The organism is Comamonas aquatica NBRC 14918 (assembly GCF_000739875.1).
In the GTDB taxonomy this organism is placed as follows: Bacteria; Pseudomonadota; Gammaproteobacteria; order Burkholderiales; family Burkholderiaceae_C; genus Comamonas; species Comamonas aquatica.
Genome location: NZ_BBJR01000028.1, coordinates 1 through 57,160, shown reverse-complemented (window position 1 = coordinate 57,160; position 57,160 = coordinate 1). Strand labels below are relative to the sequence as shown.

General features: G+C 67.7%; 44 protein-coding genes, 1 tRNA gene and 2 pseudogenes. 26 read left to right on the top strand and 21 right to left on the bottom strand.

Annotated features, from left to right (window positions below):
- Positions 1–341 precede the first annotated feature (341 nt).
- The 3 genes from serB to CA2_RS04870 form a co-directional block, all read right to left on the bottom strand.
- Positions 342–1,055, bottom strand: coding sequence for a phosphoserine phosphatase SerB (gene serB, locus CA2_RS04880; RefSeq protein WP_042413251.1), 714 nt, complete (start codon positions 1,053–1,055; stop codon positions 342–344).
- A 177-nt stretch (positions 1,056–1,232) separates the two neighbouring features.
- The gene (locus tag CA2_RS04875; protein WP_042413222.1) at positions 1,233–2,204 is read right to left on the bottom strand and encodes a Bug family tripartite tricarboxylate transporter substrate binding protein; all 972 of its coding nucleotides are present in this window, start codon (positions 2,202–2,204) and stop codon (positions 1,233–1,235) included.
- Positions 2,205–2,367: 163 nt separating this feature from the next.
- Complete coding sequence (locus tag CA2_RS04870; RefSeq protein WP_042413221.1) at positions 2,368–3,027, bottom strand: hypothetical protein; 660 nt, start codon at positions 3,025–3,027, stop codon at positions 2,368–2,370.
- Between the two features lie 213 nt (positions 3,028–3,240).
- Between CA2_RS04870 and CA2_RS04865 the strand changes: the two genes are divergently transcribed.
- The 4 genes from CA2_RS04865 (at position 3,241) to CA2_RS04850 (ending at position 7,663) form a co-directional block, all read left to right on the top strand.
- A complete protein-coding gene (locus CA2_RS04865; protein WP_042413219.1) occupies positions 3,241–4,266 on the top strand; it encodes an ABC transporter ATP-binding protein in 1,026 nt (341 codons plus the stop codon).
- A gap of 78 nt (positions 4,267–4,344) precedes the next feature.
- Positions 4,345–5,637, top strand: a complete 1,293-nt coding sequence (locus tag CA2_RS04860) for an ABC transporter substrate-binding protein (protein ID WP_042413217.1) — start codon at positions 4,345–4,347, stop codon at positions 5,635–5,637.
- Positions 5,638–5,930: 293 nt separating this feature from the next.
- The gene (locus CA2_RS04855; RefSeq protein ID WP_042413215.1) at positions 5,931–6,833 is read left to right on the top strand and encodes a carbohydrate ABC transporter permease; all 903 of its coding nucleotides are present in this window, start codon (positions 5,931–5,933) and stop codon (positions 6,831–6,833) included.
- Positions 6,830–7,663, top strand: coding sequence for a carbohydrate ABC transporter permease (locus CA2_RS04850; RefSeq protein WP_042413213.1), 834 nt, complete (start codon positions 6,830–6,832; stop codon positions 7,661–7,663). Before CA2_RS04855 ends, CA2_RS04850 begins: the two co-directional genes overlap by 4 nt.
- 176 nt (positions 7,664–7,839) lie before the next feature.
- On the opposite strand, the gene mfd is transcribed toward CA2_RS04850, so the two are convergent.
- On the bottom strand, positions 7,840–11,313 hold the full coding sequence (gene mfd / locus CA2_RS04845) for a transcription-repair coupling factor (RefSeq protein WP_042413212.1): 3,474 nt from the start codon (positions 11,311–11,313) through the stop codon (positions 7,840–7,842).
- Between the two features lie 102 nt (positions 11,314–11,415).
- Between mfd and ispD the strand changes: the two genes are divergently transcribed.
- Both ispD and ispF read left to right on the top strand, forming a co-directional pair.
- On the top strand, positions 11,416–12,234 hold the full coding sequence (ispD, locus tag CA2_RS04840) for a 2-C-methyl-D-erythritol 4-phosphate cytidylyltransferase (protein ID WP_042413249.1): 819 nt from the start codon (positions 11,416–11,418) through the stop codon (positions 12,232–12,234).
- A gap of 50 nt (positions 12,235–12,284) precedes the next feature.
- Positions 12,285–12,779 carry a 2-C-methyl-D-erythritol 2,4-cyclodiphosphate synthase gene (ispF, locus tag CA2_RS04835; protein WP_042413210.1) on the top strand — a complete coding sequence of 165 codons (495 nt, stop codon included), beginning with the start codon at positions 12,285–12,287 and terminating at the stop codon, positions 12,777–12,779.
- 167 nt (positions 12,780–12,946) lie between these two features.
- On the opposite strand, the gene CA2_RS04830 is transcribed toward ispF, so the two are convergent.
- Positions 12,947–14,401 (bottom strand): sensor histidine kinase family protein, encoded by a 1,455-nt coding sequence (locus CA2_RS04830; RefSeq protein ID WP_042413209.1) that lies wholly within the window; start codon positions 14,399–14,401, stop codon positions 12,947–12,949.
- Positions 14,402–14,464: 63 nt separating this feature from the next.
- A complete protein-coding gene (gene ompR / locus CA2_RS04825) occupies positions 14,465–15,199 on the bottom strand; it encodes an osmolarity response regulator transcription factor OmpR (protein WP_042413206.1) in 735 nt (244 codons plus the stop codon).
- Between the two features lie 206 nt (positions 15,200–15,405).
- Between ompR and CA2_RS04820 the strand changes: the two genes are divergently transcribed.
- The gene (locus CA2_RS04820; RefSeq protein WP_245620884.1) at positions 15,406–16,146 is read left to right on the top strand and encodes an SIMPL domain-containing protein; all 741 of its coding nucleotides are present in this window, start codon (positions 15,406–15,408) and stop codon (positions 16,144–16,146) included.
- 92 nt (positions 16,147–16,238) lie between these two features.
- Here CA2_RS04820 and CA2_RS04815 read toward each other — a convergent pair whose 3' ends face one another.
- Complete coding sequence (locus tag CA2_RS04815) at positions 16,239–17,021, bottom strand: 3-hydroxybutyrate dehydrogenase (RefSeq protein WP_042413204.1); 783 nt, start codon at positions 17,019–17,021, stop codon at positions 16,239–16,241.
- Positions 17,022–17,097: 76 nt separating this feature from the next.
- Here CA2_RS04815 and CA2_RS04810 point away from each other — a divergent pair, with 76 nt between their 5' ends.
- The 3 genes from CA2_RS04810 (at position 17,098) to CA2_RS04800 (ending at position 20,478) form a co-directional block, all read left to right on the top strand.
- Positions 17,098–18,015, top strand: coding sequence for an alpha/beta fold hydrolase (locus CA2_RS04810; RefSeq protein ID WP_174435598.1), 918 nt, complete (start codon positions 17,098–17,100; stop codon positions 18,013–18,015).
- Between the two features lie 66 nt (positions 18,016–18,081).
- Entirely contained in the window at positions 18,082–20,337 is a 2,256-nt protein-coding gene (locus tag CA2_RS04805) for a RelA/SpoT family protein (protein ID WP_042413202.1), read from the top strand.
- A gap of 64 nt (positions 20,338–20,401) precedes the next feature.
- A tRNA-Val gene (locus CA2_RS04800) sits at positions 20,402–20,478 on the top strand.
- A 127-nt stretch (positions 20,479–20,605) separates the two neighbouring features.
- On the opposite strand, the gene CA2_RS04795 is transcribed toward CA2_RS04800, so the two are convergent.
- The 4 genes from CA2_RS04795 to CA2_RS04780 form a co-directional block, all read right to left on the bottom strand.
- Positions 20,606–21,901, bottom strand: coding sequence for a TRAP transporter large permease (locus tag CA2_RS04795; protein WP_042413201.1), 1,296 nt, complete (start codon positions 21,899–21,901; stop codon positions 20,606–20,608).
- Positions 21,894–22,400 carry a TRAP transporter small permease gene (locus tag CA2_RS04790; protein ID WP_042413199.1) on the bottom strand — a complete coding sequence of 169 codons (507 nt, stop codon included), beginning with the start codon at positions 22,398–22,400 and terminating at the stop codon, positions 21,894–21,896. The genes CA2_RS04795 and CA2_RS04790 overlap by 8 nt, the downstream gene beginning before the upstream one ends.
- 115 nt (positions 22,401–22,515) lie before the next feature.
- On the bottom strand, positions 22,516–23,499 hold the full coding sequence (locus CA2_RS04785) for a TRAP transporter substrate-binding protein (RefSeq protein ID WP_042413243.1): 984 nt from the start codon (positions 23,497–23,499) through the stop codon (positions 22,516–22,518).
- Between the two features lie 235 nt (positions 23,500–23,734).
- On the bottom strand, positions 23,735–24,415 hold the full coding sequence (locus CA2_RS04780) for a GntR family transcriptional regulator (RefSeq protein ID WP_042413197.1): 681 nt from the start codon (positions 24,413–24,415) through the stop codon (positions 23,735–23,737).
- A gap of 68 nt (positions 24,416–24,483) precedes the next feature.
- Here CA2_RS04780 and CA2_RS04775 point away from each other — a divergent pair, with 68 nt between their 5' ends.
- The 3 genes from CA2_RS04775 to CA2_RS04765 all read left to right on the top strand — a co-directional run bounded on the left by CA2_RS04775 (position 24,484) and on the right by CA2_RS04765 (position 28,887).
- Entirely contained in the window at positions 24,484–25,242 is a 759-nt protein-coding gene (locus tag CA2_RS04775; RefSeq protein ID WP_042413194.1) for a LamB/YcsF family protein, read from the top strand.
- 9 nt (positions 25,243–25,251) lie between these two features.
- Complete coding sequence (locus tag CA2_RS04770; protein WP_042413193.1) at positions 25,252–26,898, top strand: 5-oxoprolinase subunit B/C family protein; 1,647 nt, start codon at positions 25,252–25,254, stop codon at positions 26,896–26,898.
- Positions 26,899–27,147: 249 nt separating this feature from the next.
- Positions 27,148–28,887: an acetyl/propionyl/methylcrotonyl-CoA carboxylase subunit alpha gene (locus tag CA2_RS04765; protein WP_042413241.1), complete on the top strand. Its 1,740-nt coding sequence runs from the start codon at positions 27,148–27,150 to the stop codon at positions 28,885–28,887.
- A gap of 31 nt (positions 28,888–28,918) precedes the next feature.
- Here CA2_RS04765 and CA2_RS04760 read toward each other — a convergent pair whose 3' ends face one another.
- Positions 28,919–30,391, bottom strand: coding sequence for a phosphoethanolamine transferase (locus CA2_RS04760; protein WP_081888868.1), 1,473 nt, complete (start codon positions 30,389–30,391; stop codon positions 28,919–28,921).
- A 6-nt stretch (positions 30,392–30,397) separates the two neighbouring features.
- Entirely contained in the window at positions 30,398–30,667 is a 270-nt protein-coding gene (locus CA2_RS17920; protein ID WP_156105961.1) for a hypothetical protein, read from the bottom strand.
- Between the two features lie 121 nt (positions 30,668–30,788).
- Between CA2_RS17920 and CA2_RS04755 the strand changes: the two genes are divergently transcribed.
- The 5 genes from CA2_RS04755 (at position 30,789) to CA2_RS04735 (ending at position 36,353) form a co-directional block, all read left to right on the top strand.
- Complete coding sequence (locus CA2_RS04755) at positions 30,789–31,460, top strand: winged helix-turn-helix domain-containing protein (protein WP_042413191.1); 672 nt, start codon at positions 30,789–30,791, stop codon at positions 31,458–31,460.
- Positions 31,457–32,860, top strand: a complete 1,404-nt coding sequence (locus CA2_RS04750; RefSeq protein ID WP_042413188.1) for a sensor histidine kinase — start codon at positions 31,457–31,459, stop codon at positions 32,858–32,860. Before CA2_RS04755 ends, CA2_RS04750 begins: the two co-directional genes overlap by 4 nt.
- Positions 32,861–33,332: 472 nt before the next feature.
- Positions 33,333–33,845 carry a polyhydroxyalkanoate synthesis repressor PhaR gene (gene phaR / locus CA2_RS04745; RefSeq protein ID WP_042413187.1) on the top strand — a complete coding sequence of 171 codons (513 nt, stop codon included), beginning with the start codon at positions 33,333–33,335 and terminating at the stop codon, positions 33,843–33,845.
- A 287-nt stretch (positions 33,846–34,132) separates the two neighbouring features.
- Positions 34,133–35,515: a 30S ribosomal protein S12 methylthiotransferase RimO gene (gene rimO / locus CA2_RS04740; protein WP_042413185.1), complete on the top strand. Its 1,383-nt coding sequence runs from the start codon at positions 34,133–34,135 to the stop codon at positions 35,513–35,515.
- 64 nt (positions 35,516–35,579) lie between these two features.
- Positions 35,580–36,353, top strand: coding sequence for a 3'-5' exonuclease (locus CA2_RS04735; RefSeq protein ID WP_081888869.1), 774 nt, complete (start codon positions 35,580–35,582; stop codon positions 36,351–36,353).
- A 62-nt stretch (positions 36,354–36,415) separates the two neighbouring features.
- Here the strand turns inward: CA2_RS04735 and CA2_RS04730 are convergent, their stop codons facing one another.
- Positions 36,416–38,419 carry a peptidase U32 family protein gene (locus CA2_RS04730; protein WP_042413183.1) on the bottom strand — a complete coding sequence of 668 codons (2,004 nt, stop codon included), beginning with the start codon at positions 38,417–38,419 and terminating at the stop codon, positions 36,416–36,418.
- 170 nt (positions 38,420–38,589) lie between these two features.
- Between CA2_RS04730 and gltS the strand changes: the two are divergent.
- The 4 genes and pseudogenes from gltS to CA2_RS17915 all read left to right on the top strand — a co-directional run bounded on the left by gltS (position 38,590) and on the right by CA2_RS17915 (position 43,065).
- Positions 38,590–39,809: pseudogene (gene gltS / locus CA2_RS04725) on the top strand (sodium/glutamate symporter).
- Positions 39,810–39,842: 33 nt separating this feature from the next.
- Complete coding sequence (tadA, locus tag CA2_RS04720; RefSeq protein ID WP_042413181.1) at positions 39,843–41,243, top strand: tRNA adenosine(34) deaminase TadA; 1,401 nt, start codon at positions 39,843–39,845, stop codon at positions 41,241–41,243.
- 58 nt (positions 41,244–41,301) lie between these two features.
- Positions 41,302–42,420, top strand: coding sequence for an LD-carboxypeptidase (locus tag CA2_RS04715; protein ID WP_081888867.1), 1,119 nt, complete (start codon positions 41,302–41,304; stop codon positions 42,418–42,420).
- Positions 42,421–42,618: 198 nt separating this feature from the next.
- Entirely contained in the window at positions 42,619–43,065 is a 447-nt protein-coding gene (locus CA2_RS17915) for a hypothetical protein (RefSeq protein ID WP_042413179.1), read from the top strand.
- A 68-nt stretch (positions 43,066–43,133) separates the two neighbouring features.
- Here the strand turns inward: CA2_RS17915 and CA2_RS04705 are convergent, their stop codons facing one another.
- The gene (locus tag CA2_RS04705) at positions 43,134–44,804 is read right to left on the bottom strand and encodes a methyl-accepting chemotaxis protein (protein WP_156105960.1); all 1,671 of its coding nucleotides are present in this window, start codon (positions 44,802–44,804) and stop codon (positions 43,134–43,136) included.
- 196 nt (positions 44,805–45,000) lie between these two features.
- Positions 45,001–46,485 carry an aminotransferase-like domain-containing protein gene (locus CA2_RS04700; RefSeq protein ID WP_042413177.1) on the bottom strand — a complete coding sequence of 495 codons (1,485 nt, stop codon included), beginning with the start codon at positions 46,483–46,485 and terminating at the stop codon, positions 45,001–45,003.
- A gap of 99 nt (positions 46,486–46,584) precedes the next feature.
- Between CA2_RS04700 and CA2_RS04695 the strand changes: the two genes are divergently transcribed.
- On the top strand, positions 46,585–47,208 hold the full coding sequence (locus CA2_RS04695) for a LysE family translocator (protein WP_042413175.1): 624 nt from the start codon (positions 46,585–46,587) through the stop codon (positions 47,206–47,208).
- A gap of 30 nt (positions 47,209–47,238) precedes the next feature.
- Here the strand turns inward: CA2_RS04695 and CA2_RS04690 are convergent, their stop codons facing one another.
- The 4 genes from CA2_RS04690 to CA2_RS04675 all read right to left on the bottom strand — a co-directional run bounded on the left by CA2_RS04690 (position 47,239) and on the right by CA2_RS04675 (position 54,341).
- Complete coding sequence (locus CA2_RS04690) at positions 47,239–48,783, bottom strand: methyl-accepting chemotaxis protein (protein WP_042413174.1); 1,545 nt, start codon at positions 48,781–48,783, stop codon at positions 47,239–47,241.
- A gap of 217 nt (positions 48,784–49,000) precedes the next feature.
- Complete coding sequence (locus CA2_RS04685; RefSeq protein ID WP_042413172.1) at positions 49,001–52,678, bottom strand: hybrid sensor histidine kinase/response regulator; 3,678 nt, start codon at positions 52,676–52,678, stop codon at positions 49,001–49,003.
- Between the two features lie 75 nt (positions 52,679–52,753).
- A complete protein-coding gene (locus CA2_RS04680; RefSeq protein ID WP_042413170.1) occupies positions 52,754–53,134 on the bottom strand; it encodes a hypothetical protein in 381 nt (126 codons plus the stop codon).
- A gap of 283 nt (positions 53,135–53,417) precedes the next feature.
- Positions 53,418–54,341 (bottom strand): alpha/beta fold hydrolase, encoded by a 924-nt coding sequence (locus CA2_RS04675; RefSeq protein ID WP_042413168.1) that lies wholly within the window; start codon positions 54,339–54,341, stop codon positions 53,418–53,420.
- Between the two features lie 86 nt (positions 54,342–54,427).
- Between CA2_RS04675 and CA2_RS04670 the strand changes: the two genes are divergently transcribed.
- From CA2_RS04670 to plsY, 3 genes are all read left to right on the top strand, one after another.
- A complete protein-coding gene (locus tag CA2_RS04670) occupies positions 54,428–55,486 on the top strand; it encodes an aldo/keto reductase (RefSeq protein WP_042413166.1) in 1,059 nt (352 codons plus the stop codon).
- 97 nt (positions 55,487–55,583) lie between these two features.
- On the top strand, positions 55,584–56,081 hold the full coding sequence (ybaK, locus tag CA2_RS04665) for a Cys-tRNA(Pro) deacylase (protein WP_042413163.1): 498 nt from the start codon (positions 55,584–55,586) through the stop codon (positions 56,079–56,081).
- An 80-nt stretch (positions 56,082–56,161) separates the two neighbouring features.
- A complete protein-coding gene (gene plsY / locus CA2_RS04660) occupies positions 56,162–56,842 on the top strand; it encodes a glycerol-3-phosphate 1-O-acyltransferase PlsY (RefSeq protein ID WP_042413161.1) in 681 nt (226 codons plus the stop codon).
- Positions 56,843–56,951: 109 nt separating this feature from the next.
- Here the strand turns inward: plsY and CA2_RS18230 are convergent.
- A pseudogene (locus CA2_RS18230) lies at positions 56,952–57,160 on the bottom strand (phosphodiesterase); the annotation flags it as partial.

The window sequence follows — 57,160 nt, the reverse complement described above, 5'->3', positions numbered from 1 at the left end:
GGTCCGGGAGGGGCTGGCCTTTGCGGGCCGCACACGTTGAAATGTTGGCGTTATGGGTGTGAGAGCGGCGATTTTACGCGCAGCCCGCGATGCTGCAAGAAAAAATAGCGGCAAGCGCTTGAAAACAAAGGGTTTCTGATGGTTTTTTACCGGAAACCCATGCTAGGCGAGCGCAAGCCGCTTCTTTTTTGCAATGTGCCCGGGTGCGGTGGCCGCGGGGCCGTGCTGCAGGCTTGGCCGGGGCTGGAGCTAGGGTTGGGGGGGCGCGCAGGCCCCCGGTGGCACACACCCGGCGCGGCCCTGGTGTTCGGGCGGCGGCGTGCCGGGCGTGGCGGTCCGCCTTACCGCAGCACTTCCAGCAGGCGGTCCAGGCCGCCTTCGTTGATGCAGACCTTGGCCTCGGCGCGCACGCGGGGCTTGGCGTGGTAGGCCACGGACAGGCCGGCGGCCTGCATCATGGGGATGTCGTTGCTGCCATCGCCCACGGCGATGCACTGCGCGGGCGTAATGCCCAGCAGGCAGGCCACTTCCAGCAGGGTGCGGCGCTTTTCGGCGCCGTCGCAGATGTCGCCCCAGGGCTGTTCGACCAGGCCGCCGGTTAGCACGCCGTCGCGGGTCTCCAGCACGTTGGCGCGCACGAAGTCGATGCCCAGCAGGCCACGCACATGTTCGGCAAAGTAGGTGAAGCCGCCGGAGACCAGCAGCACCTTCAGGCCGGCGGCCTGGGCGGCGCGCACCAGGGTGTCGGCACCGGGGGTCAGGCGCAGGCGCTCGGTCAGCACGCGGGCCATGTCGGCCTCGGTCACGCCCACCAGCTTGCCCACGCGCTGGCGCAGGCTGTCCTTGAAATCGGTGATCTCGCCGCGCATGGTGGCCTCGGTGATGGCCGCAACTTCGGCCTTCTTGCCCGTGGCGTCGGCGATTTCGTCCACGCATTCGATGGTGATCAGCGTCGAGTCCATGTCGAACGCGATCAGCTTGTAGTCGCTGAGCTTTTGTGGGGCGGTGATGTGCTGGATGGTCAGGCCGGGGGCGAATTCGGTAGCGGCGGGCATGGGCGCGGGCAGAGGTTGCAGGATCAGGCCCAGCACGGCAGGTGCTGGGGGCTGGTGCGGATTATCGCGGCTGTGCGGCGCGGCAGGGGCGAACGGGGCTTGTCCGTGGCCCGTGCGACCGGGCAGGTCACCTGCCCGGTGGCGGTGTCCGCCCCTGCAGGGCGCTGGGAGTTGCGCTTATTGCGGCTGCAGGCCGGCGGCCTTGACCAGTTCGGCGTGCAGCTTCAGGTCGCCGGCGATCGTGGCCTGCAGTTCCTCGGGGCTGGACGGTGCGGGTTCCATGCCGCTGGCCAGCAGCTTGTCCCGGGCGGGGCCCTGCAGCACGCTGCGCACGGCCTGGTTCAGCTGGGCCACCACGGAGGGCGGGGTCTTGGCCGGGGCCAGCAGGCCCACCCAGGCGGACAGTTGCAGGTCGGCAAAGCCGCTTTCGGCCATGGTCGCCACCTGGGGCAGCAAGGGCGAGCGCTGCGCGCTCATCACGCCCAGGGCCTGCAGCTTGCCGGACTGGATGTGGGGCAGGGCCTCGGGCAGCACGGCGAACAGCATGTCGACATTGCCGGCCAGCGTGTCATTGATGGCGTTGGCGCCGCCCTTGTAGGGCACGTGCAGCATCTCGGACTGCGTGCGGGTGCTGAACATCAGCGCCCCCAGGTGCTGCGGGCTGCCGTCGCCGGACGATGCATAGGTCAGCCGGCCCGGCGCAGCCCGCGCCTGGGTGACGACGGCGGCGACGCTGGGAAAGCGGGCCTTGTCCTTGACCACCAGCACCATGGGCTGGTTGACCAGCCGGGCGATGGGCTGGAAGTCGGCCTGCGGGTCATAGGCCAACTGCTTGAAGATGCTCTTGTTGGTGGTCAGGAACGAGGCGGGCGAGACCGTCAGCGTGTAGCCATCGGGCGTGGCGCGTGCCACCTGGGGCATGCCGATCTGGCCGGACCCACCGGCCTTGTTCTCCACCACAAACGATTGCCCCAGTTTGGTGCCCAGCTCCTGGCTGATCACGCGGGCCAGCATGTCGGCGCTGCCCCCGGCGGGCAGGGCCACCATCACCTTGACGGGTTTGCTGGGGTAGGTGTCTGCCGCGGTGGCGCTGGTGCCGACGCACAGGGCGGCCAGGGTGCAGGCCAGAAGGTGGGGGCGCAAAAGCATGGTGCATGTCCTGGGTGGGCTGCGCCAGCCGAAGGGCTGAGGTGTCGCAGTCCCCCGGACCACGCAAATTCAGTGCCCGGTCGCGGTGCGGTGGCCACGCGCCCCGTCTGCAAGGGCGTGTTTTTCAAAAATTAGAGCTGTCAGCGCAAGCGCAGTCAGCATTTCAAGGCTTTTTGCCGTGTAAATACAAATCGTCCGACCAGGTGGCCAGCCATTCGGGCTTGTAGGCCACGAACACGGCGCACAGCATGCCGGTGACCACGGCATCGCCCCAGGCCATCAGCCAGTGTGCAATCTGCGACAGGTCCTCCTGCACGCCCGGCAACTGGTGGCCCAGGGCCGCGGACAGCAGGCCGGCGGCAAAAAGGCTCAGCACCGTGCCGACAAAGCCGCGGCCGAAGATGTAGACAAACACCTTGGTGCCCAGCCAGCGGCGCAGCAGCACCCCCCACAGCATGGCCAGCGTGGCCGGGACGATGCCGTGCCACACCGTCAGGCGCAGGGCCTCGATGGCCTCCAGGCTGGGCGAGAGCAGGTAGGCGATGGCCCCCACCAGGCACAGCGCGGGCACGGCCAGCGGCCAGCCCAGGGTCATCATCACCAGGCAGGCGCCCGACCACTGCAGCTGCAGCGGCATGTGGTGCAGCGTGGGCAGGGCCCACAGCCACGGCAGCACCACCAGGGTGGCCAGCAGCGGCGTCCACAGCGGGGCGCTGTCGCCATGGTCCTGCGTGACCAGGGCCTTGCGGTTGCGCAGCAACTGCCAGGGGCGCAGGGCCAGGGCCGCGACCAGTGCGGTGAGAAGGAGGGCGATGTCCAGCATCCGGCGATTGTGCGGTGGCGCTGGCGCCGCGGGCCCACCGCCGGGGCAGCCGAGGCTTGTGCTAGATCAAGCCCCGGCATCGCAGGGGGGGGTGATGGGGGGCCTGCGTGCCAGCCACGCGGTCCCGTCCTGGTCCCGGCCTTGCGGCAGGGCGCCGGTGCCCTAGGGAAAGTCCGTCATGACGTTGTCACGCCGCCTGCCTACATTGGCGCGATGTCCACCATTCAACTGGAAGGTGTTGCCAAGTCGTGGGGCAGCACCACGGCTTTGCAAGCCATTGATCTGTCGATTCCCTCGGGCGCGTTCTGTGTGTTGCTGGGCCCTTCGGGCTGCGGCAAATCGACCACCTTGCGCATCATTGCCGGTCTGGAGCAGGCCAGCGCTGGGCGCGTGCGCATCGGCGGCCAGGATGTGACCGACCTGCCCCCGGCCGAGCGCGGCATCGCCATGGTGTTCCAGAACTACGCGCTGTTTCCCCACCTGTCGGTGGCCGAGAACATCGGCTTTGGCCTGTCGGTGCGCAAGGTGCCCAAGGCCGAGGCTGCCCGGCGCCTGCACGATGCGGCCGGCTTGCTGGGCCTGTCGCACCTGCTGGACCGCAAGCCGGGCCAGCTCTCGGGCGGCCAGCAGCAGCGCGTGGCCCTGGGCCGTGCCCTGGTGGCACAGGCCCATGTCTGCCTGATGGATGAACCCCTGTCCAACCTCGATGCCCAGCTGCGCCAGGAAATGCGTGCCGAGCTGCGTGAGCTGCAGCAGCGCCTGGGCCTGACGGTGGTGTATGTGACGCACGACCAGGCCGAGGCCATGAGCATGGCCGACCAGGTGGTGTTGCTGCACCAGGGCCGCGTGGAGCAGTGCGCCACGCCGCGCGCCCTGTACGCCCAGCCGGCCACCACCTTTGCAGCGCGCTTCATCGGCACGCCCGCGATGAACCTGGTGCAGCTGCAGGACGGCGCGATCGCCGGCAGCAGCGTGCGCTTGCCCGCGCCCACCGGTGCCGCCTGGCTGGGGCTGCGCCCCGAGGCTGTGGCGCTGTCGGGCGAAGCGCGCGTGCCCGCCCAGGTGGTAGGGCTGGAATACCTGGGCGCCGATGTGGTGCTGCGCTGCCAGGTGGGCAGCGAGCAGATCACGGTGCGGGCCCCGGGCCAGCAGGCGGTGCAGGCCGGGCAGGCTCTGCCGCTGGCCTGGCCGCCGCAGGCCATGCATTTTTTCGACGCCGCCGGCCAGCGTCTGGCCTGACGGCCCTGCAGTTTTTTTGTCCACGTCCTCGTCGGGCAGTTCCCAGTCCGCGATCGGCGGCCTACCAGGAGTGCATGCATGCAACGCAAGACCTTTTTGAAAACCATCGTCGCCACCAGCGCCGCCATGTGGGGGCTGTCGACGGCCCTGGCCCAGGCCAATCCGCTGGAGGTGCCGTTCTACTACCCCGTGGCCGTGGGCGGTCCCATCACCAAGGTCATCGACGGTTACGCGGCCGACTTCAACAAGGCCCACCCACAGTACAAGGTCACGCCCATCTACGCGGGCACCTACCAGGAAACCATCGTCAAGGCGCTGACGGCCAACAAGTCGGGCAAGGCGCCGGCCACCTCGGTGCTGCTGTCCACCGACATGTTCACGCTGATCGATGAAGACGCCATTGCCCCCATCGATGACTTTGTGAAGACCGATGCCGACAAGGCCTGGCTCAAGGGCTTCTACCCCGCGTTCATGGCCAACAGCCAGACCGGCGGCAAGACCTGGGGCATTCCGTTCCAGCGCTCCACCGTGGTCATGTACTACAACAAGGAAGCCTTCAAGGAAGCCGGTCTGGACCCGAACAACGCCCCGCAGAACTGGAAGGAGCTGCGCGACGCCGCGCAGAAGCTGACCAAGAAGGACGCCAACGGCAATGTCACCCAGTACGGCATCCAGATCCCCTCGACCGGTTTTGCCTACTGGATGCTGCAGACGCTGACCACGCCGAATGGCGTGCTGCTGGCCAACGAGGCTGGCACCAAGGTCATGTTTGACCACCCCAAGGTGATCGAGGCGCTGGACTTCTGGGTCAATCTGACCAAGGACGGCGTGCACCCCAAAGGCGTGGTGGAGTGGGGCACGACGCCCAAGGACTTCATGGAAAAGAAGGCCGCCATCATCGTCACCACCACCGGCAACCTGACCAACCTGAAGGCCAATGCCAAGTTCGACTTCGGCGTGGCGCAGATTGCCGGGAATGTGCGCAAGGGCTCGCCCACCGGGGGCGGCAACTTCTACATCTTCAAGAAGGCGCCCAAGGCGCAGCAGCAGGCGGCGTTCGAGTTCGCCAAGTGGGTGACACAGCCCGAGCGTGCGGCCCTGTGGAGCATGGACAGCGGCTACGTCGCCGTGTCGCCCGCCGCCTACGACACGCCCGCGCTCAAGCAGTACGGCCAGGACTTCCCGCCCGCCCTGGTGGCGCGCGACCAGCTGCCGGTGTCGGTGGCGGAGTTCTCCACGCACGAGAACCAGCGCGTGACCAAGCTGCTGAACGACGCGGTCCAGGCGGCGTTGAATGGCACCAAGACCTCGGCCCAGGCGCTGAAGGACGCGCAGCGCGAGGCCGATCGCATCCTGCGCAGCTACCAGTAAGCCCCGGAACGCTGCGGCGCGCAGGCACACCGCCTGCGCGCCGCAGCACCGGCGTGGCGGTCCCGGTGACCCTCACGCCGGTATCTGGACCTTATCTGGTTCATATCACCTTCCAGGCCATATCCCATGCGCGCAGCCAGCTATGTTTTTTTGTCCGCGAGGGACGCCCGTGATGTGTCCATGCTGCGCTGCCGTGGCTGGCGGGCCCAGGTTGCTGCGGTCGCCGTTCCTGCCGCATACCGCGCGGTGGGACCCGGGCAATGCAGCCGGTTTTGAGAGAGAAATTCCGTTCGATGGCCATGTCTTTTGCTTCATTGCCCCGCCGGGTCGGCAGCCCGGGCATCCACGCCTGGCTGCTGCTGTTGCCGGCGATGGTGCTGCTGGTGACCTTCACCCACTGGCCCGCCGTGGCCACCCTGATCGACAGTTTCTTCTCCACCCCGCGCGGCACCCGCCCCGCGGTCTGGGTGGGCGCCGAGAACTACGCCGTCATGGTGGACGACCCCGTGTTCTGGCAGGCCGTGCGCAACAACCTGTGGTTTGCGGCGGCCACCATCCCCACCTCCATCGGCCTGGCCCTGCTGATGGCGCTGTGGGTCAACGAGCGCATGGCCGGGCGCACCTGGCTGCGCATGGCCTATTTCACGCCCACGGTGCTGCCCATGATTGCCGTGGCCAACATCTGGCTGTTCTTCTACACGCCGCAGTACGGCCTGCTGGAGCAGGTGACGGGTGCGCTGGGGCTGCCCTCGCACAACTGGCTGGGCAGCCCGTCGACGGCGCTCGGGGCCGTGACCCTGGTGGCGGTGTGGAAGGAGGCCGGCTTCTTCATGATCTTCTACCTGGCCGCGCTGCAGACGCTGAACCCCAGCCTGAAGGAGGCGGCCGCCATCGAAGGCGCCTCGCGCTGGTACTTCTTTCGCCGCGTGCAGTGGCCGCTGCTGATGCCGACCACGCTGTTCGTGCTGGTGAATGCGGTGATCAATGCCTTTCGCCTGGTGGACCACATCTTCATCCTGACGCGCGGCGGGCCGGACAACGCCACCAGCCTGCTGCTGTACCACCTGTACGAGGTGGGCTTCAAGTTCTGGGACACGGCCTATGCCGCAGCCATCACCGTGGTGCTGGTGATGGTGCTGGCCGGCGTGGCGCTGTTCCAGTTTTTCGTGCTCGACAAGAAGGTGCACTACCAATGAGCCGCCCTCCCGCCCCGGCGGTGATCTACCGCCACACCTGGTTCGACACCCTGGCCGCCTGGCTGCTGGCGCTGTGCTGGATCCTGCCGCTGGCCTATGCCGTGTGGACGGCCTTCCACCCCAGCGCCTACGCCACCCGGCTCGATCTGGCGGCACCGTGGACGCTGCAAAACTTCCGCAACGCCTGGGAGGCCGCGCCGTTTGCGCGCTATTTTTTGAACACCACGCTGCTGGTGCTGATGATTCTGGCGGCGCAGCTGGTGCTGTCCACCCTGGCGGCGTTCGCCTTCGCGCGCTATGAGTTCCGGGGCAAGCACATTGCCTTCGCGCTGGTGCTGGTGCAGCTGATGATCATGCCGGACATCCTGCTGGTCGAGAACTACCAGACCATGGCCCGCCTGGGCCTGGTGGACACGCTGCTGGCCATTGGCCTGCCGTACTTTGCCTCGGCCTTTGCCATCTTCCTGTTGCGCCAGACCTTCCTGGGCATTCCCAAGGAGCTGGACGAGGCCGCGCGCGTGGAGGGCGCCAGCACCCTGCAGATCCTGTGGCGCGTCTATGTGCCGCTGGCCAAGCCGGTGTACACCGCGTTCGCCCTAGTGTCGGTGAGCTTCCACTGGAACAACTTCCTGTGGCCGCTGATCATCACCAACAGCGTGGAGTCGCGCCCGCTGACCGTCGGGCTGCAGGTGTTCTCCAGCGTGGAGCAGGGCGTGGACTGGTCCACCATCACCGCCGCCACCCTGATGACCTCGGCCCCGCTGCTGGTGGCCTTCATCCTGTTCCAGCGCCAGTTCGTGCAAAGCTTTATGCGCGCGGGCATCAAGTAGGGGGGCGGTGGGCGGCATGAGCCATGCCCCCTCGGCCCTTCACCATCGCGATCCCCTGGTTCCTTGATCCCCCAACGGACTGCTTCCGATCTGAGTGCGAGTGAGGCACGCCCAGCGATAAAAAAGGCCAGATACCCATCCGGTCTCTGGCCTGGTGGGGGGAGGGTACCTGGGACTCAGGCCGTGGTCGGCGTGCCCAGGCTGCGCAGCACATCGCGCACCATCTGGGCGCGGGCCTTGGGGTCGGGCAGGTCACGCTCGATGCGCAGCTTGTCGTTGCCGGCCAGCTTGATGTGCTTGTTCTTCTGGATCAGGTGGATGATCTGCAGCGGCTCCACCGGCGGGTTGGGCTTGAAGGTGATGTGGATCACCCCGGGGGCCGCATCCACCTTGATCACGCCATAGGGCTCGGACAACACGCGCAGACGGTGGGTGTCGATCAGCGTCTGCGCCTGCGGTGGCAGCTTGCCGAAGCGGTCGACGATCTCTTCCAGCAGGTTGTCGATCTGGTCCGTGCTCTTGGCCGTCGCCAGCTTCTTGTAGAACGACAGGCGCAGGTGCACGTCGCCGCAGTAGTCGTTGGGCAGCAGGGCCGGGGCGTGCAGGTTGATCTCGGTCGTGGCGGCCATGGGCGACAGCAGGTCGGGCTCCTTGCCGGCCTTGAGGCTGCGCACGGCCTCGGCCAGCATCTCGTTGTAGAGCTGGAAGCCGATCTCCATCATGTTGCCGCTCTGGTTCTCGCCCAGCACCTCGCCGGCGCCGCGGATTTCCAGGTCGTGCATCGCCAGGTAGAAGCCACTGCCCAGCTCCTCCATCTGCTGGATGGCGTCCAGGCGCTGCTGGGCCTGCTTGGTCAGGCCTTCGATGTCCGGCACCATCAGGTAGGCATAGGCTTGGTGGTGGCTGCGGCCCACGCGGCCGCGCAGCTGGTGCAGCTGGGCCAGGCCGAACTTGTCGGCACGGCTGATGACGATGGTGTTGGCGCTGGGCACGTCGATGCCGGTCTCGATGATGGTGGAGCACAGCAGGATGTTGAAGCGCTGCGCCACAAAGTCGCGCATCACTTTTTCCAGCTCGCGCTCGGGCATCTGGCCGTGGGCCACGGCGATGCGCGCCTCGGGCAGGATTTCCTCCAGCGCCTGGCGGCGGTTCTCGATGGTCTCCACCTCGTTGTGCAGGAAGTAGCACTGGCCACCGCGCTTGAGCTCGCGCAGCACCGCCTCGCGGATCACGCCCTGGCTTTCGCTGCGCACAAAGGTTTTGATGGCCAGACGCCGTTGCGGCGCGGTGGCGATCACCGATAAATCCCGCAGCCCCTCCAGCGCCATGCCCATGGTGCGCGGGATGGGGGTGGCGGTCAGCGTCAACACGTCCACCTCGGCGCGCATGGCCTTCATGGCCTCCTTGTGGCGCACGCCAAAGCGGTGTTCCTCGTCGATGATGAGCAGGCCCAGGTCCTTGAACTTGACCGAGCTGGACAGCAGCTTGTGCGTGCCCACCACGATGTCCACCGAACCCTCGCCCAGGCCTTGCAGCGCCGCGTTGACCTCCTTGGTGGTGCGAAAGCGCGAGACCTCGGCTACGCGCACCGGCCATTTGGAGAAACGGTCCACCAGCGTCTGGTAGTGCTGCTCGGCCAGCAGCGTGGTGGGCGCCAGGAAGGCCACCTGCTTGCCGCCCATGGCGGCCACGAAGGCCGCGCGCAGGGCGACCTCGGTCTTGCCAAAGCCCACGTCGCCGCAGACCAGGCGGTCCATGGGCTGGGGGCTGACCATGTCGTGGATCACGGCGTGGATGGCGGCCTTCTGGTCGGCGGTTTCCTCAAAGCCGAAGTCCTGGGCGAACTGCTCGTAGTCCTGCGCGCTCAGGCGGAAGGCATGGCCCTGGCGCGCGGCGCGCCGGGCATAGATGTTCAGCAGCTCGGCGGCCGCATCGCGCACCTGCTCGGCCGCCTTGCGCTTGGCCTTTTCCCACTGGCCGCTGCCCAGGCTGTGCAGCGGTGCCGATTCGGGCGTGACGCCGGTGTAGCGGCTGATGTGGTGCAGCTGGCTGACGGGCACGTACAGCACGGCGTCCTTGGCATATTCCAGGTGCAGGAACTCCTGCAGCGCCGGTGTGCCATCGGCGTTCTTCTGGCCCACGTCCATGTTGACCAGGCCGTGGTAGCGGCCGATGCCGTGCTGGCTGTGCACCACCGGGTCGCCGACCTTCAGCTCGGACAGGTCCTTGATCAGCGCGTCCACGTCGCTGACCTGCTCCTGTTTCTTGCGGCGGCGCGTGGTGCCGGTGGTGGCGAACAGCTCGGTCTCAGTGACAAAGTCGATGCCGGCCTCGATCCAGGCAAAGCCGCGCATCAGGTTGGAGGTGGCAATCCCCAGGCGTTCGTGGGCCGTGCTCTGGAATTCGTACAGCGAGTCAAAGGCTGGTGGGTTCAGCTGCGAGGAGCGCAGGAAGTCCAGCAGGCTTTCGCGCCGGCCGTCGCTTTCGGCCAGCACCAGCACGCGGCGCTGGGCGCTGCGCAGGTGGGCCTGCAGGCGCTGCAGCGGGTCTTCGGCGCCGCGCACCACGGACAGGTCGGGCAGCTTCTGGAAGAAGGCGCTGTCCGCCACATCGTCCACGCCGGGGCGCAGGGCCAGTTGTGGGTAGGACTTGGCGCTTTGGTAGAACTGCTCGGCGTTCAGGAACAGGGTGTCCGGGGGCAGGGCGGGGCGCTCGGGGTCGCCCTGCACCAGGCGGAAGCGCTCCTTGGTGTCCTGCCAGAAGCGCTGGAAGGCGGGCTCCAGCTCACCGTGCAGCACCAGGGTGGCGTCGTCGCCCAGGTAGTCGAACACCGTGGCCGTGGCGTCGAAGAACAGCGGCAGGTAGTACTCGATGCCGGCCGTGGCCACGCCGGCGCCCATGTCCTTGTAGATGCGGCTGCGCGTGGGGTCGCCCTCCAGCAGCTCGCGCCAGCGGTTGCGGAACTTGGCGCGCGCGTCCTCGTCCATGGGGAACTCGCGCCCGGGCAGCAGGCGCACGGCGGGCACGGTGTCCAGGCTGCGTTGGCTGTCCGGGTCGAAGGTGCGGATGGAGTCGATCTCGTCGTCGAACAGGTCCACCCGGTAGGGCACGTCCGAGCCCATGGGGAACAGGTCGATCAGGCCGCCGCGCACGGCGTATTCGCCATGGCTGACCACCTGCGAGACATGCTGGTAGCCCGCCAGCGTCAGCTGGGCCTTGAGCTTGGCCTCGTCCAGCTTCTGGCCCTGCTGGAACTCGAAGGTGTAGCCGGCCAGGAAGGACGGCGGCGCCAGGCGGTACAGCGCCGTGGTGGCGGGCACCAGCACCACGTCTGCGCCGTGGGCGTGGTCGCGCTGGCGGATGCGCCACAGCGTGGCCAGGCGTTCGCTGATCAGGTCCTGGTGCGGCGAGAAGGTGTCGTAGGGCAGGGTCTCCCAGTCCGGGAACAGCGCCGTGCGCAACTGGGGCGCGAAGAACGCCATTTCATCGATCAGGCGCTGGGCATCGCTGGCGTCGGCGGTGACGATGGCGGTGATGCGGCCCAGGCCTTTCTCACGCTGTGCCAGCCTGGCCAGCAGCAAGGCATCGGCGCTGCCCACGGGTGTGGGCAGGGAAAAACGGTGACCGGGCGTGAGTTTGGGCAGATCCATGGAACCAGACAATTCGGAGACGGCAGGCGCAGGGCCTGCACAAAGCGCGGAAATGCGGCGTGCTGCCGCGAAGGTGTAGCGGGCAATTCTAGAATGCAGTGCATGACAGACTTGCTTGCTGCAGCGAATGCGCCCGGGTCACCGCAGGGTCGTTTCTGGGGACTGATTCCGTGCGCCGGTGTGGGCGCGCGCGCCATCCCGCCGGGCGCCCCGACGCCCGACCTGCCCAAACAGTACCACCCGGTGGCCGGCCAGCCCCTGGTGCTGCACACGCTGGCGGCCTTTGCCGGCGTGCAGCGCCTGGCCGGCACGCTGGTGGCCGTGGCACCGAACGACCATTTCCTGGACAGCTACCGCAGCGCGGCCTGGTGGCACCTGCCCTGCGGCGGCGCGACCCGGGCCGAGACCGTCATCGGCGGCCTCAAGGCCCTGCTGGCGCGCGGTGCGGCGCAGCACGACTGGGTGCTGGTGCACGATGCGGCGCGCTGCCTGGTGACCACGGCGCAGATCGACCACCTGATCGACGAATGCGAGCGCGACAGCGTGGGCGGCCTGCTGGCGCACAAGCTGCCCGACACGCTGAAGACCGCCGTCACCGGCGCCAACGGCGTGCGCGTGGCTGCCACGGTGGACCGCAGCGACAAGTGGCTGGCGCAGACGCCGCAGATGTTCCGCCTGGGCGTGCTGCTGGATGCGCTGGTGCGCATGGGCGCGGTCGCCACCGACGAGGCCAGCGCCATGGAGGCCCTGGGCCACCGGCCCAAGCTGGTGCCCGGTGGGGCGCAGAACTTCAAGGTGACCTACCCCGACGACTTTGCCCTGGCCGAGGCCGTGCTGACGCAGCGCGGTGGCAGTGCCACGCTGGAGCGCTTCAAGGGCAAGCGCGACGCGGTGCACCCCACGGGCAACCCTTTTTTTTGAATTCCTAACCAAATTGGCCGCTAGCCCGCAAGGGATGAGCGTGAATAGCTATGAATTTTCGTATTGGTGAAGGCTGGGACACGCACGCCCTGGTGGCCGGGCGCAAGCTGATCCTCGGCGGCGTGGAGATCCCGCACGACAAGGGCCTGCTGGGCCATTCGGATGCCGACGTGCTGCTGCACGCCATCACCGACGCGGTGCTGGGGGCGGCGGGCCTGGGCGACATCGGTCGCCATTTCCCAGACACGGCCGAAGCCTTCAAGGGCGCCGACTCCTGGGTGCTGCTGCAGGAGGCCACGCGCCGCGTGCGGGCCCAGGGCTGGGAGATCGGCAACATCGACAGCACGGTGATCGCACAAAAGCCCAAGCTGGCGCCGCACATCCCGCTGATGCAGGAACGCATTGCCGGGGCGCTGGGCGTGGCCGTGGAGCAGGTCAACGTCAAGGCCAAGACCGCCGAGAAAATGGGCCCGGTGGGCGAGCTGCTGGCGATGGAGGCGAATGCCGTGGCACTGCTCTACAAGGCGGGCACACAGGCTGCATAAAGCATAGCTGCTAGCGCTTGCTGGATCAGCGCTGCAGCCGGTTTTGATGCTCAATTGCGCGGCAATAAGACTGCGCATGCAAAAAGCCTTGCAGGCGGACCTGCAAGGCTTTTTTTGTGGGCGACACGGTTGCCGCAGAGCGCACGGCCGGCTGTGCGGCCAGCCCCTCAGATGGCGTCGGGCGGCAGCTGGCGCTTGACCTGGGGGCGCTGCAGGCGGTGCTGCGGGTCCTGCCCGTCGGGCACATCGGTCACGCGCTGCAGCTGGATGTGCGAGGCCAGCCCGCCCTCGTTGGCGTTGGTGATGGAGAACACGCCCCCCATGCGCTGCACCGTCTTGTCGACGATGGACAGGCCCAGGCCGGCGCCGGCGGCCGCGGTGCGGGCCGAGTCGCCGCGGAAGAAGGGCTGGGTCAGCTGCGCCAGCTGGTCCGGCGGCACGCCCGGGCCGTGGTCGCGCAGGCGCATCAGCACCCAGTTCTCGCGGGTCTTGATGGTGATGTCGACAAAGGCCGTGTCGGTGTCCACGGTCTTGCCATAGCGGCGGGCGTTTTCCAGCAGGTTGGAGATGACGCGCGCCAGCTCCACCTCGTCGGCCATCACGTAGATGTCGTCCGGGATGGACATGGTGATCTGCAGCTCGCGGTGGTTCTGCACCGCGTACACGCAGGAGGCCACCACGGCATGCAGGTTCACCACGGTCAGCGTGACGTGGTCGGGCCGCGCGTAGTCCAGGAATTTGTCGATGGTGGCGTCCAGCTGCACGATGTCGGCCACCATGTGTTCGCGGGCAATGTCGTCCTGCACGCTCATCTCGGTTTCCAGGCGCAGGCGCGCCAGCGGGGTGCGCAGGTCGTGCGAGATGCCGGCCAGCATCACGGCGCGCTCCTGTTCCAGCTTGGCCAGTTTCTGCACCATGCGGTTGAAGCCGATGTTGACCTCGCGGATCTCGCTGGTCACGGCCTCCTCGTCGAGCTGGCTGGCGGCAAAGTCGCCATCGCGCACGCGGTTGGCGGCGTAGCTCAGCTGCTTGAGGGGGCGGTTGATCAGGCGCGCGATCACGGCCGCGCCGGCCAGCGACAGCAGGCCTGCCGTGCCCAGCCAGATCAGCCAGGTGCGGCCACCGGCCGTGGTGTAGCGCGACTTGTCCAGCAGGATCCAGTTCGGGTCCTCGTCGATGGTGAAGCTGACCCACAGGCCTTCCTCACCGTTGACGCTGCGCGCCAGGATGGTGTCGGGCCCCAGGCGCGTGGTCAGCAGCTCGTTGAGGCGCTGGTTCAGCTGCGTGGGCGGCACCTCTTCAAAGCGGTCGCTGGGCTCGCGTGGCTGGATGCGCACGCCTTCCTGGTCGGCCATGGTCTTGATCAGCGACACCCGGGCGATAGCGTCCGAGTGCTGCAGCGCCGCACGGCTGAGGTTGACCAGCGAGGCGATCTGCTGGGCCGTGTGCAGCGTGCGCGGCTCGAATTCGAGCGCCCGCAGCGTCTGCAGCCAGGCCAGGATACTGCCCAGCAGCAGCAGGGCCAGCAGGAAGAAGGTGCGCCAGAAGAGGTTCAGACCCACCCGGGAGCGGGCATTCTGGGCGGAGGACGAGCTGGCATCCGGGGCGTTGCCAGCAAGCATGGAAGGGCGTGACATGGGAAAAGGGCGCGGTGGCGCCACAGCCTCCCGCAGGGAGGCCGGGGTTTAGTTGATGCCGTCGGGTACGAACACGTAGCCCACGCCCCAGACGGTCTGGATGTAGCGCGGGGCGGCGGCGTCTTCTTCGATCAGCTTGCGCAGGCGCGAGACCTGCACGTCCAGGCTGCGGTCGAAGGGTTCGAACTCGCGCCCGCGCGCCAGCAGTGCCAGCTTTTCGCGCGACAGCGGCTGGCGCGGGTGGCGCACCAGGGCCTTGAGCATGGCGAATTCACCGGTGGTCAGCGGCAGCTCTTCGCCGCTCTTTTGCAGCACGCGCGTGCCCAGGTCGAAGGTGAAGGGGCCGAAGTTCACGACCTCGTTGTCGCCCGAGGGGGCGCCAGGGGCTTCCACGGGCGGGCGGCGGCGCAGCACGGCATGGATGCGGGCCAGCAGTTCGCGCGGATTGAAGGGCTTGCCGAGGTAGTCGTCGGCGCCCACTTCCAGACCCACGATGCGGTCCACGTCCTCGCCCTTGGCAGTCAGCATGATGATGGGCGTGCGGTCGTTGGCCGAGCGCAGGCGGCGGCAGATGGACAGGCCGTCTTCGCCGGGCATCATCAGGTCCAGCACGATGAGGTCCACGGTTTCACGCAGCAGGATGCGGTTCAGGGCCTTGCCGTCCTCGGCAATCATGACCTCGAAACCTTCCTGCGTCAGGTAGCGGCGCAGCAGGTCGCGGATGCGGGCGTCGTCGTCGACAACGAGGATTTTGTCAGTGCGGTTGTTGTTGGTGGTGGCCATGGATCTACCCCTTGTCCAATTTGTAACAGAGCCAATTCTGACCAGCTTGGCGCGAAAAATTCCCGATTTCGCCCGGGTTTGACACAGTGTTACATGTCTTGCCAAATGCAGGGAGGTGGCGGGCGCAGCTTCGGCGTCTTGTCTGGCAAGCTTGGGCTTTGTTTGCATGCAATTTGGCGTGCTTTGGCATGAAAGGGAATTGAAAGATGCAGCTTCGCAAAACCAGCGCACGTTTTTTGCGCAATTCGGTCGGTGTGGTCATGTTCGTGGGCGGTGCTCTGGGCTCCGGGCTGGCGCTGGCCCAGTCGCAGGAGGTGCTGCGCAACGTGGTGCAGCTGTCGGCCACGGGCAGTGTCGAGGTCGACCAAGACTGGCTGCAGATGCGCCTGGCGGCCACGCGCGATGGCAACGACGCCGCCAGCGTGCAAAAGCAGCTGCAGCAGGCGGTGGACGCCGCCATGCGCAGCCTGCGCCCGCAGGTGCAGGGGCAGAACCTGCAGGTCAGCAGCGGCAGCTTTGGCGTCTATCCGCGCCATGGCAATGACGGCAAGATCAAGGGCTGGCAGGGCCGTGCCGAGGTGCTGCTGGAAGGCAAGGACTTTCCGCGCATCACCCAGGCGGCCGCCCAGATCGAGGGCATGACGGTGGCGGGCATGGATTTCGGCCTGTCCAAGGAAGGCCGTGCGCGCGTGCAGGAGCAGGCCCAGGCCCAGGCCATCGACAGCTTCAAGGCGCGCGCCACGCAGCTGGCGCGGCAGTTCGGCTTCAGCGGCTACAGCCTGCGCGAGGTCAGCGTGAACAGCCAGGACGCCTACCCCGCGCCGCGCATGGTGCGCATGAATGCCATGCCCATGGCTGCCAAGGCCGAGGCGGCCGATGGCATGGCGGTGGAGGCGGGCAAGGCCCAGGTGGTGGTCAATGTAGCGGGATCGGTGCAGCTGCAATAAACAGAGCTGCCTGCGCTTGTCCAGCAAGCGCTAGAAGCCAAAAAGCCTCTGAAAATTTCAGAGGCTTTTTTTCGTCGATGGGGATGCTGAGTTTATTGTGCGGCCCAGCCGCCATCCATGTTCCAGGCCACACCGCGCACATTGTTGGCGGCTGCCGAGCAGAAGAACACGGCCAGGGCGCCCAGTTCCTCCGGCGTGGTGAACTGCTGCGAGGGCTCCTTCTCGCCCAGCAACTGGCGGGTGGCATCGTCGATGCTGATGCCCTGGGCCTGGGCCTTGGCATCCACCTGCTTTTGCACCAGCGGCGTCAGCACCCAGCCGGGGCAGATGGCGTTGCAGGTGACGCCGGTGGTGGCGTTTTCCAGCGCCGTGACCTTGGTCAGCCCGACGATGCCGTGCTTGGCCGCGACGTAGGCCGATTTCTGCGCCGAGGCCACCAGGCCGTGCACCGAGGCCACGTTGATGATGCGGCCCCAGTTGGCGGCCTGCATGGCCGGCAGCGCCAGGCGGGTGGTGTGGAAGGCGCTGGACAGGTTGATGGCCAGAATGGCATCCCATTTGTCGACCGGGAAGTCCTCGACCTTGGCCACGTGCTGGATGCCGGCGTTGTTGACCAGGATGTCGATGCGGCCGAAGCGCTGGGCGCCAAAGGCCATCATGGCCTCGATTTCGTCGGGGCGGCTCATGTCGGCGCCGTGGTAGTCCACCGCAATCCCGTGGGCCTGGCCGGCGGCGGCCACCTGGGCCTGGGCGCCCTGCGCATCGCCAAAACCGTTCAGAAGGACGTTGGCCCCCTGGGCTGCCAGCGCCTGTGCAATCCCGAGGCCGATGCCGCTGGTGGAACCTGTGACCAAAGCTGTTTTGCCCTTGAGCATCTCAAAAGTCTCCGCTGAAATATGAATTAGGATGGGTGAACCCATTATCTAGTGGCAAGTCTTCGATTGCGTACCCATGGTTGAACCTACGCTGAACTACGTAGCCTGTCCCGGTGCCGCCGTGCACGGCACGCCCACGCACCGCATGGCCTATTGGGAGTGGAACCAGACCGGCGATCCGGCCCATCCGCATGTGATCGTCTGCGTGCATGGCCTGACGCGCCAGGGGCGCGACTTCGACGTGCTGGCGTGTGACTTGAGCCGGTCGGCGCGTGTGATCTGCCCCGACGTGGCCGGGCGGGGGCGCAGCGACTGGCTGGCCCAGCCCAAGACCTATGGCGTGCCGCAGTACACCGTGGACATGCTGGCCTTGCTGCAGCAGGTGCATGCCACGGCCCCCATCGGGGCGCTGGACTGGCTGGGCACCAGCATGGGCGGCCTGATCGGCATGGCGGTGGCCGGCAATCCCGAACTGCCGCTGCCCGTGCCGGTGCGCAAGCTGCTGCTCAATGATGTAGGGCCGGTGCTGGAATGGTCGGCCCTGCAGCGCATCGCCCAGTATGTCGGCCAGCCTGCGCACTTCGACAGCGTGCAGCAGGGCGCTGATGCCTTGCGCCTGCTGTCGGCAGGCTTTGGACCGCACACCCAGGCCCAGTGGCTGGCGTTGAGCCAGCCCATGCTGCGGCCTGCCGCGCAGGGCGGCTGGGAGCTGCACTACGACCCGGCGATCGCGTTGCCCATGCAGGGCATGACCCAGGCGCAGTCCGAGCAGTCGCAACCCCTGCTGTGGCAGCTGTATGACGGCATCAAGGCACAGACGTTGCTTGTCCGCGGGGCGCAGTCCGACCTGATCACCCGGGCCACGGCCGCCGCCATGGGGCTGCGCGGCCCGTGCGCCGAGGTGGTGGAACTTGAAAATGTGGGGCATGCCCCCACCTTCGTGGCGGATGACCAGGTGGTCATCGCACGGAACTTCTTTTTGGGTGATGAATGAATACAGTATGTAAGGCCCTGTCGCGCGCAGATGCTGCGCGGGCTTGGACATTCCACGGGGGCTTGCATGCGTAGCGTGACCTCTTTGCCCCCGACCACCGGGGAAGCTGCTGGCGCACCGGGCGGCAGCGCGGTGTCTGCCGATGTTCCACACCTGCTGGCCGCCACCTCGGGCAATGTGCCCGACCAGGTCGATGCCTTGCGCCGCGCGCGCGCGTTTGCCGAGCCCCTGTTGGTCGGTGAGGCGCTGAGTTCCGGCGAGAACACCCTGGCCCATGCGGACGCCACGGCCGCCATCCTGCAAGGCATTGGCGGCTCGGAAGCCATGCAGGCCGCGTGCTATCTGGTGTATGCCAGCATGCACCTGAACAAGCCGTTGGAGGTGCTGACCAAGGCTTTCGGCCCCAATTTTGCCGAACTGGCGGTGGAGACCACCAAGCTCATGCACTTCCAGCAGCAGGCCCGCGGGGGCGAGGGGGGTGCCACGCGGGTGGACGACCCGGCCACGCAGACCGAGACCGTGCGCAAGATGCTGCTGGGCTTCTCGCGCGATGTGCGTGTGGTGCTGCTGCGCCTGGCGTCCCGCCTGCAAACCTTGCGCTGGTATGCCGCCAGCAAGCGTCCGGTTTCGCCCAGCCTGGCCTATGAGGCGCTGCACGTGTTTGCGCCGCTGGCCAACCGCCTGGGCATCTGGCAGATCAAGTGGGAGCTGGAAGATCTGTCGTTCCGTTTTCTGGAGCCCGATACCTACCGCGACATCGCCCGCCTGTTGGATGAAAAGCGCGCCGAGCGCGAGGTCTACATGGAGCAGTTGCGCGCGCGCCTGGAATCCGGCTTGCGCGCCTACAGCATCAGCGCCACGGTCTCGGGCCGCCCCAAGCACATCTACAGCATCGTCAAGAAGATGCGCGGCAAGTCGCTCAACTTCGACCAGCTGTTCGACATCCGGGCGCTGCGCGTGGTGGTGCCGAATGTCAAGGACTGCTACACCGCGCTGTCGTGGGTGCACGAGCACTTCAAGCCGATCGAGTCGGAGTTCGACGACTACATCGCCAAGCCCAAGCCGAATGGCTACCAGTCGCTGCACACCGTGGTGCGCGACGAGCAGGGGCGTGCCATCGAAATCCAGATCCGCACCCAGGCCATGCACGATCACGCCGAGAACGGCGTGGCTGCGCACTGGGCGTACAAGGAGGCGGGGACCAAGGGCTACGCCGGGGTCAGTGCCACGGGGGAGTACGACGCCAAGATCGCGGTGCTGCGCCAACTGCTGGCCTGGGGCCAGGATCTGTCCGAGAACCCCTCGCACCGCGGCCTGTTCGACGACCGCATCTATGTGCTGACGCCGGATGCGGCCGTCATCGAGCTTCCGCAGGGTGCCACCCCGGTGGACTTCGCCTATTCGGTGCACACCAACCTGGGACACCGCTGCCGTGGCGCACGCGTGGACGGCGCCATGGTGCCGCTGAACACGCAGCTGCAAAGTGGCCAGACCGTGGAGATTTCCACCGTCAAGGAAGGCCGGCCTTCGCGCGACTGGCTCAACCCCGAACTGGGCTATCTGGTCAGCAATCGCGCCAAGGCCAAGGTGCGGGCCTGGTTCAACGCCCAGGCCACGCACGAGACCATGATGCGCGGCCGCGAGGCCGTGGAAAAACTGCTGCAGCGCGAAGGCAAGACGGCCATCAAGCTGGACGACCTGGCGGTGCAGCTGGGCTTCAAATCGGCCGACGCGCTGTTCGAGGTGGTGGGCAAGGACGAGTACTCCTTGCGCAACATCGAGGTGGTGCTCCGTCCGCCCGAGCCTGCGGAGCCTGTGGAAGACATCCAGTCCATGGTGCGCAAGCCCCGGGCCAACAACGCGGCCCACAAGGGCGGCGTGCTGGTCGTGGGCATCGATTCGCTGATGACGCAACTGGCCAAGTGCTGCAAGCCGGCGCCCCCGGACGACATCTGCGGCTTTGTCACGCGCGGCAAGGGGGTCAGCGTGCACCGCTCCGATTGCAGCAACTTCCGTGAAATGGCGGCACGCAACGAGGAGCGCGTGATCGACGTGGCCTGGGGCATGCCCAAGGCCGAAAAGCAGGCGGCGGTCTATCCTGTCGACGTGGCCGTGGAAGCCACCGACCGCCAGGGCCTGCTGCGCGACATCTCGGACGTGTTCGCGCGCGAGAAGACCAATGTGATCGGTGTGCAGACCCAGTCGGTCAAGGGCACGGCCTGGATGACGTTCACGGTCGAGGTCTCCGACTCCGGGCGCCTGAACAAGGTGCTGGGCATCGTGGCCAGCGTGTCGGGGGTGCGTTCCGCGCGCCGCCGTTGAAGATGGTGGTGCGAATTTTCAAACGTGCAAAATTTGGTGCTAGAATCGCAGCTTCTGATTTTTCAGGCGCGTAGCTCAGTTGGTTAGAGCACCACCTTGACATGGTGGGGGTCGTTGGTTCGAATCCAATCGCGCCTACCAAGGCATATTCAAAAAGGCCCTGCAAGTTTTGCAGGGCCTTTTTGTTTGTATCCCTGTCCTGGCGTTGTCGCAGTCGCGGGACAAAAGCGCAGCACCCTTTGGCAGGATGCTGCGTGCGCTCTGGCGCTTACATCTGGGCCGGCAAGGCCGTCACGATGCTGGGGAAGAACCACAGGATCACCAGTGCCAGCACCATCAGCAGGAAGTAGGGGGCGCAGACTTTGGCGATGTAGGTGATCTGCTTGCCGGTCATGCTTTGCAGCACGAACAGGTTGAAGCCGACCGGGGGCGTGATCTGTGCGGTTTCCACCGTGATCACCAGGAAGATGCCGAACCACAGCGGATCAATGCCTGCGGCCTGGATGATGGGCAACACCACACTCATGGTCAGCACGATGGTGGAGATGCCATCCAGGAAGCAGCCGATCAGGATGTAGAAGATGCCCAGGGCGATGATCAGCATGGCAGGGGACAGCTGCAGGCTACCCACAAATTCGGCCAGCTGGCGTGGCAGCCCGATGTAACCCATGGACAGCGTCATGAACGCGGCCCCCGCCAGGATCAGGGCGATCATGCAGTACAGGCGTGTGGCGCCGAACAGCGAGGCCTTGAAGCTGTCCCAGGTCAGGGCTTTCTGCGACGCTGACAGCACCAGGGCGCCGGCCACGCCGATGGCGGCGGCTTCCGTCGCGGTGGCAATCCCGCTGTAGATGCTGGCCACCACACTGGCAATCAGCAGCACGACAGGGATCAGGTGGCGGGCTTCGTACAGCTTTTGTTTGAAGCTCAGGCTGGTTTCGGCTTTGGGCACCTTGTCGGGGTTGAGCAGCGACCAGACCACGATCCAGCCGCTGAACAGCAGAGCCAGCAGCAGCCCGGGTAGCACGCCGGCCATGAACAGCTTGGAAATCGACAGCTCGGCCGAGACACCGTAGACGATCAGGATGATCGAAGGTGGGATCAGCAGACCCAGCGTGGCGGGGCCTCCCAGCGAGCCGATGATTTGCGCTTCGGTGTAGCCGCGTTTGCGCAGCTCCGGAATGTTCATCTTGCCGACGGTGGCGCAGGTGGCGGCCGAGGAGCCAGAGACCGAAGCAAAGATGGTGCAGCCGATCACGTTGGTGTGCAGCAGGCGGCCGGGCAAGGCGTTGACCCAGGGGGCCAGGCCGCGGAACATGTTCTCGGACAGGTTGGTGCGGTACAGGATCTCCCCCATCCAAACAAACAGCGGCAGTGCGGTCAGGGTCCAGCTGCTGGCCGAGCCCCAGATGGTGATGGCCATGGCATCGCCGGCCGCGCGCGCCGTGAAGAACTCCATGCCGAACCAGGCCACGCCGGCCAAGGTCAGTCCCACCCACACGCCGCCCCCCAGTAGGGTGATCAGCACGACGATGAGTGCAATGCTGGCAAAAATCTCATTCATGGTGAGCGTCCTCCTGCTCGCGGGGCTTGCGTTGGCCCTTCAGTTCCAAAATCAGTTCGTCGCAGAAGGCGATGAAAAAGATCAGCGTGCCCAGGGCCATGAAGATCTGGGGAATCCACAGCGGGGTGGCATCAACGCCCACGGAGATGTCGTCGATCTCCCAGGACTGCCACGCCAGGCGGCACGAGTAAAAAGCCAGGAAGCCGGCCAGGGTGGTGGCAATCACCAGGGCAATGACTTCAAGGGCCTTGTGGGCCTTGCCCTTGAGCATGCCCAGGATCAGGGTGACCCGGATGTGCTCGCCGGCCTTCAGGGTGCTGGCCAGGGCCATGAATCCGGCTCCGGCCATGGCATAGCCGGCGTAGGCGTCGGTGCCCGGGGCGTTGAAACCCAGCAATCGGCTGGCGATGGTGAGCAGCACCATCACCAGCACGACCACCATGGAAAGACCCGCCAACCAGCTGCTCGCGGTATACAGGCCGTCAATCAATTTCCGCATGTGCAAAATCCTTCGCGCGACAGAGTGGTGGCGCGTCGTTGATACGGGGGATCATCAAAAATGCCCTTGGTTGCGAGCGTTGGCCGGCACCAAGGGCACAGGGGGCGTCGGTGAATTACTTGGCGGCCTTGAAAGTGTCCAGCACGGCCTTGCCTTCAGGACCGGCCTTGTCCAGCCACTCCTTGATCACGGTGTCGCCCACCTTGGCCAGGTCGGCCTTCAACTGGGGCGAGGCTTCCAGCACCTGCATGCCGCCGGCCTTCAGGGTGGCGATGGAGCGGGCATCCACCTCGCGCGATTCCATCCAGCCGCGGGCTTCCGCCACGGCGGCGGCCTTGAGTACGGCGTCCTGCTCGGGCTTGCTCAGGGCGCCGAAGGCCTTCTTGCTGACCACGACGGCGTTCTTGGGGATCCAGGCCTGCACGTTGTAGTAGTACTTCAGGTTTTCGAACAGCTTGTTGTCGGCGCCGGTGGCGCTGGAGGTGATCAGGCCTTCGACCACGCCGGTGGCCAGGGCTTGCGACAGCTCGGCTTCCTGGATGGTGGCGGGCTGGGCGCCCACCAGTTCCCCGATGCGCGCGGTGGTGGGCGAGTAGACGCGCCACTTCATGCCCTTCAGATCGGCCGCCGAGTTGATGGGTTTCTTGGTGTAGATGCCCTGTGGAGGCCAGGCCACGGCGTACAGCAGCACCTGGCCCTGCTTGTCCAGCAGCTTTTGCAGGGCAGGCTTTTGCGCCTGGTAGAGCTTGAAGGCGTCGTCGTAGTTGTTGACCAGGAAGGGTAGGCCGTCCACGCCGAAGATCTGCGATTCGTTCTGGAAGCTCACCATGAAGAACTCGCCCATCTGCGCATTGCCGGTCTGCACCGCACGCTTGATTTCAGGCATCTTGAACAGCGAGGCGCCAAAGTGTGGCGTGATCTTCAGCTTGCCCTGGGTGGCGGCGTCCACATCCTTCACAAACTGTTCGTTGTTCTTCGAGTGGAAGTTGCTGGCGGCGTAAGCCGTGGCGAAATCCCACTTGGTCTGGGCCATGCCGGTGCCGGCAAAGCCAAGGCTGGCAACCAGGGTGGCGGTGGCGCAAAAAATTCGACGCTGCATGAAATGCTCCTTGATGAGGGGGATGAAGACCTGCCCGTGTGGCATGCCATCTGGGTTGGTATAGGCAATTCGCGTGCCAAAACTACCATTGCTGTGGGGCATTGCCTATCAGGGATTTCAACGATGCGTCGTTTTTGTAGGTGTTTTATTTTTTGATTGTTGATTGCCAGTTTGGTGATTGTTCAATCAAAAAAGGTGCATTGTGGATTTTTTGCACGATGCTGGTGCTTGTGGATCAGGAGATCTGGCGTGCGTAGACGGCCAGCACCATGCGCTCGGACTGCACCAGGTAGGTCTCCAGCTCGCGGGCGGCCGCGACGGTCTGGCCTTCCATGAACATCTGCAGCAGGCGGGCGTTGTGGTCCACATAGGGTGCATGCAGGTACTCGGGGTCATCCAGCAGGCCGAAGGCCAGGCGCAGCTCGGCGGCGATGTCTTCGTACATGGCCGACATGCGCTCGCTGTCGCTCAGGGCCACGATGGCGGCGTGGAAGGCCATGTTGGCCGAGCCCACGGTTTTCCAGTCCTTGGCCTCGCGCGCCTGGTGGGCGGCCTGGACGGCCTCGCGCATGCGCTTGTGGGCGGGGTGCAGGGGCCATGCCTTTTCCAGGGCCTGGCATTCGATCAGGCGGCGCACGCGGTAGATGTCAATGATGTCGGCGATCGAGGGCACCACGACCGCGACGCCGCGGTTGGGTTCGTGGCGCAGCAGGCCTTCCTTGATCAGGATGCGGAACACCTCGCGCAGCGTGTTGCGCGAGATGTCCAGCTGCTGGCTCAGCGCGGCCTCCGACAGGTGCTGGCCGGCGCGCAGCTCGCCCAGGATGAGCTGCTGGCGGATGGTGTCGGCCACGGTGTCGGCCAGGCTGGTGGGGGTGGAACGGTTGGAAAAGTGCCGGGTTTGCGTTGCAGCCATGGTTGGTAAGGAATTTGCTAATGATTGTTGAACAATCCGTGCGGACAGTCGGTTTGAAAGGATACAAGATGGATATCAATAGCGATCTCGGTGAAAGCTTTGGGGCGTGGCGCATGGGCGACGACGCAGCCATGCTGGACATTGTGACCAGCGCCAATGTGGCCTGTGGCTTCCATGCCGGTGACCCGGCGGGCATCCTGCAGACGCTGCGGCAGGCGGCGGCGCGCGGCGTGGCCGTGGGCGCGCATGTCGCCTACCCGGACCTAGTGGGCTTTGGCCGCCGCAACATGGACCCCACCAGCAGCGAGCTGGTGGCCGACGTGATCTACCAGATCGGCGCCCTGCAGGGGCTGGCCGCCGCGGCGGGCACCCGGGTGCGTTACGTCAAACCGCATGGCGCGCTGTACAACACCATCGCCCACGATGCGCGGCAGGCCGAGGACGTGCTCACCGCCATCCTGGCGGTGGACCCCTCCCTGACCCTGATGGCGCTGGCCGGATCGCCGCTTATCGGCTGGGCACAGGCGCGTGGCGTGCGCGTGGTGGCCGAGGCCTTTGCCGACCGGGCCTACAACGACGATGGCTCGCTGGTGTCGCGCCGTCTGCCCGGGGCCGTGCTGCACGATGCCCAGGCCGTTGCCGACCGCATGCTGCAGCTGGTGCAGACCGGGCGCCTGACCAGCATCACCGGCCAGCCGGTGGCCATCCAGGCCGACTCCATCTGCGTGCACGGCGACAGCCCGGGCGCGGTGGACATGGCGCGCCAGATCCGTGCGCACCTGCTGCAGGCGGGTGTGGTGCTGCAGCCCTTCGTGGCGTTGGACTGAGGCGGTCGCATGCGTTTCTTGCCCGCCAGTGACCAGGCCCTGCTGGTCGAGTTGGATGATTTGGCGCAGACCATGGCGCTGTACCGTGCCGCCCTGGCACAGCCCATTGCGGGCGTGCAGGAGCTGATTCCCGCCGCCCAGACGGTGCTGGTGCACTACGCACCGTGGCAGGTGCGCACGCCGGAGCTGATCCGGGCGCTGGCCCGCCTCGGGGCCCAGGCGCTGCGCGACTGCGATGCGGCCCACGCCAGCCAGGGGCGCGTGGTCGACATCCCGGTGCACTACACCGGCGAAGACCTGCCCGATGTGGCGCAATTGCTGGGCCTGTCGGTGGCCGAGGTGATTGCCCGCCACAGCGGCCAGCCGTATGACGCGGCCTTTGCCGGTTTCGCGCCGGGTTTTGTCTACCTGTCCGGGGGCGCCAACTTCCAGGTGCCACGCCGCACCTCGCCCCGCACCCGCGTGCCGGCCGGTTCGGTGGCGCTGGGGGGCAACTTCAGCGCGGTCTATCCCAGTGCCAGCCCCGGGGGCTGGCAGCTGATCGGCGTGACCGAGGTGCCCATGTGGGACCTGGCGCGGGCCGAGCCGGCCTACATCCAGCCCGGCTTTCGGGTGCAGTTTGTCGATGCCGACCGCCAGGGCGCGCAGGTCTTCCTGCCCGCGGCGACGCAGCCATCTGCATCCAATCAGCCTCCAGCCATTGATGCACCTGCGCAGACAGCTATCGAATTTGTGAGCCCCGGGCTGCAAAGCATTTTCCAGGACAGCGGCCGCCACGGCATGTCGGGCCTGGGGATCTCGGCGTCGGGCGCCCTGGACCAGGGCGCCATGCGCCAGGCCAACCGCCGGGTCGGCAACCCGGTGCACACCCCGGTGCTGGAGAACGTGCTTGGCCAGTTGGTGCTGCGCGCCCACGGGGCCTGCACGCTGGCCGTGAGCGGGGCCCAGGTTGCGCTGCGCGTGCGCAGTGCCGACGGGCACAGCTGGGAGGTGCCGGGCGACCAGGCGGTGGCTCTGGACGATGGCGACACCTTGCAGCTGGGTGCGGTCCAGGCCGGGGTGCGCTGCTATGTTGCCGTGCGCGGTGGCTGGGGCGTGGACCCGGTGCTGGGCAGTTGCGCCACCGACACCCTGGCCCTGGTCGGCCCGCAGGCTGTGCAGGCCGGGCAGCGGGTGGTGGTGGGGCAGGCACTGCCCGCGCAGCAGCTGCGCGCCGTGGAGCCGGGGGCTGGCGCACGCCCGAGCCTGCCGCGCGCCGGAGAGACCGTGACCCTGGACGTGGTCCTGGGGCCGCGCACCGACTGGTTCACCGCCCAGGCGCTGCAGACGCTGACCGGCCAGACCTGGCGCGTCACGCCCCAGTCCAACCGCATCGGCATGCGGCTGGAGGGGGCCCAGCCCCTGGAGCGCCGCAACCCGGCCGAGCTGCCCAGCGAGGGCACGGTGGTCGGCGCCATCCAGGTGCCGATCAGCGGCCAGCCCGTGCTGTTCCTGGCCGACCACCCGTTGACCGGGGGCTATCCCGTGGTCGCGTCCCTGGCCAGCTACCACCTGGACCTTGCCGCGCAGATTCCCGTCGATTGCCGGATCCAGTTCCGCGTGGTGGCGCCCTTCTTTGAAGAGGTGCATGGCCTGGCCGAGGGAGGTCCGGCATGACGCCGTGCGTGCGGAGGGCCAGACCGGGCGGTGCCCGGCGCTGGCCCACGGCTGCCCCGCGCTGGGCCTGCACCGCAGGCTGTGCCGGCAGTGCTGCTGTTTCTACGCGTCGGAGGTTCGGATGAGCCCCGAAGTTTTGATGACCCACCGGGGCGGCCAGCGGCCGGCCCAGTTTGCCGCACATGGCTGTGCCTGCACAGCCGGAGGCCACGATGGCACTGTGCCGTCCCCCAAGAAAGGTTTGTGATGATCCGCAAAGTTTTGATTGCCAACCGCGGCGAAATCGCCGTACGCATTGCCCGGGCCTGCCGTGACTATGGGGTGCAGTCCGTGGCGGTGTACGCCGACCCGGATGCCGACGCCCTGCACGTGCGCATGGCCGACGAGGCCTGGGGCCTGGACGGCGTGCGCCCGGCGCAGACCTACCTGGACATGGACAAGCTGATCGCGGTGGCCCGCAAGAGTGGCGCCGATGCCGTCCATCCCGGCTATGGCTTCCTGTCCGAGCGCGCCGAGTTTGCGCGTGCCGTGATCGACGCCGGCCTGACCTGGATTGGCCCGCGCCCCGAGACCATCGAGGCCCTGGGCGACAAGGTGGCAGCGCGCAAGATTGCGCTGCAGGTCGGTGCGCCCCTGGTCGCCGGCACCGCAGACCCGGTGCAGAGCGCGGCCGAGGTCCAGGCGTTTGCGCAGCAGCATGGCCTGCCCGTGGCCATCAAGGCCGCGTTTGGCGGCGGCGGCCGGGGCCTGAAGGTGGCCTGGCAGATGGACGAAGTGGCCGAGCTGTTCGAATCCGCCGTGCGCGAAGCCACGGCCGCCTTCGGCCGTGGGGAATGCTTTCTGGAGCAGTTCCTGGACCGTCCCCGCCACATCGAAGCCCAGGTGCTGGGCGACCAGCACGGCAATGTGGTGGTGGTGGGCACGCGCGACTGTTCCCTGCAGCGGCGCAACCAGAAGCTGGTCGAAGAGGCCCCTGCGCCCTTCTTGACCGAGGCGCAGCGCGCCAGCATCCACCAGGCGGCGCGCGACATCTGCGCGGCGGCCGGCTATGTCAGCGCCGGCACGGTGGAGTTCCTGCTCAGCCGCAGCGGACAGATCTCTTTCCTGGAGGTCAACACCCGCCTGCAGGTGGAGCACCCCGTGACCGAGGAGACCACGGGCATCGATCTGGTGCTGGAGCAGCTGCGGATTGCCGACGGCCTGCCGCTGTCCTTCAGCCAGACGCCGACACCGCGCGGCCACAGCATCGAATTCCGCATCAACGCCGAAGACCCGGGCCGCGGCTACCTGCCCACGCCGGGGCTGATCCAGCGCTTCGAGGCACCCAGCGGGGGCGGGGTGCGTGTGGACAGCGGCGTGGTGTCCGGCTCCACGGTGCCGGGCAGCTTTGATTCCATGATGGCCAAGCTCATCGTCACCGGCGCCACGCGCGAGCAGGCCCTGGCCCGCGCGCGCCGCGCGCTGCAGGAGTTCACGATCGAGGGCGTGGCCTCGGTGCTGCCCTTCCACCGTGCCGTGGTGCAGGATCCGGCCTTCACGGCGGCGCAGGGCTTCCAGGTGCACACCCGCTGGATCGAGACCGAAATGGCCCAGACCTGGGTCGAGGCGGCCCGCCCCGGTGCCCCGGTGGACCAGCCCTTGCAGCGCTGCTTCATCGAACTGGAGGGCAAGCGCGTGGCCCTGGGCCTGCCCGCCAGCCTGCTGCAGGCCTGGGGCAGCGTGTCGACCGCGGCGTCGCCAGCGGCTGCTGCACCGCAGGCCGAGGCCAGCGCCGATGCCATCACCGCCCCCATGGCCGGCAGCCTGGTGCAGTGGAAGCTGGCCGATGGCGCGGCGGTGCAGGCCGGCGATGTCGTGGCCGTGATGGAGTCGATGAAGATGGAAAGCCCGATCACCGCGCCACAGGCCGGTCGCCTGCAGCAGCAGGTGGCACCGGGCGCCGTGCTGCAGGCCGGGCAGGTGATCGCCCGCGTCGTGGTCGGGCAGTGAACCGCCGGGGGCTGTGGCCCCCGACGTGGCCTCAACTGCGGCGGCAGTTTTGCAGGGCGTCCAGCTGGGCCTGGTAGGTGGGGCTGTGCACGTCCAGCAGGCCCAGCACGGTGTGGTAGAAGTTGTCGTGCGTCAGCGGCTGGTCGATGTGCTCACGCACGCAGCGCTCGTCCACACCGGTGCGCGCCAGCAGCGTGCCGGGCCACAGCACCCAGGGCACATGCTTTTGGGTGTCGGGCGCAATCACATAGGGCAGGCCGTGCAGGTACAGGCCGTTTTCGCCCAGCGACTCCCCGTGGTCCGACAGGTAGATCAGGCCGGTCTCGTAATGGTCCTGCTGTTGCTGCAGCCAGTCGATGGTGCGGGCAACGAACAGGTCGGTCTCCACCATGCTGTTGTCGTACACGTTCACCAGGCGCTCACGGCTGCAGTCGGAGGTCACGTGGGTGGTGCATTCCGGCTGGTAGTGCTTGCTGGGGGCCGAGGAGCGGCGGTAGTAGGCCGGGCCGTGGCTGCCCATCTGGTGCAGCACCAGCACCGTGCCGCGGGTGGCGCCCTGGGGCTGCGTGCTGCGCAGGCGCTGGTCCAGCAGCTCCACCATCAGCTGGTCCAGGCATTCGTCGTCCTTGCACCAGCGGTGGACGGCCTCGGGCGATGCCACCTGGTCGGCCTGGGCGTGTGGAATGCGGTTGCACACTTCCTTGCAGCCGGCCTGGTTGTCCAGCCAGTCCGTGCCCAGGCCGGCGGCCTGTAGCACGTCCATCAGGTTCTCGTATTCAAACTTGCGGCCTTCGAAGTCGCTCTTGCCCAGGTGCGAGAACATGCAGGGCACCGACGCCAGGGTGTTGGTGCCGCACGACTGCACCTGGCGCCAGCTGATGACGCGGCGGGCCTCCATCTCGGGGGTGGTGTTGCGGGGGTAGCCGTTCAGGCCAAAGTGGTCGCTGCGTGTGGTTTCCCCCACGATCAGCACCAGCAGCGGCGGCTTGCGCGCCGTGCCCGGGGCTGCGGCCGCCAGTGCATTGCCACCGCCATAGGTGCTGCCCAGGGCCACGCCTTCGCTGATGCGCTGGAAGGGGCGGGGGCGCTTGAACAGGGGCTTGAGGGTGGCGTTGCTGAAGGACACGATGGTGGCCATCGGGTTGATCAGGTAGCGGATTTCCGTGTGGTTGCGCACCAGCGGCGCCATGGGCTTGTACAGCAACAGTCCGCCGCCGATCACCACGCCCAGGCTGGCCAGCACCAGCAGGCCGGAGCGCCACAGGTCCTTGCGCCAGGCGGTCGGGCGCAGGCTGATCCCCTTCCACAGCACCGCCACCGGCACGCCCGCGTACAGCAGCACGTGCCAGATCAGCCCGCTGGTGAGCAGGGCCAGGCCTTCCGTGTAATTGGTCTGCAGGGTGTTGCGGATCATGCTGGCGTCCATCACCACGCTGTAATGCAGCATGAAGTACTGCACGGCGGCGGCCGTGACCAGGGTCAGGCTCCAGCCGACCCGGCGCAGCCTGGGTCAGGACAGCAGCATGAACCACAGGTAGGTCACCCCGGTGAGCACCAGGGCCACCAGGGCTTCCTCGATCAGCCCCAGGCTTTGTTCGCTGGCCAGTGCGGTGAGTTTGCCCCACCAGGCCTGGTTCAAGGCGGCGGTGCACCACACGGCCAAGGCCAGGGCGGCCCAGCGCGGGGCGATCGACCAGCGTGCGGCCTGCCGGGGGCTGGGGGCGGTGCCGGAGGCCGCAGCAAGTTGGGGGGAGAGGGCGGAGGCGTGCAATTCAGACATGGTTGCGCACTGTAGGCAGCGCATCTGAATAGCCCCTGAAGCCGCCGTTCAGCCCGTGTTCAGCTTGGCGTGGATAGGCGGCTGTGCCTACACTGGAGGGACTGTCTGGGAGGAGGTGAGGGTGCGCATCCTGTTGGTGGAAGATGATCGGCCGCTGGGGCAGGCCGTGTTGGGTTATCTCAAGAGCAAGCAGTTCAGCGTGGACTGGGCGGAGAATTTGCAGCAGGCCAAGGGCTTTGCGGCCACGGTGCCGTATGCCGCCGTGCTGCTGGACCTGAACCTGCCCGATGGCGAAGGCCTGCACCTGCTGCCGCTGCTGCACGAGAGCGCGGCCCACCCATCGGCGCGGCCCACGGTGATCGTGGTGACGGCGCGGGACCAGGTCAGCGACCGCATCCGCGGCTTGGACGCGGGCGCCGATGACTACCTGGTCAAACCCTATGACCCCGAGGAACTGCTGGCGCGGCTGCGCGCCATCGAGCGGCGCCGTGGCAGCCAGGCCAGCTCGGTGCTGACCTGCGATGCGGTCACCATCGATCTGGGCCGCGAGGTGGTGCGCAACGGGGCCGTTCCGGTGGTGCTGACGCCCAAGGAATGGGCCTTGCTGCGCGTGCTGGCCAGCCGGCCCGGTCAGATCTTCACCCGCGAGCGGCTGCAGGAAGCCCTGTACCAGTGGGACGCCACCAGCGACAGCAACACGCTGGAGGTCTTCATCAGCCGCCTGCGGCGCAAGCTGGGCAGTGCGCTGATCGAAACCGTGCGCGGCACGGGCTACCGCCTGACGGCGCTATGAGCCCGGTCGCCCCCCGCGCGCAGAGCCTGGCCCAGCGCCTGGGCCGCAGCCTGACCCTGGCCGTGGTGCCGGTCTGGCTGTTGAGCACGGCCCTGGTGGCCACCTACGTGAATGGCGAAATTCAGCACAACTTCGACGTGGAGCTGGTCGAGAGTGCGCACCGCCAGCTCTACCCTGCCTTGCTGGAAGTGGAGCGGGCCCAGCCCATGGCCCTGGACGAGCCGCTGCTGATGCGCACCCAGCCCGGCCCGGCGCACTCCGAGCCCTTGCTGCTGCAGCTGCGTGGCGCCAACGGCCAGGTGCTGCTGCGCTCGGTGGCGACCCCGGCCTCGGCCTTTGCTGTGCCCTTGCAGGCCGGGTTCTACGAGACCGACGACTACCGCGTGTTCAGCCTGTACGACGAGGTGTCCGGTGCCTGGCTGCAACTGGCCGACCCGCTGAGCGAGCGGCGCGAGGCCAGCCAGCGCACCGTCATCGGGCTGGTGCTGGTGCTGCTGGTCATGCTGCCGGTGCTGGCCTGGGTGATCACGGTGGTGGCGCGGCGCCAGCTGCGCACCCTGGAGCAGCTGCAGCAGCAGATCACGGCGCGCAGCGGCAGCAACCTGCAGCCGCTGGAGCTGGCCGACATGCCGCTGGAGCTGTGCGCCGTCGGGGACGGCGTGAACCAGTTGCTGGAGCGCCTGGGCGAGGCCCTGAATGTCGAGCGCTCCCTGGCGGCGAACGCGGCGCATGAATTGCGCACCCCCCTGGCCGAGGTGCGCTTGCGCCTGCAGACGGGGGTCGACCGGGCCGTGGCGGATGGCGGTCTGGCCGAGACCTCCGGCCAGGTGCCGCTGGACGACGTGCGCCAGGCCCTGCGATCCCTGGCCACCCTGAGCCACCGCACGGAGCGGCTGCTGCAGCTGTCGCGCGCCGAGGGCGGCGACGTGGCGCATTTCGGGCGCGTCAACCTGGTGCAGCTGGCCGAGCAGGTCGCCCAGGAGTTCTGGCAGCAGGACGCGGCCCGCAAGCGGCTGGACTGCCTGGTGCCCGAGGACCAGCCCGCCGTGTGGGTGGAAGGGGATCTGGACGGCTTGGCCATCGTGCTGCGCAACCTGGTGGACAACGCCCTGCATTACACCCAGGGGCCGGTGGAACTGCAGGTGCTGGCCACCCCCCAGCCGACGCTCAGCGTGCGCGACCATGGCCCGGGGCTGTCGCCCGAGGCGCTGGCGCAGATGCAGCAGCGCCATGCGCGCATCGGCAGCCACCACATCGGCTACGGGCTGGGCATGTCCATCGTGCGCTCGATCGCCGACAAGCACGCGGCCGAGCTGGTGCTGACCTCGCCCCCGGCTGAGGGCGGCAGCGGGCTGTCGGTGCGCTTGGTCTTCGCCCAGGCTGCCGCGGCGCAGGACTGAATCTGCCGCGCTGCGGCCGTCCGGGCCAGCGATGGCGGAATGCAGGCGGCAGACAGCGGCACCCCCTGCAGGCCCGCCGAGCCCGGCATGGGGCCATGCAGGCGGGCTTGTCGCAGCACGGCCTGGCCTGGCTTGGCCGCGGATGATCTGGGTCGCAGCCTGGGTGCCCAACGCCTGGTGCAGCATGCGCCCGGTGCATGGATCGCTCCATGCCTGGAGCGGCTTGGAGGGCATCGGGCGCTGGTGGAGGTGTGAAATCAGGAAGCCATAGCAATCTACGCTTGTACTGGCTTGTTTTAAAGGTTAAAGCATGCTGAAATGCCTGCAATCCCAGCGCTTACAGCTCCTGTTTTTTCAAGATGCACGGTGGCGCGATTCAGGGTTAGTGCTGCACTGCGGCATGAAAAGCCATTCTTAGAATAGGGCCTGCACCGACTGCGCCCACCACCGTCCCCGCCACGAGAATCTGCCGATGACCGCACAAGACACCACCACCTCGACCTCCGCCCAGCGCGTCATCAAGAAGTACCCCAACCGCCGCCTGTACGACACGGCCACCTCGACCTACATCACCCTGGCCGAGGTTAAGCAGCTGGTGATGGAGCGCGAGAACATCGTTGTCAAGGACGCCAAGACCGGCGAGGACCTGACCCGCTCTATCTTCCTGCAGATCATCCTGGAAGAAGAGGCCGGTGGCGCGCCCATGTTCACCGAGGCCATGCTGGCCAACATCATCCGCTTCTATGGCCACACCATGCAGGGCTACATGGGCAGCTACATCGAGAAAAGCGTGCAGATGTTCACCGACTTCCAGAGCAAGCTGGCCGAGCAGTCGGGCATGGGCGGCAGCGAAGCCTGGACGCAGATGATGCAGATGTCCAACCCCATGCTGGGCAACGCCTATGCCGAGCAGGTGCAGAAGATGCAGGAGCAGATGCAAAAGCAGACCGAGCAGATGATGGCCATGTTCGGCATCAAGCGCTGATCGGCTGCCGCATCGGCAGCCACCTACCGATCCACGGGCCTGCGGGCCCGTTTTTCGTGGCTGGTCTGCACCGGGGCCAACGCGGCCGCTGCGGTTGCTTGACCTGCCGCTGCACGCCGACGAGGTGGCTTCTACAGGCGGTCGGCACGGCGCACCGCGGGCTATGCAGGGGCTCTCCGGCACGAACAGGGCGCGCTGGCTAAAATTGCGCCTTGATTTCGCCGGCCGGAGGACCTCCGCGCGCAGGCCTTGCGCAACTGGCGCAATCCCCCACACGCATTCACACAATGACCACCGAAAACAGCGCCCCGAAAGTGGGCTTCGTGTCTTTGGGCTGCCCCAAGGCATTGACCGACTCCGAACTCATCCTCACGCAGCTCAGCGCCGAGGGTTACCAGACCTCCAAGACCTTCGAGGGCGCGGACCTGGTGATCGTCAACACCTGTGGCTTCATCGACGATGCGGTCAAGGAAAGCCTGGACACGATCGGTGAGGCCCTGGCCGCCAACGGCAAGGTCATCGTGACCGGCTGCCTGGGTGCCAAGGCGGGCAAGGAAGGCGGCAACATGGTGGCCGAGGTGCACCCCAGCGTGCTGGCCGTGACCGGCCCCCATGCCACGCAGGAGGTGATGGATGCGGTGCACCAGCACCTGCCCAAGCCCCACGACCCGTTTGTGGACCTGGTGCCCGGCGGCTTTGGCGAAGCCGGCCTGAAGCTCACGCCCAAGCACTATGCCTACCTGAAGATTTCCGAAGGCTGCAACCACCGCTGCACCTTCTGCATCATCCCCAGCATGCGTGGCGACCTGGTGTCGCGCCCGATTGGCGATGTGCTCAAGGAGGCCAAGGCGCTGTTCGAAGGCGGCGTCAAGGAGCTGCTGGTCATCAGCCAGGACACCTCGGCCTATGGCGTGGATGTGAAGTACCGCACCGGTTTCTGGGACGGCAAGCCGGTCAAGACCCGCATGCTGGAGCTGACCGAGGCACTGGGCCAGCTGGCCCAGCAGCACGGCGCCTGGGTGCGTCTGCACTACGTCTATCCCTACCCCACGGTCGACGCCATCCTGCCGCTGATGGCCGAAGGCAAGGTCCTGCCCTACCTGGATGTGCCGCTGCAGCACAGCCACCCCGATGTGCTCAAGCGCATGAAGCGCCCCGCATCCGGCGAAAAGAACCTGGACCGCATCCGCGAGTGGCGCGCCATCTGCCCTGAGCTGGTGATCCGCTCCACCTTCATCGCCGGTTTCCCCGGTGAGACCGAGGAAGAGTTCGAGCACCTGCTGAACTTCATCCGCGAGGCCGAGATCGACCGTGCCGGCTGCTTTGCCTACAGCCCCGTGGAAGGCGCCACCGCCAACGAGCTGCCCGGCATGCTGCCCGTGGAGGTGCGCGAGGCGCGCCGTGCCCGCTTCATGCAGGTGGCCGAGGAGGTCTCCACCCAGCGCCTGCAGCGCCGCGTGGGCCAGATCATGAAGGTGCTGGTCGACAAGTCCGTGGGCCTGGGCAAGAAGGGCGGCGTGGGCCGCACCTACGCCGATGCGCCCGAGATCGACGGCGTGGTCCACATCCTGCCGCCCGAAAAGGCCAGCAAGACCTACAAGGTCGGCGAGCTGATCAGCGTGAAGATCGTCGGCACCCAGGGCCACGACCTGGTGGGCCTGCCCGTCTAAGCCGGCTGTCGGCCGCCGGACCCGTTGGCCGGGCCGGTGGCCTATGCCTGCACACTTGCCCACCATGTCCCGCCTCAAGCCCCCCACCAAGGAACAAAGCCAGCTGCTGCCGCCTTTCCAGGCGCTGCCGGACGCGGCCATCATCGTGCCTGTGACCGAGGCCGAATTCGCCCAGGCGCGCGCAGAGCTGCTGGCCCAGTCCGCACTGGGTTTTGACACCGAGAGCAAGCCGCTGTTCCACGTCGCCCAGGTCGATACCGGGCCCCACGTGGTGCAACTGGCCACACCACAGCGTGCCTGGATCTTGCAACTGCACCACCCCCAGGCCCTGGCCCTGGCGCGCGAGGTGCTGGGCCACCCGGGCATTTGCAAGGTGGGTTTTGGCCTGGACAACGACCAATCCAGCCTGCCGCGCCGCCTGGGGGCGGAGCTGGCCCACATCGTCGACCTGGACCGCGTGTTCAAGCGCCATGGCTATGGCGCGTCCACCGGCGTGCGTGCGGCGGTGGCACTGGTGCTGGGGCAGAACTTCCAGAAGTCCAAGAAGCAGTCGACCAGCAACTGGTCGCTGCCACGTCTAAGCGAAGGGCAACTGCGTTACGCCGCCAACGATGCCCATGGCCCGGCCGTGGTGTATGCGGCCTTGCCGGCCTGGGAGGCCGCCCAGCCCGTGGCGGCACCGGCGCGGGCCCCCAGGGCCGCACGTGCGGCGGCACCAGCACCCGCTATGGTTAAGGCTAAGGCGGCGCCGCGGCCTGCCGCGCCGGCTGGCGGGGCGGAGCGTCGGCCCCGGGTGGCGGCCCTGTTCCAGGCACCGTCCCGCAAGTCGGTCGACTGAGTTTTCACCGGGCCAGCGCCAGCCTCAACGTCGCTGGCAGGCTGGCCCCAGCCCCGCCGGGTTCAGGCCTTGGCCTGGGGCGCAGGGCGGGTGCGGTAGAACTGCATGGGGAACTCTTGCATCTCCTTGGCATGCTGGTTCAGCACCGAGGGCTTCATCTTGCCCACCACGTGCATCTCGCAGGGCTTGCAGTCAAAGCGCAGGGTCAGCTTTTCCTTGCCGTTGATCAGCTGCAGCGGCTCGGCCTTGATCGTGCCCTTGACGCCGATCACGCCCTTGGCCTGCTTGGGGCACAGGCTCATGGAGTAGCGCACGCAGTGCTTGGTGATCATCAGACTGACTTCACCCAGCTCCTCCTTGCTCTCGTAGGCCGCATCGATCACCTTCACGCCGTGCTTGACGTAGAAGTCGTGCGCCTTCTGGTTGTAGACGTTGGCCAGGTAGCTCAGCGTGTCTTCGGGGAAGGGCACGGGGGGCTCGACCGGTTTTGCACGCGGCAGGCGCACCAAGCCGGACGCGCGCGCGGCTTCCAGCGCTTGCAGCGCATCGCGGCGCAGCTGGTTCAGGGCCGAGGCCGGCACAAACCAGGGCTGGGTGATGGAGAGGCTGATGTCGTGCACCGCAAAGATCGACGCGCCAAAACGGCCCAGCTGCTCGCGCAGCGTGGCTTCGGCCTTGCTGGCATCGGTGGCGGCTTGGTGTTTCTGCGCAATCGTGGCCTGGCCCACCCAACCGTCTTCGTCGGTCAACGTCAGCGCAAAGCCGTCGGCGGTTTCCCGGAACTCCGCCCACAGGCCGATGCGGCGGTCGCTGGACTTCTTGTCCAGCATGCGCACCCAGTTCATGTCGCGGTTGCGGTTGACCTCCAACCCCTTGCGTAGGTCCTTGAAGCCGGCAATCGGGTCCTTGGGGAAGACGCGCCAGATGCCCTTCTTGGCATGCACGCTCTCGGCGCGGTTGATGTGCACGCCCACCAGTTCCTTTTGCAGGTCGTAGTAGCACAGGCCGTCGCCGTTGTTGAAGACGGCGGCCTTGTCGTGGCTCTCGAACTCGAACCACTTGTCGCCCACCTGCGTGACCCAGCCCACAGCGCGGCCGGGGGTCTTGGGCGTGTCGAAGGCGCCAATGTCGTCCTTGCGGCCATTGACGAAGTAGTCGGTGAACTCGCGGTTGAAGTTCTGGTCCGGATCGGGGGTGAAGGTGAAGGTGGTCGTGCCCGAGGACGAGCGCGCCAGCGGCATGTCCGAGAACTCCCGCTCTTCGATGATCTCGTCCAGGATCTTGCGGTAGTGGGCCGTGATGTTCTTCACATAGCCCATGTCTTTGTAGCGGCCTTCGATCTTGAAGCTACGCACGCCCGCATCCACCAGCGCACGCATGTTGTCGGTCTGGTTGTTGTCCTTCATCGACAGCACGTGCTTTTCGTGCGCAATGATGCGGCCCTTGTCATCCATGACCTCATAAGGCAGGCGGCAAGCCTGGTTGCAGTCGCCGCGGTTGGCGCTGCGGCCCGTGTGGGCGTGGGTGATGTAGCACTGGCCCGAATACGCCACGCACAGCGCGCCGTGGATGAAGTATTCGATGGTGGTGTGCGGATCCAGCACGTTGTGCACAGCCTTGATTTGCTTCAAGTCCAGCTCGCGCGCCAGCACAATCTGGGACAGGCCTGCGTCCTGCAGGAACTTGGCCTTCTCGGGCGTGCGAATGTCGTTTTGTGTGGAAGCGTGCAACTGGATGGGAGGCAGATCCAGCTCCAGCAAACCCATGTCCTGGATGATCAGCGCGTCCGCGCCGATGTGGTACATGTCCCAGGCCATCTTGCGCGCGCCTTCCAGCTCATCGTCGCGCAGGATGGTGTTGAGCGTGATGAAGATGCGGCTGCCGAAGCGGTGGGCGTGCTGGACCAGGCGCTCCAGATCGCGCGTCTCATTGCCTGCCGTGGCGCGGGCGCCAAAGCCGGGGCCGCCGATGTAGACGGCGTCCGCACCGTGGTTCACGGCTTCGATGCCGATTTCGGCATTGCGTGCCGGGGACAAGAGTTCGAGTTGGTGGGGCAGGAGAGACATAGGGGGCGAATTATCCCCGCACCGCCCTGGTTGGTGGCTGGCGGGGGGTATTGCCGTGGCCTTTCGCGGACCCGAGCACCACCTGCACGCGGGCCCTGGCGCCAGGGCTGTCGCGACGGGCGGCAGAGAGGGTATACTTTCCCCAGCATCTTTTTGCCGTCGAGGCCGCCATGGACCTGCACTTCAACACCTACTACACCCTGATTAGTGCCGTCATCGTCTTGCTGCTGGGCAAGTGGCTGGTGGGGCACCTGCGGTGGTTGCGCAACTTCAACATTCCGGAGCCCGTGGCCGGCGGCTTGGTGGCCGCGGCCCTGTGCTACCTGCTGTATGCCGTGCTGGGCTACCGCCTGAGCTTCGACGGCGAGTTGCAGACGGCCTTCATGCTGGTGTTCTTTTCCTCCATCGGTCTGAGTGCTAACTTCTCCAAACTCAAGGAAGGCGGGCGCGCACTGCTCATTTTTCTGGTGGTGATTGCGGTGTTCATCGGGGTGCAGAACGCCGTCGGGGTCAGCCTGGCAACCCTGCTGGGGCTGGACCCGCTGGTGGGGCTGATTGCCGGCTCCATGACCTTGCTGGGCGGCCACGGCACCGCCGGGGCCTGGGGCAGCGTGCTGGAGCGCGAACACGGTGTGCAAGGCGCCATGACCCTGGGCATGGCCTGTGCCACCTTCGGCCTGGTGATCGGCGGGCTGGTCGGCGGGCCGCTGGCCAAGTGGCTGATCCGGCGCCACCAGCTGCAGGGCCCGCCCGCGGCGCCCGGCAGTGCGGACAGCCTGGTGGATGCGGCAGCGTACAACTTCGAGTCGCCGCGCAAGACGCGGCTGATCACCACCGACGCGACCATCGAAACCCTGGCCCTGTTTGCCGGCTGCCTGGCCTTCGCCCAGCTGATGACGGGCGTGACCGCGGGCATGGCGTTCCAGCTGCCGACCTTCGTCTGGGCACTGGCTGGCGGGGTGCTGATCCGCAACACGCTGGACTATGTGTTCCGCTTCCAGGTGTTTGACCGGGCCATCGATGTGTTCGGCAATGCGCGCTGTCCCTGTATCTGGCGATCGCCTTGCTGTCCCTCAAGCTGTGGGAGCTGGCTGATCTGGCAGGTCCCCTGGTGGTGATCCTGGCCGCGCAGACGGTGGCTATGCTGGTCTACGTGGCTGGCGTGACCTTCCGCGCCATGGGGCGCGACTACGACGCCGCCGTGCTGTGCGCGGGCAACTGCGGCTTCGGCATGGGCGCCACGCCCACGGCCGTGGCCAATATGCAGGCCATCACCAACCAGTACGGTCCATCGCACAAGGCGTTCCTGATCGTGCCCATGGTGGGGGCCTTCTTCATCGACCTGCTGAATGCGGTGTTCCTGCAGACGCTGATCAAGCTGCTGGGCTGAGCCCGGCCCCGGGCCACGGGATAATGCGCGCCTATGAATGCTGCCCGCCCTGACCACGCCCATTGGATGCGCCATGCCCTGCGTCTGGCGCAGCAAGCTGCCGCCGTCGGCGAGGTGCCGGTGGGCGCGGTGGTCGTCAAGGACGGGCAGATCGTGGGCGAGGGCGCGAATGCGCCGCTGGCCAGCGGCGACCCCACCGCCCATGCCGAGATCCTGGCCCTGCGCGATGCCGCCCGGCGCCTGGGCAACTACCGGCTCGATGGCTGCACCCTGTATGTGACGCTGGAGCCCTGCACCATGTGCAGCGGCGCCATGCTGCACGCGCGCGTGGATGCCGTGGTCTACGGCGCGGCCGAGCCCAAGACCGGGGCTGCGGGTTCGGTGCTCGATGTGTTTGGCTATCCCGCCATCAACCACCAGACCCGGGTGGAGCGCGGTGTGCTGGCGCCGGAGTGCGCGGCCGTGCTGGCGCAGTTCTTTCAGCAGCGCCGGGCGCAGCACAAAGCGGTGGCCCTGGCCAAGCACCCGCTCAAGGACACGGCGCTGCGCCACCCCGACGGTGCGTTCGCCGATCTGCCGCACTGGCCCTATGCCCCGCAGTGGCGCAGCGGCCTGCCGTCCCTGGCGGGCCTGCGCATGGCCGTGGTGGACGAAGGGCCGCACGATGCTCCGGTGACCTGGCTGTGCCTGCATGGCGCCGCCAGCTGGGGTTATGCCTTTGCCCATGGACTGCCGGGGCTGCTGCGGGCCGGCCACCGCGTGGTGGTGCCCGATCTGCCGGGCTTTGGCCGCAGCGACCAGCCCAAGCGCGAGCAGGCCCACAGCGCCGCCTGGCACGTCCAGGTGCTGCAGGAACTGGTCGAGCACCTGGACCTGCGCCAGGTGGTGTTGCTGGGCGCGGGCGATGGCGCCCGCCTGGGGCTGGCCGTGGCCCAGGCCCTGCCCGAGCGCTGGCGGGGGGGCTGGCTGATGGATGCCTGGCCCGATGCCTGCCCACCGCCCGCCCTGGCCGCATGGCTGCAGGCCGCGGCCCGCAAGCCGCGCTGGGACGTGGCCCAGAGCATGGAGCAAGCAGGTTTTGGGCCTTCAGCGCAGAGTGGGTCTGCGCCACTAGCTATCCCTTTTGCACAGCCGGGGCACCGTGCCGCGCTCCAGGCCTGGCCCCGGGTGCAGGCACAGCTGCCGCCCGTGCCCCAGGCGCTGCTGGCCGGCTGGCTGGCGCAGGGGCGCTGCTGCATCAGCCACAGCCGCAGCCACCAACTGGTGCCGGAGCCGGCCTGGCGCCAGGCCTGGCTGGCCGCCGTGCCGGCCCTGGTGCAGCACCCGGATGCGCTGGTACAGACCCCAGTGCCGCCTCTGGTTCCGGCGCAGGCGGCAGCCAGCGTGCAGTGGGCTATGGAATACTTTGGGCCTACAGCGAAGACGCCCGTCTAGCCAGACCGACCCCCAACCCATCTACGGAGCATGCCACCCCCTGGTGGCATGGAACGCTTTGGCGCATTCCACCAAGAAGAACACCCCCGCCACGCCCGCACACGACCACGATCACGACCCTGCCTGCTGCAGCGGGCAGGCGGGCTGCGGCCATGACCACGCCGAGGCCCATGCCCACAGCGCGCAGTGCGACCACGACCACCACCACCATGCCCCGGGCGAGGACTGCTGCGGCCACGACCACAGCCACGGGCCCAAGCACATCTACGTCTACTCCCCCTCCGGCGCGGTGCGCGACAAGGCCGCGTTCCGCCGCGCCATCAAGCGCCTGCAGGCCCAGGGCCACGAGGTCGAGGTGGACACCGATGCGCTGAGCAGCCACCTGCGCTTTGCCGGTGACGACGCCACGCGTATCGCCGCCATCCACCGCGCAGCCGCCAGCGGCGCCGATGTGGCCCTGATCAGCCGCGGTGGCTATGGGCTGACGCGCATCCTGCCCGGCATCGACTACGCCGCCGTGGCCCAGAGCATTGCCCGTGGCACGCAGTTCGTCGGCTTGAGCGACTTCACCGCCTTCCAGAACGCCTTGCTGGCGCAGACCGGCGCCACCACCTGGGCCGGTCCGGCGCTGATCGCCGACTTTGGCCAGAAGGACGGGGTGGACGACATCCTGCAGGACTGCTTTGACGACCTGCTCTACGGCCATGGCGAAGGGGCCGGCTGGCGCATGCCCAAGCAGCCGGCGGGCGCTGTGCCCGAGGATTTCTACGTCGATGGCGGCGCCACCCTGTGGGGCAGCAACCTGGCCGTGCTGGTCTCGCTGCTGGGTACGCCCTATTTCCCGCAGGTGCAGGGCGGCATCCTGTTCCTGGAGGACGTGGGCGAGCACCCCTACAAGATCGAGCGCATGCTCACCCAGCTGCTGCATGCCGGCGTGCTGGCCCAGCAAAAGGCCATCGTGTTCGGCCAGTTCACCGAGTTCAAGCTGACCCCGCATGACAAGGGCTACAAGCTGCAAAGCGTCATCGACTGGCTGCGCAGCCAGTTGCGCATTCCCGTGCTGCAAGGCCTGCCGTACGGCCATGTGGCCACCAAGGTGCTGCTGCCCGTGGGTGCGCCGGTGTCACTGTCGGTCGAGGGGCGCGATGCCCTGATCTACTGGGGCCACACGCACTGAGGGCACACGGCCCCCGCGCCGGGGGCGCACTAGGGGGCAGGTGGCGGCGGCCGGTGCACGTGCGCGGCGTGCGCCATGCCGGGCCCGGGTGGGGCAGGCGGGATGCGCCCCGCCAAGAGATTGTTTTCGTAGCTGTCAGCGCTTGCTGCATCAGCGTTGGAGCCCGATTGGGCTTGTGATGGGTCAAAGAGGAAAGCCATGGGCAAAGCCGCCTTGGAATGGACGGACGCGATGCTGGCGCAGCTGGGCACCGACAAGGATGCCGTGCTGGCCGAACGTTGGGGCACCACGGCCAAGACCGTGAACCTCAAGCGCAACGCCCTGGGCATTCCGGCCTTCGGCCATGTGCAGTGGACGCCCGAGATGGAGGCCGCCCTGGGCACCGACAGCGATGCCGAGCTGGCGCGGCGCTGGGGGCTGAGCAAGGCGAGTGTGGTGGCCAGGCGCCAGCAGCTGGGCGTGGCCTCGCGGTCCGAGCAGCAGGGTGCGGGCTTTGCCTGGACCCCGCAGGCCGTGGCCCTGCTGGGCACGGCCTCGGACGCCAAGGTGGCGCAGCAGCTGGGGCTGTCGCGCCTGACCGTGTACCACGCGCGCATGGCGCGTGGCATTCCCGCCGCCGCACGCGGCAGCCGCCAGGACGCTTAACGCCGGCAGGGCCCGCCGGGCCGCGACCGCGTGAGGGCGCTGTAGCGGGCGGGCCGGCCGGCCGTGGTTCAGGCCTCGTGCCAGTCGGCGCTGTGGGCGGGCGTGGCGCTGTGGCCCAGGGCGGCCGGTGCCGTGCGCTGAGCCTGCGGGCGATGGCCCTGCGCGGTGGCCACGGTCTGGTGGGTGGCCCGCTGGGCCTGGCCGGGCAGGCGGAACACCGCCACTGCGTTGACCAGCTGCGTGGCCTGGCTGTTCAGGCTGCTGGCGGCGGCGGCGCTTTCCTCCACCAGGGCGGCATTTTGCTGGGTGGCCTGGTCCATCTGCGTGACGGCTTCGCCCACCTGGGCCACGCCCTGGCTTTGCTCGGTACTGGCGGCGCTGATCTCGCCCATGATGTCGGTGACGCGGCCAATCGCGCTGACCACCTGGGTCATGGTGGTGCCGGCCTGGTCCACCAGTTGCGTGCCCTGGTCCACCTGATTGACGCTGGCTGTGATCAGCTGCTTGATTTCCTTGGCGGCATCGGCGCTGCGCTGTGCCAGGCTGCGCACTTCGCTGGCCACCACGGCAAAGCCACGGCCTTGCTCGCCAGCGCGCGCAGCTTCCACCGCCGCGTTCAGCGCCAGGATGTTGGTCTGGAAGGCAATGCTGTCGATGACGCCGATGATGTCGGCAATCTTGCGGCTGCTGTCATTGATGCCGCGCATTGTGTGCACCACCTGGGTCACCACCTCGCCGCCTTGGGCGGCCACGGTGGAGGCGGTCAAGGCCAGCTGGTTGGCCTGGCGGGCGTTGTCGGCATTCTGGCGCACGGTGGTGCCCAGCTGCTCCATGGACGCGGCGGTCTCTTCCAGTGCGCTGGCCTGGCTTTCGGTGCGGCTGGACAGGTCGCTGTTGCCCTGTGCAATTTGTGCGCTGGCCGTGGCCACGCTCTCGGCATTGCTGCGCACGCCGGAGACCACCTCGGCCAGCCGCGTCTGCATGTGCTGCAGGGCGCCCAGCAGGGCGGCGGTCTCGTCGCGGCCCTGGACCGCGATGGATTGCGTCAGGTCGCCCACGGCAATCTGCTCGGCGCTGCGCACGGCCAGTTGCAGAGGGCCGGTGACGGAACGGCTGAGCAGCCAGGCGGCCACGCCGCCGGTCAGCAGGGCGATGGCGGTGCAGACCAGTATGATCCATTGGCTCTGATGGACCTGCCCCGTGGCGGCGTCGCGGGTCTGTTCGTACAGCATCTGCTGGCGCTGCTCGAACTGGCGGATGGACTGGTTGTAGGCCTCGGCCAGCGGCACCAGCTGCTGGTCCAGGGCGGCGGACACGTCCTCGCCCGCGGCGCGGCGCTTGAGCAGCTCGGCCCGGGGATCACGGTAGGCGGCACGCGCCTTGTCGATGTTGACCACCAACTGGCGCCCTGCCTCGGTGCGGATCAGGCCTTCGATGGTGGTGCGCAGCTGATCGACCGACTTCGAGGTGTCGGCCATCTCCTTTTGTAGCTCTGCAAAGTGGTGGGCGTCCGGGCTCAGGATGGCGGCGCGGGTGCGCATCCAGTTCAACTCGATGCCCTGGCGCCATTCGTTGGTGGCCTGCAGGCGCTGGCTGTCTTCGCGGGTCAATTGGTCCATGGCCTGGCCCAGGGTTTGCAGGCGCCAGATGCCCAGGCCCGCAATCGTGGCAGTGATCAGCAGAACCAGGCCGAAGGACAGCGCCAGGCGGCGGCCAATTTTGAGGTTGTTGAGTCCCATGCAGGTGACTTCCCGTGGTTGTGGTGTGGAACGTGAGTAAGCGCTATTAGGCGCTGCCCGCAACCCCGGCGGTGGCGCGAGAAGCGCGGATTTGTCCCGTTTGATCGGCCGTCTGCCACCGCAGTGCGACGCTGGTGCTAGCGAAAACCATAGCTGCTGGCGCTTGTGCAGCAAGCGTCAGAGCCTGTTTTAAGGCTTATTGGGATAGCAGGGCGCTGAGGACCTGCAAGGTGGCCGGCTCGTCCGCCAGTGAGACCGGCAGGCGCAGCATGGTCGACGGCTGCTGGTCGGCCGAAAACAGCACCCCCGGCGCCAGCAGCAGCCCCTGTACGGCGGCCTTGCGGGCCAGCACTTCGGTGTCTTGCCCGGTGTCCACCCAGACGAACATGCCGGCCAGCGGCTCCTGGTGCAGTCGCAGCCCCAGGCTTTCCACCAGGCGCAGGCAGCGGTGGCGCGTGCTGTCCAGGCGTTCGCGCAGGCGCAGCACGTGCTTGCGGTACTGGCCTTCGGCCAGGATGCGGTGGACCACGCGCTCGCCCAGCTCCGGGCTGGTCAGGCCGCTGAGCAGCTTGGCATCGGTCAGGGCGCGCAGGCGCTCGGGGGCCGCGGCCAGGTAGCCCACGCGCAGGCTGCCGGCCAGGGTCTTGGAGAAACCGCCGATCAGGATGACGCGGCGCAACCGGTCCAGCGTGGCCAGGCGCACCGGCTGGCCGGGGTGGAAGTCGGCATAGGTGTCGTCTTCGAGGATCAGGAAGTCCTGCTGCTCGGCCACGCGCAGCACATCGTGCGCGGCGGCCAGCGTCAGGCTGAAGCCCGTGGGGTTGTGCACGGCGGTGTTGGTGATGAACAGCTTGGGGCGGTGGGTGCGCGCCAGGCGCTCCAGCACCTCCATGTCCGGTCCGTCGCGCCGGCGCGGCACCGGCAGCACCTGCACGCCGATGGAGCGCAGCAGCCCGAACACCATGAACCAGGTCGGGTCCTCCACCAGCACGGTGTCGCCGGCGCGCAGCAGGCTGCGCAGCACCAGGTCCATGCCCTGGGTGACGCCGGTGACGGTCATCAGCTCCTGCTCGGGGTCGACCGCCACGCCCTGGGTCAGCAGGTAGGCCGCCAGTTGCTGGCGCAGCGGCGCATAGCCCTGCGGCGCGCCATAGCCCAGCAGCTGCGCGCCCGCGCTGCGGCCCACGGCGCGCACGGCGGCATTCAGCATGCCGTGGTCCATCCAGCTGTGGGGCAGCAGGCCGGTGCTGCCATCAAAGCGCACGTCGTCCTGGGTGCGGAACATGCTGCGCAGCAGGAACGGGGTGTCGAACGCCTTGTCGGCCGACAGCGTGGGCGTGGCGCTGGTTGCGGCCCGGCGCAGCGTGGGGCTGCGCTGGGCGCTGACAAAAAAGCCGGCCCCGGGGCGCGAGCCGACCAGGCCCTGGGCCACCAGCCGGTCGTAGGCCTGGACGATGGTGTCGCGGCTGACGCCGCTGCCATCGGCCAGTTGCCGCACCGAGGGCAGGCGCGAACCCGCGCGCAGGCTGTGGCTGCGCAGCAGTTGCTCGCAGTGCTGGACCAGCTGGTCGACCAGCGGCGGCAGGCCATGGCCACGTTGGGGGTGCCAGCCCAGGTCGTTGGCGCTGAGGGCGCGGGCCGGGGTGCTGCTGCTGCGAACTGGCCGGGTGTTTGGATCCATACAGTGGGTGTAGTGAGCTGGTGAACTGTATTGGTACTGTACTGGTAAAGCGCCGTAGCATGCAAGCCTTGATTTCCAACCTCCAAGAAGGTGCTCGCCATGAATCTCGCGCTCGATGTGTCCACCGGTTCCATGCTGTTGCCGCTGGCCACGTTCATCTTTGTCAGCTCCATCACGCCGGGCCCCAACAATGTGATGCTGACCGCTTCGGGGGCCAACTTCGGCTACCAGCGCAGCATGCCGCACATGCTGGGGATCACCGTCGGGTGTTCGCTGATGCTGTTCCTGGTGGGCGCTGGGCTGGGCGCGCTGTTCGAGCAGCTGCCGCAGCTGTACACGGTGCTGCAGTACCTGGGCGCGGCCTACCTGGTCTGGCTGGCCTGGAAGATCGCCACATCGGGCCAGGCGGGCACGGCCGATGCCAAGGGCAAGCCCTTCGGTTTCTGGCAGGCGGCGGCGTTCCAGTGGGTCAACCCCAAGGCGTGGCTGATGTCTGTGGGCGTGGTGGCGGCCTACACCACCCCCAGCAGCTACTGGCCCAGTTTGTTGCTGGGCACGCTGGTGATGCTGGTGGTGAACTTTCCGTGCATCAGCGTGTGGACGCTGTTTGGCACGGTGATCGGCCGCTGGATGCAGTCGCCGCGCGCGCTGCAGGTGTTCAACGGCGTGATGGCGGCCTTGCTGCTGCTGTCGCTGTACCCCCTGCTGGTGCCGCACGGCTGAGGCACAAGGCCCGCCGGCGGCGGGCCGTGCTCAATGGAAGACGCGGACCGCCTCGACCAGGCGCTGGGTCTGCGTCTCCAGGCTCTGCGCGGCGGCGGCACTTTGCTCGACCAGGGCGGCATTTTGCTGGGTCGCTGAGTCCATCTGCCCCACGGCCTCGCTGGCCTGCATGATGCCGTCGCGCTGCTCGCGCGTGGCCGCGCTGATGTCGGCGATCAGGATGGACACCTGCTGGACCTGCTGCACCATGGTTTCGATCTCGGTCTGGGTGGCGGCCACCATGTGGCCCCCGGTTTGCACCTTGTCGACGCAGGCCGTGATCAGCACCTTGATCTCCTTGGCGGCCGTGGCGCTGCGCTGGGCCAGGGCGCGCACCTCGGCGGCCACCACGGCAAAGCCACGCCCCTGGTCGCCGGCGCGGGCCGCTTCGACGGCGGCATTCAGCGCCAGGATGTTGGTCTGAAAGGCGATCGAGTCGATGGTGCCGATGATGTCGTTCATGCGGCTGGAGCTGTTGGCGATCTCGGCCATCACATCCGTCACCTTGTGCATGGCATCGCCGCCCTGGTGCGCCGTCTGGGTGGATTGCTGGGCCAGCTGGGCGGCCTGGGCCGAGGTGCCGGCGTTCTGCTCCACGGTGCTGGTCATCTGCTCCATGAAAGAGGCCGTCTGCTGCACGCTGGCGGCCGAGCGCTCGGTGCGCTCGCTCAGGTCCATATTGCCCTTGGCAATTTCCTCCACTGCCGAGCGCACGTTGATCACCTGCTGGCTGACGTCATCGATCAGCCAGCGGAACATCAGTCCCAGCTGGCTGATGGTGCGCATGGTCATGCCGATCTCGTCGACCCGGTCCACGGGCAGGGCGTTGCGGTTGTTGCCCGTGGCCACATCCAGCGCCTGCTGGCGCAGCTGCTCGATGGGTCGTGCGAACTGGAACTCCAGCAGCACGCAGCCCAGGGCACAAGCGGCCACCAGCATACCGGCAATAGGCCAGTTGAAGGGGTGCACACCTTCCAGCAGCGCCAGCCCCAGCAGGCTCAGCGCGCACAGCCCCAGCATGTTCAGGCGCACCCGGGTGCGCACGGACATCAGCTTGCCCAGTGACAGCAGCACGCCCAGGCCGGTGCGCACCAGGATGCCCTTGTGCAGGCGCACCCCCTTGGCCTGGCCCTGGCGCATGGCGCTGTACAAGGCCTCGGCCTGCTCGATCTGCTGCCGGTCGGCCTTGGTGCGCACCGACATGTAGCCCTTGGTCACGCCGTCGCGCACGATGGGCACGGCATTCGCACGGACCCAGTAGAAATCGCCGTTCTTGCGGCGGTTCTTGATCAGGGCGCTCCAGGGCTCGTCGGCCTTCAGCGTGGCCCACAGGTCGGCGAAGGCCTCGGGCGGCATGTCGGGGTGGCGCACCAGGTTGTGGGGCTGGTGGTCCAGCTCTTCCTGCGTGAAGCCGCTGGCGTGGATGAATGCCGCATTGGCGTAGTTGATGCGGCTTTGCGGGTCGGTGGTGGACATCAACGTCGCGTTGTCCGCAATCACAAACTCGTTCTGTGAAACAGGCTGGTTGTTGCGCATCCGTAGCTCCTAGGAACTGCATGGGGCGCGAGCGGATAGCTCTCCGTCTCAGACGTGCAACCCACCTGGGTTGCTGCCGGGAGCTACTGCGCGACAGGCAGATCAGAGGGGAGCGTAGTCACGGCGATTCCGGTGAAATGTAGGAGGCAACCGCTGTTTGTAAAGTGTTGTATTTTTTGTGACGAACGGGCGCAGGGTCACGGCCTGTGGTGGCCGATCAGGGGATTTGGACGAAGCGGCGCACCACGGCCAGCAGCTCGTTGGGGGAATAGGGCTTGGTCAGAAACGCCTGCGCCCCCAGGTCGATCGCCTGGTGGCTGACCGGGCCGGCGCTGTGGGCAGTCAGCATGACCACGGGCAGGCGCTGGAAGCGCTCGGTCGCGCGCAGGCGGCGCAGCAGTTCCAGGCCGTCCATGTCCGGCATCTCGATGTCGGCAATCAGCAGTGCTGGCACTTCGCCGTTTTCCAGCGTGTGCAAGGCCTGCAGGCCGTCCTCGGCGGTTTCCACGCGGTAGCCGCTGGATTGCAGCAGGTGCTGGGCCAGGCGGCGCACGCTCAGCGAATCATCGGCCAGCAGCACCAGGGGGCGCAGCGGTTCGGCCGCGCTGGACGGCGGCGGCGCGGCGTGGCTTTGCTGCGCCAGCTGGCGCGCCTCATGGGCCCCCAGCACGGCGGCAGGATCATAGACCTGCAGCACCTGGCCGCTGGGCTGCGCGGCAATCCCCAGCAGTCCGGGCACCGGCACGGCCAGCTCCGCCGGCGCCTGCAGTGTGACCTCCTGCGTGCCCAGGATCTCATCCACCAGCAAGCCCCAGCGCGCGGTGTCGCTGCGCACGATCAGCAGGCTGCGCATGCCGTCGAGGGCGGGCTCCAGGCTGCGCGCAGATTGCTGCCAGACGGCCCCGGCCCAGTAGAGGGGCAGCGGGCCGGTGGCCTCATCGTTCAGCATGCCCTGCGCCAGCGCCTGTTCGGCCACGGCGGCCGGCACGCGGCGCACGCTTTCCAGGGCACGCGCCGGCAGGGCCACGCGCCAGCTGCCGGCACGCAGGGCCAGCACCTGCTCGACCTGAGGGGGCGCGGGCAGGCAGATGTCAAAGCAGCAGCCCTGTCCCGCGGTGCTGCTGATGCGCAGGCTGCCGCCCAGCTGGGTGATGGTGTCGGCGACCACGTCCATGCCAATGCCGCGGCCCGCCAGCTCGGTGACGGCCGTGGCGGTGCTCAGGCCCGGGTGCAGGATCAGGGCGGCGGCCCGGTCGTTGTCCACCACCGCGTCGGCGGGCAGCAGGCCCAGGGCCTGGGCCTTGCTGCGGATGGCGGGCACATCCAGGCCGCGGCCGTCGTCCTGCAGGCGCAGGATCTGCTGGGTGCCCTGGGGGTGCACGCTGAGCTGGATGCGTCCGGTCTCCGGCTTGCGGGCGGCGCTGCGCTGTGCGGGTGTTTCCAGGCCGTGGGCCACGCAGTTGCGCAGCAGGTGCTCCAGCGCCGGGGTCAGGGCGTCGGCCACGCTGCGCTCCAGCAGGGCCTCACCGTCCTGCCAGACCAGCTCCACGGTCTTGGCGGTGTCCTGTGCGGCCAGCTGCACGCAGCTGTCCAGGCGCTCCTGCCAGTGGCTCAGCGGCACCAGGCGGGCGTACAGCAGCGTGTGCTGCAAGGCCCGTAGGTGGCCGCCCTGGGTGTTCAGCGCGTTGTGGGTGTCGGCCAGGCTGTGCTGCAACTGCTGGTGCACGGTGTCCGCGTCGTCGGTGCAGCGGTCCAGGGCTTGCACCAGGGCGTGCAGTTCTTCGTGCCACTCGTAGGGCAGCTCCAGGTCGCCGTGCAGCATCAAGGTGTCGGCCCAGGCGGCGCAGTCCTTGATGTGGTGGCGCAGCTGTTGCAGGCCGCTGGCCAGGGCGTGGAGGCTCAACTGGCTGGCGGCCAGGGCGCTGCTGCCCGCGTCGTGCGTGGCCCACAGCGCCTGGGCGTGGCGGGTGACGGTGTCCAGCGGGTTGTGCTGCCAGCGCTGGGCAAGGCGCTCGGGGTGGCGGTCGGCCATCTCCTGCTGCAGGGCGACAAAGGCGATGCGCAAGGCCTCCAGCGGCGGCTGCAGCGAAGCCGGGCCGCGTGGGCCGGCTTCGGACTGCACCTCCAGGGCCAGGCCCTCCAGCGCATGCACCTGGCTGGCCCAGGCCATGGCTCCTGCCAGGCGGGCACTGCCCTTGAGGGTGTGCAGGCAGCGCAGCACGGTCTGGCGCGCCGCGCTGTCGGTGGTGGTCTGCAGCCACTGCTTGAGTGCCGCCTGCAGCCGTGGCCAGACGGCCAGCATTTCCTCTTCAAAAACGGAGAAATGCATGGCATCGAGCACGGGGGCGGCATTCGCCACTTCCACGGTCGGCTCGGCCAGGGTGTCGGCGGTGGTCTGTGGCGGGGTGTCCGTGTCCGCAGCAGCGGTGGTGTCGTCCTGCGCCTGTGCGTCCGGGGCGTTGTCCACAGCGGCCGGCAGGGCGTCCTGTGGCGTGCTGGGCACGGGCAGGCTGGCGTACAGCTGGTGCAAGGCCTCCATCACCTGCGGGTGGGCGCGGCGCAGAAAGCCAGCCGCGAACTGGTGCAGCAGGCGGCGCATTTCGTCGCTGGCGTGCTGGCAGCTTTGCCGCTGGGCCGGGCTGGCCTGTGCAGGCATGCGCTGCAGGCAGCGCTGCAGCAGGTGCGCCAGCGATGCGATTTCGGTGCAGCCCGAGGACCAGGCCAGGTGGGACAGGGCCTGGGCCAGGGCGTCGGTGTCGGGGTGCAGCGCGCTGGCCGGGTCGGCGCGCCAGGCGGTGATGCGGGCTTCCAGCTCTTGCGACAACAGCTCGGCCTCTTGCAGGAAGGCCAGATCGGGCTCGATCTGCGCGGTGCTGGCCAGGCCTTGGCCCAGCGAGGCCGTGGGCAGGATTTCCGGGGCGGCCTGGAAGGCCGGCAGGCTGGGCGGTGGTGGCGCCACAGGGGCCGGTGCCGGGGGCGGGCTGGCCGGTGTGTCGGCGCTGGCGGTATCGGTGTCCGGCGGGGGCGCTTCGGCCCCCGGGGCGCAGTGCTGCTGCACCCGGGCCAGCGTGGGCGGCAGGCTGGCGCCGCGCTGCGTGGCACGGGCCAGGGCCTGGGCGCAGAAGAACTGCAGATCGCGCAGCAGCGCCGGCGGCGGCGCGGACTGGCCCTTGGCGTAGCTGGCGTAGTGCGACAGCAGCCGCGAGGCCAGGCGCTTGGCGTAGATGTCCAGCTCCAGCAGCTCCTGCTCCAGGCTCTCCAGCCAGGCGGCCGCCAGTTGCCAGACGGTGCCGTCCAGCGCGTGGGCGGCCAGGCCCAGGCTGGCGGCCCGCAACGGCTGGCAGCTGGACAGGCTGGATGCCTGCAGCAGGGCCAGCGTGTGCTGGTCCCAGACGGCGCGCACCGCCACGCTGGGGGCCACGGCGGGCACGTCCTCGGGCGCGGGCAGCGAGGTCTGGGGCCAGGGGTCATCCCAGAGGTCGGCCGGGTGGGCCGTGTCCTTGCCGCCCAGCTTGATCAGCGCACGGTAGCTGGGAAACAGGGTGTGGGGGGACGTGGGCTCGGCGTTCTCCAGGGCCTGCACGAAGCGCTGCGCATCGCGGGCCGCCAGGGCCAGCAGTTCCCCGGTCTTGCCGGCCAGGGGCTCGCCGCCAGCGGACAGCTGCTGCAGCGGTGCCCGCAGGCCCTGCATGAAGGCCGCCAGGCCCTGCAGGCCCAGCACCCGGGAGGCATTGCCCAGCTGCTGCAGCACCTGCTGGGCCTGCATCGCCTGCATGGCATCGGCTGGGGGCAGCAGCTGCGCCACGTCGCTGGCCATGGCGGCCATGGCGGGCAGGAGCAACTGGCGCGGGTCCAGCGGGGCAGGGGAGGTAGTGGGCTGCGCGGTCTCGGTCATGGGGCAAACGGGGCGCGGAACGGGCGGTCGTGGCAAAGCTGGAACTATAGGCCGCGCCAGCGGGCGCGCCGGGGCTTATTCGACAAACTTTCCGTGTTGCTTGTGGCGCTGGCGCACGCCCTTGCGCACGAACATCTCCACCCCGCCCAGCACGATGAAGGGCTGCTGCATGTCGCCCCCCAGGTGGGCGGCCAGGCGCTGGGGCAGCGCGGCCAGCAGGGCCTGCACGGTGCGCGCGTCGGGGCTGTCCAACTGCTGCTGGGTGCTGAGGAAGTCCTGCAGGTAGGCGCGCACCTCGGTCTCCAGCTGAGCCACCGTGGTGGGCGCGCCCACGTACTGCGGCTGGCCGGAACCGCTGACTTCGGTGCCGTAGACATAGCAGCCGATGTAGTCGCGGAAGGTTTCGCCCACGTCCGGGCCTTTGGTGAGTTTGCGCAACAGGTCAGTGAGCCACATGGCAGCAGGCTTTCAGGGAAGGCACACGCAAAAACAAGAGCGGCTTGCGCATGCGGATCAAGGATTCTGGGCATAAATGTACCGTAAAGCCTTGAAATGCCAGCGCAGGCAGCTTCTGATTTAGAGCTGCTGGCGTGACCTGGCCCGTGGGGGATGGACGGCCGGGACGCGGCGCCCAGCGGCAGGCAGCAGGTCCCTGCGATAAGGCCCAGCCAGGGCGCCTCTAGGCGAGGGCGTCGCCCGCAGCAGCGGCGCCGCAGCGGCCGTCCCGGTCCCCCTGACTTCAGGCGCGGCAGAAATCCTCGATGCGCTGGGCCACCTGCTGCGGCTGGTCGTGGTGCAGCATGTGGCCGGCATCCTCGATGCGGCCGATCTCGCAGCGCGGCACGGACTGCAGGCGGGTGTGGTATTCGGCCAGGTCGAAGCGGTCCTTCCACCACTGGCCCAGGCTGTCGTCGCTGGCTTCCAGGGCCAGCACCGGCGCGGTGATGGCGGCGTAGTGTGCCAGCACCTCGTCCACGCGGAACAGCAGGGGGTTGACCACCTTGTGCGCGGCATCGCCCAGGATGGCCCAGCGCCCCTGCGCATCGGGGGCGGCCCATTCGTGGGCCAGCCACAGGGCCTTGTCGGCATCCAGGCGGCGGTTGGTCTTGCGCAGGCGCGCGGCCACATCCTGGACGCTGTCGTAGGTCTTGAGCTGGATGGCGCCGGCGCGCAGCTGCTGCAACTCGTCCAGCCACTGGCCCATGCGGCCCGGGGCCTGCTGCGGGCGCGTCGCCGGCAGCCCGAAGCCTTCCAGGTTCACCAGGCGGCGGATGCGCGCCGTCCGGGCACCCGCGTACAGCATGGCCACGTTGCCGCCCATGCTGTGGCCGACCAGGTCCACGGCCTGGCCGTCCGGGGCGTAGTGGTCCAGCAGCGCGTCCAGGTCGCCCAGGTAGTCGGCAAAGCTGTAGTGGTCGCAGGGCGCGGGCGGCAGGCTGTGGCCAAAGCCGCGCCAGTCCGGCGCGATGATGTGGCGGCCGCGGTAGAAATCGGCGCTGAAGGCATCGACCACGAACTGGTAGGACGCGCCCACGTCCATCCAGCCGTGCAGCAGCACCAGCGGCGGCACGCCGGCCTGGGGCTGGCCCCAGGTGCGCACGCGGTAGCGCAGGTGGCGCAGGGGCAGGTCGATGGGGGTGGCGGGGCGCAAAACGGTGTACATGGCCCAATTATTGGGGGCTTGCCGCGTGACCGCAGTCAAGGCCGCGACGGGGCGCACTACACTTTGCAGCCATGAATACTGCAGCGATGAACCCCGTGCGGCTGGGCCGCAGCGACCTGATGGTCAGTCCGATCTGTCTCGGCACCATGACCTTTGGCGAACAGGTGAGCGAGGCCGATGCCTTCGCCATCATGGACCGCGCGCTGGAGCGCGGCGTGAATTTCTGGGACACGGCCGAGATGTACGCCGTGCCGGCACGCCAGGAGACCTATGGTGCGACCGAGCGCATCATCGGCCGCTGGTTCCAGGCGCGCCCCGGGGCCCGCCAGCAGGTGGTGCTGGCCAGCAAGGTGGCAGGCCCCTCGCGCGGCATGCCGTGGATCCGCGACGGCCAGGGCATGACGGCGGCGGACATCGTCGCTTCCTGCGAGGGCAGCCTGCGCCGCCTGCAGACCGAGGTGATCGATCTCTACCAGATCCACTGGCCCGAGCGCCATGTGCCGGCCTTTGGCAACCTGTACTACGACCCGGCCAAGGAAGTCACGCAGACCTCCATCCACACGCAGCTGGAGACCCTGGCCAAGCTGGTGCAGCAGGGCAAGGTGCGTGCGATCGGCCTGTCCAACGAAACCCCGTATGGCGTGCACGAGTTCGTGCGCCTGGCCGAGCAATACGGCCTGCCGCGCGTGGCCAGCGTGCAGAACCCTTACTGCCTGATCAACCGCAGCTGGGAAAACGGCATGGACGAAAGCTGCCACCGCCTGGACGTGGGTCTGCTGGCCTATTCGCCGCTGGGCATCGGCCTGCTGACCGGCAAGTACGACGCCGGTGGCACCACCGGCCCGCGTGCGCCCCAGGGCACCCGCCTGTCCTACCCCTCGGTGCAAAAGCAGCGCTGGGGCCGGCCCGAGGCGCTGGACGCTGCCCGCGTCTACAACCACCTGGCGCGCACGCACGGCCTGACGCCCACGCAGCTGGCGCTGGCCTTCTGCTACCGCAACTGGCGCGTGGCCAGCACCATCATCGGTGTGACCAGCCTGGCCCAGCTCGAGGACAACCTCGACGCCTGGAGCGTGACGCTGACCCCCGAGCTGCTGGAGCAGATCGACCTGTACCGCTGGAAGTACCGCGACCCGGGCCAGTGAGCCGGGTGTGCGGCCCGGCAGGTTCGGGCCCACACCAGCCGGGTCGGCGGCGTGCCAGGCGCGCCGCCGCGTTGTTTCTTGGATTGCTGAGCTAGCCATGGCCAAAAAAGACAAAGTCCATGTGAGTGAAACCCCGGCCACCCAGTGGCTCAAGGCCCACCGAGTGGCCTTCACCGAGCACCCCTATGACTACGTGGAGCACGGCGGCACCACGGAATCCGCACGCCAGCTGGGGCTGGACGAGCACACCGTGGTCAAGACCCTGGTCATGCAGGACCAGGACACCAAGCCGCTGATCGTGCTGATGCACGGCGACTGCACGGTCTCGACCAAGAACCTGGCGCGCCAGATCGGCGCCAAGAGCGTGGAGCCGTGCAAGCCCGAGGTGGCCAACCGCCACAGCGGCTACCTGGTGGGCGGCACGTCGCCGTTCGGCACGCGCAAGGCCCTGCCGGTCTACATCGAACAGAGCATCCTGGATTTGCCGCGCATCGCCATCAATGGCGGACGCCGCGGCTTTCTGGTGCAGCTCGATCCCCGGGTTTGTGTGGAGCTGCTGGGCGCCCAGCCTGTGCAATGCGCGCTGGCACAATAGCGCCTTTGCCGGTTCCGCACGCACGTGCGTAACCCACCGACACCACAAGGCCTGCCGACCCGCAGGCAAGGATTGCAGTCTTGAACGCCTTACTTCCCGTTGTGGCCGCTGTCGCGGCTTATCTGATTGGCTCGCTGTCGTTTGCGGTGATCGTCAGCTCGCTCATGGGCCTGAACGATCCACGCACCTACGGCAGCGGCAACCCCGGTGCTACGAACGTGCTGCGCTCCGGCAGCAAGGCCGCCGCGGCGCTGACGCTGTTGCTGGATGCGGTCAAGGGCCTGGTACCCGTGCTGCTGGTCCGGCTGCTGGGCCCCGACTATGGCCTGCACGAGGGCACGCTGGCCCTGGTGGCCATCGCCGCCTTCCTGGGCCATTTGTTCCCGGTGTTCTTCAAGTTCAAGGGCGGCAAGGGCGTGGCGACGGCGCTGGGCGTGCTGCTGGGCCTCAGCGGCTGGCTGGGCCTGTTCGTGCTGCTGACCTGGCTGGCGGTGGCCTTCACCACGCGCTATTCGTCGCTGTCGGCCCTGGTGGCGGCGGTGCTGGCGCCCGTCTACTACATCCTGCTGGGCGGCAGCCTGTGGACCTATGACAAGCCGGTGCTGCTGGCCGTGATCGCCATGTCGGCGCTGCTGCTGTGGCGCCATGCGCAGAACATCGGCCGCCTGCTCAAGGGCCAGGAAAGCAAGATCGGCAGCAAGAAGGACAAGGCCGCCACAGCGCCCGCTGCTCCGGCCTCCAAATCCAAGCGCAAGCATTGATATGCATGAAATTGGCCTTCAGCCCTTGTCCATTCAGCGCTGACAGCTATCTAATTTCAAACAAAAAGCCGCACCCCGTGCGGCTTTTTTTGTGGGCCCGGCGGGCCCTTCAGCGCATGCCCGGCATGGTCACCAGCTGCTGCAGGCCGTCGCTGAAGCGGGCGGCATACATGCCCAGGCGCACCAGGGTGCGGTGGTCGATCTGCAGCGTCACCTCGGTCGAGGGCAGGGCGTGGCTGATGCGCAAGGTCTGGCCGTCCAGGGCCAGCAGCTCCGGCTGGCGCAGGGCCACCTTGCGCGCATCCAGCAGCTTGGCCA

Bases quoted from the DNA above. Each gene is read 5' to 3' on its own strand.
- CA2_RS04850 (WP_042413213.1), top strand. From the start codon at position 6,830: ATGAGCCGCCCTCCCGCCCCGGCGGTGATCTACCGCCACACCTGGTTC.
- ispF (WP_042413210.1), top strand. From the start codon at position 12,285: ATGAATTTTCGTATTGGTGAAGGCTGGGACACGCACGCCCTGGTGGCC.
- CA2_RS04705 (WP_156105960.1), bottom strand. From the start codon at position 44,804: ATGGGACTCAACAACCTCAAAATTGGCCGCCGCCTGGCGCTGTCCTTC.
- CA2_RS17920 (WP_156105961.1), bottom strand. From the start codon at position 30,667: ATGTCTGAATTGCACGCCTCCGCCCTCTCCCCCCAACTTGCTGCGGCC.
- CA2_RS04875 (WP_042413222.1), bottom strand. From the start codon at position 2,204: ATGCTTTTGCGCCCCCACCTTCTGGCCTGCACCCTGGCCGCCCTGTGC.
- CA2_RS04680 (WP_042413170.1), bottom strand. From the start codon at position 53,134: ATGTGGCTCACTGACCTGTTGCGCAAACTCACCAAAGGCCCGGACGTG.
- CA2_RS04735 (WP_081888869.1), top strand. From the start codon at position 35,580: ATGTCCCGCCTCAAGCCCCCCACCAAGGAACAAAGCCAGCTGCTGCCG.
- CA2_RS17915 (WP_042413179.1), top strand. From the start codon at position 42,619: ATGGGCAAAGCCGCCTTGGAATGGACGGACGCGATGCTGGCGCAGCTG.
- CA2_RS04790 (WP_042413199.1), bottom strand. From the start codon at position 22,400: ATGCGGAAATTGATTGACGGCCTGTATACCGCGAGCAGCTGGTTGGCG.
- CA2_RS04820 (WP_245620884.1), top strand. From the start codon at position 15,406: ATGCAGCTTCGCAAAACCAGCGCACGTTTTTTGCGCAATTCGGTCGGT.
- ompR (WP_042413206.1), bottom strand. From the start codon at position 15,199: ATGGCCACCACCAACAACAACCGCACTGACAAAATCCTCGTTGTCGAC.
- CA2_RS04685 (WP_042413172.1), bottom strand. From the start codon at position 52,678: ATGACCGAGACCGCGCAGCCCACTACCTCCCCTGCCCCGCTGGACCCG.
- ispD (WP_042413249.1), top strand. From the start codon at position 11,416: ATGACAGACTTGCTTGCTGCAGCGAATGCGCCCGGGTCACCGCAGGGT.
- CA2_RS04675 (WP_042413168.1), bottom strand. From the start codon at position 54,341: ATGTACACCGTTTTGCGCCCCGCCACCCCCATCGACCTGCCCCTGCGC.
- CA2_RS04870 (WP_042413221.1), bottom strand. From the start codon at position 3,027: ATGCTGGACATCGCCCTCCTTCTCACCGCACTGGTCGCGGCCCTGGCC.
- CA2_RS04670 (WP_042413166.1), top strand. From the start codon at position 54,428: ATGAACCCCGTGCGGCTGGGCCGCAGCGACCTGATGGTCAGTCCGATC.
- CA2_RS04750 (WP_042413188.1), top strand. From the start codon at position 31,457: ATGAGCCCGGTCGCCCCCCGCGCGCAGAGCCTGGCCCAGCGCCTGGGC.
- CA2_RS04860 (WP_042413217.1), top strand. From the start codon at position 4,345: ATGCAACGCAAGACCTTTTTGAAAACCATCGTCGCCACCAGCGCCGCC.
- CA2_RS04730 (WP_042413183.1), bottom strand. From the start codon at position 38,419: ATGTCTCTCCTGCCCCACCAACTCGAACTCTTGTCCCCGGCACGCAAT.
- CA2_RS04830 (WP_042413209.1), bottom strand. From the start codon at position 14,401: ATGCTTGCTGGCAACGCCCCGGATGCCAGCTCGTCCTCCGCCCAGAAT.
- CA2_RS04690 (WP_042413174.1), bottom strand. From the start codon at position 48,783: ATGCGCAACAACCAGCCTGTTTCACAGAACGAGTTTGTGATTGCGGAC.
- CA2_RS04775 (WP_042413194.1), top strand. From the start codon at position 24,484: ATGGATATCAATAGCGATCTCGGTGAAAGCTTTGGGGCGTGGCGCATG.
- CA2_RS04770 (WP_042413193.1), top strand. From the start codon at position 25,252: ATGCGTTTCTTGCCCGCCAGTGACCAGGCCCTGCTGGTCGAGTTGGAT.
- CA2_RS04805 (WP_042413202.1), top strand. From the start codon at position 18,082: ATGCGTAGCGTGACCTCTTTGCCCCCGACCACCGGGGAAGCTGCTGGC.
- CA2_RS04855 (WP_042413215.1), top strand. From the start codon at position 5,931: ATGGCCATGTCTTTTGCTTCATTGCCCCGCCGGGTCGGCAGCCCGGGC.
- serB (WP_042413251.1), bottom strand. From the start codon at position 1,055: ATGCCCGCCGCTACCGAATTCGCCCCCGGCCTGACCATCCAGCACATC.
- ybaK (WP_042413163.1), top strand. From the start codon at position 55,584: ATGGCCAAAAAAGACAAAGTCCATGTGAGTGAAACCCCGGCCACCCAG.
- CA2_RS04780 (WP_042413197.1), bottom strand. From the start codon at position 24,415: ATGGCTGCAACGCAAACCCGGCACTTTTCCAACCGTTCCACCCCCACC.
- CA2_RS04810 (WP_174435598.1), top strand. From the start codon at position 17,098: ATGGTTGAACCTACGCTGAACTACGTAGCCTGTCCCGGTGCCGCCGTG.
- rimO (WP_042413185.1), top strand. From the start codon at position 34,133: ATGACCACCGAAAACAGCGCCCCGAAAGTGGGCTTCGTGTCTTTGGGC.
- CA2_RS04865 (WP_042413219.1), top strand. From the start codon at position 3,241: ATGTCCACCATTCAACTGGAAGGTGTTGCCAAGTCGTGGGGCAGCACC.
- CA2_RS04700 (WP_042413177.1), bottom strand. From the start codon at position 46,485: ATGGATCCAAACACCCGGCCAGTTCGCAGCAGCAGCACCCCGGCCCGC.
- mfd (WP_042413212.1), bottom strand. From the start codon at position 11,313: ATGGATCTGCCCAAACTCACGCCCGGTCACCGTTTTTCCCTGCCCACA.
- CA2_RS04795 (WP_042413201.1), bottom strand. From the start codon at position 21,901: ATGAATGAGATTTTTGCCAGCATTGCACTCATCGTCGTGCTGATCACC.
- phaR (WP_042413187.1), top strand. From the start codon at position 33,333: ATGACCGCACAAGACACCACCACCTCGACCTCCGCCCAGCGCGTCATC.
- CA2_RS04695 (WP_042413175.1), top strand. From the start codon at position 46,585: ATGAATCTCGCGCTCGATGTGTCCACCGGTTCCATGCTGTTGCCGCTG.
- CA2_RS04815 (WP_042413204.1), bottom strand. From the start codon at position 17,021: ATGCTCAAGGGCAAAACAGCTTTGGTCACAGGTTCCACCAGCGGCATC.
- CA2_RS04785 (WP_042413243.1), bottom strand. From the start codon at position 23,499: ATGCAGCGTCGAATTTTTTGCGCCACCGCCACCCTGGTTGCCAGCCTT.
- tadA (WP_042413181.1), top strand. From the start codon at position 39,843: ATGAATGCTGCCCGCCCTGACCACGCCCATTGGATGCGCCATGCCCTG.